47 protein-coding genes and 1 tRNA gene (2 of these 48 cut by a window edge) are annotated in these 57,671 nt (G+C 36.0%); 24 read left to right on the plus strand and 24 right to left on the minus strand.

The genetic code is table 11. From position 1 onward, the window contains the following. A protein-coding gene (locus A6I66_RS07340) for a mannosyltransferase (RefSeq protein WP_067147188.1) crosses the window boundary here: on the minus strand, positions 1-866 show its 5' portion. 568 nt of this gene lie to the left of the window's left edge; the window shows 866 of its 1,434 coding nt (coding positions 1-866); it begins with the start codon at positions 864-866; its stop codon lies off the left edge, out of view. Positions 867-996: 130 nt separating this feature from the next. Here A6I66_RS07340 and A6I66_RS07345 point away from each other — a divergent pair, with 130 nt between their 5' ends. Both A6I66_RS07345 and A6I66_RS07350 read left to right on the plus strand, forming a co-directional pair. After that, positions 997-1,350, plus strand: coding sequence for a DUF2085 domain-containing protein (locus A6I66_RS07345; RefSeq protein ID WP_067147191.1), 354 nt, complete (start codon positions 997-999; stop codon positions 1,348-1,350). Positions 1,351-1,360: 10 nt separating this feature from the next. Continuing rightward, positions 1,361-1,564 carry a hypothetical protein gene (locus A6I66_RS07350; protein ID WP_067147193.1) on the plus strand — a complete coding sequence of 68 codons (204 nt, stop codon included), beginning with the start codon at positions 1,361-1,363 and terminating at the stop codon, positions 1,562-1,564. Positions 1,565-1,658: 94 nt separating this feature from the next. On the opposite strand, the gene A6I66_RS07355 is transcribed toward A6I66_RS07350, so the two are convergent. The 4 genes from A6I66_RS07355 to A6I66_RS07370 form a co-directional block, all read right to left on the minus strand. After that, positions 1,659-3,149 (minus strand): cellulose synthase family protein, encoded by a 1,491-nt coding sequence (locus A6I66_RS07355; protein WP_067147195.1) that lies wholly within the window; start codon positions 3,147-3,149, stop codon positions 1,659-1,661. Beyond that, the gene (locus A6I66_RS07360; protein WP_067147197.1) at positions 3,146-3,838 is read right to left on the minus strand and encodes a glycosyltransferase family 2 protein; all 693 of its coding nucleotides are present in this window, start codon (positions 3,836-3,838) and stop codon (positions 3,146-3,148) included. Before A6I66_RS07360 ends, A6I66_RS07355 begins: the two co-directional genes overlap by 4 nt. A gap of 353 nt (positions 3,839-4,191) precedes the next feature. Next, on the minus strand, positions 4,192-5,799 hold the full coding sequence (locus A6I66_RS07365; protein WP_067147199.1) for a 4Fe-4S binding protein: 1,608 nt from the start codon (positions 5,797-5,799) through the stop codon (positions 4,192-4,194). Positions 5,800-5,808: 9 nt separating this feature from the next. Then, positions 5,809-7,116: an NAD(P)/FAD-dependent oxidoreductase gene (locus A6I66_RS07370; protein ID WP_067147201.1), complete on the minus strand. Its 1,308-nt coding sequence runs from the start codon at positions 7,114-7,116 to the stop codon at positions 5,809-5,811. Between the two features lie 282 nt (positions 7,117-7,398). Here A6I66_RS07370 and A6I66_RS07375 point away from each other — a divergent pair, with 282 nt between their 5' ends. Then, positions 7,399-8,133 carry a metallophosphoesterase family protein gene (locus A6I66_RS07375; RefSeq protein ID WP_067147203.1) on the plus strand — a complete coding sequence of 245 codons (735 nt, stop codon included), beginning with the start codon at positions 7,399-7,401 and terminating at the stop codon, positions 8,131-8,133. A 2-nt stretch (positions 8,134-8,135) separates the two neighbouring features. On the opposite strand, the gene A6I66_RS07380 is transcribed toward A6I66_RS07375, so the two are convergent. The 6 genes from A6I66_RS07380 to A6I66_RS07405 form a co-directional block, all read right to left on the minus strand. Further along, entirely contained in the window at positions 8,136-9,650 is a 1,515-nt protein-coding gene (locus A6I66_RS07380; protein ID WP_067147204.1) for a carboxypeptidase-like regulatory domain-containing protein, read from the minus strand. A 74-nt stretch (positions 9,651-9,724) separates the two neighbouring features. Continuing rightward, positions 9,725-10,435, minus strand: coding sequence for a TIGR04283 family arsenosugar biosynthesis glycosyltransferase (locus tag A6I66_RS07385; protein ID WP_067147205.1), 711 nt, complete (start codon positions 10,433-10,435; stop codon positions 9,725-9,727). Next, entirely contained in the window at positions 10,428-11,180 is a 753-nt protein-coding gene (locus tag A6I66_RS07390) for a DUF547 domain-containing protein (RefSeq protein ID WP_067147450.1), read from the minus strand. Before A6I66_RS07390 ends, A6I66_RS07385 begins: the two co-directional genes overlap by 8 nt. A 4-nt stretch (positions 11,181-11,184) precedes the next feature. After that, positions 11,185-12,087, minus strand: coding sequence for a sterol desaturase family protein (locus tag A6I66_RS07395; RefSeq protein ID WP_067147206.1), 903 nt, complete (start codon positions 12,085-12,087; stop codon positions 11,185-11,187). A gap of 158 nt (positions 12,088-12,245) precedes the next feature. Beyond that, positions 12,246-13,214 carry an arsenosugar biosynthesis arsenite methyltransferase ArsM gene (gene arsM / locus A6I66_RS07400; RefSeq protein ID WP_067147207.1) on the minus strand — a complete coding sequence of 323 codons (969 nt, stop codon included), beginning with the start codon at positions 13,212-13,214 and terminating at the stop codon, positions 12,246-12,248. Positions 13,215-13,313: 99 nt separating this feature from the next. Continuing rightward, entirely contained in the window at positions 13,314-14,126 is an 813-nt protein-coding gene (locus A6I66_RS07405; RefSeq protein WP_067147208.1) for a purine-nucleoside phosphorylase, read from the minus strand. A gap of 243 nt (positions 14,127-14,369) precedes the next feature. Here A6I66_RS07405 and A6I66_RS07410 point away from each other — a divergent pair, with 243 nt between their 5' ends. Both A6I66_RS07410 and A6I66_RS07415 read left to right on the plus strand, forming a co-directional pair. Beyond that, positions 14,370-15,227: a serine hydrolase gene (locus A6I66_RS07410; protein ID WP_245683443.1), complete on the plus strand. Its 858-nt coding sequence runs from the start codon at positions 14,370-14,372 to the stop codon at positions 15,225-15,227. A 10-nt stretch (positions 15,228-15,237) separates the two neighbouring features. Next, positions 15,238-18,054, plus strand: a complete 2,817-nt coding sequence (locus tag A6I66_RS07415) for an Npt1/Npt2 family nucleotide transporter (RefSeq protein WP_067147209.1) — start codon at positions 15,238-15,240, stop codon at positions 18,052-18,054. Between the two features lie 122 nt (positions 18,055-18,176). On the opposite strand, the gene A6I66_RS07420 is transcribed toward A6I66_RS07415, so the two are convergent. From A6I66_RS07420 to A6I66_RS07450, 7 genes are all read right to left on the minus strand, one after another. Continuing rightward, the gene (locus tag A6I66_RS07420) at positions 18,177-19,424 is read right to left on the minus strand and encodes a serine hydrolase (protein WP_067147211.1); all 1,248 of its coding nucleotides are present in this window, start codon (positions 19,422-19,424) and stop codon (positions 18,177-18,179) included. A 4-nt stretch (positions 19,425-19,428) separates the two neighbouring features. Then, positions 19,429-22,350, minus strand: coding sequence for a PEP/pyruvate-binding domain-containing protein (locus A6I66_RS07425; protein ID WP_084399554.1), 2,922 nt, complete (start codon positions 22,348-22,350; stop codon positions 19,429-19,431). Between the two features lie 141 nt (positions 22,351-22,491). Beyond that, positions 22,492-23,100, minus strand: coding sequence for a TIGR04282 family arsenosugar biosynthesis glycosyltransferase (locus tag A6I66_RS07430; protein ID WP_067147213.1), 609 nt, complete (start codon positions 23,098-23,100; stop codon positions 22,492-22,494). Then, the gene (locus A6I66_RS07435; RefSeq protein ID WP_067147215.1) at positions 23,093-23,590 is read right to left on the minus strand and encodes a rhodanese-like domain-containing protein; all 498 of its coding nucleotides are present in this window, start codon (positions 23,588-23,590) and stop codon (positions 23,093-23,095) included. The genes A6I66_RS07430 and A6I66_RS07435 overlap by 8 nt, the downstream gene beginning before the upstream one ends. Before the next feature lie 41 nt (positions 23,591-23,631). Further along, positions 23,632-24,687 carry an arsenosugar biosynthesis radical SAM (seleno)protein ArsS gene (gene arsS, locus A6I66_RS07440; RefSeq protein WP_067147217.1) on the minus strand — a complete coding sequence of 352 codons (1,056 nt, stop codon included), beginning with the start codon at positions 24,685-24,687 and terminating at the stop codon, positions 23,632-23,634. A 65-nt stretch (positions 24,688-24,752) separates the two neighbouring features. Then, positions 24,753-25,088: an arsenosugar biosynthesis-associated peroxidase-like protein gene (locus A6I66_RS07445; protein ID WP_067147219.1), complete on the minus strand. Its 336-nt coding sequence runs from the start codon at positions 25,086-25,088 to the stop codon at positions 24,753-24,755. A 129-nt stretch (positions 25,089-25,217) separates the two neighbouring features. Beyond that, on the minus strand, positions 25,218-26,360 hold the full coding sequence (locus tag A6I66_RS07450; RefSeq protein ID WP_067147222.1) for an acyl-CoA dehydrogenase: 1,143 nt from the start codon (positions 26,358-26,360) through the stop codon (positions 25,218-25,220). Between the two features lie 95 nt (positions 26,361-26,455). On the opposite strand from A6I66_RS07450, the gene A6I66_RS07455 reads away from it, so the two are divergent. From A6I66_RS07455 to A6I66_RS07490, 8 genes are all read left to right on the plus strand, one after another. Then, a complete protein-coding gene (locus tag A6I66_RS07455) occupies positions 26,456-27,520 on the plus strand; it encodes an anhydro-N-acetylmuramic acid kinase (protein ID WP_067147224.1) in 1,065 nt (354 codons plus the stop codon). Positions 27,521-28,008: 488 nt separating this feature from the next. Beyond that, positions 28,009-29,403 (plus strand): sodium:proton antiporter NhaD, encoded by a 1,395-nt coding sequence (nhaD, locus tag A6I66_RS07460; RefSeq protein WP_067147225.1) that lies wholly within the window; start codon positions 28,009-28,011, stop codon positions 29,401-29,403. Positions 29,404-29,503: 100 nt separating this feature from the next. After that, positions 29,504-30,205 carry a MotA/TolQ/ExbB proton channel family protein gene (locus A6I66_RS07465; RefSeq protein WP_067147227.1) on the plus strand — a complete coding sequence of 234 codons (702 nt, stop codon included), beginning with the start codon at positions 29,504-29,506 and terminating at the stop codon, positions 30,203-30,205. A 1-nt stretch (position 30,206) separates the two neighbouring features. Further along, positions 30,207-30,599 carry an ExbD/TolR family protein gene (locus A6I66_RS07470; RefSeq protein ID WP_067147229.1) on the plus strand — a complete coding sequence of 131 codons (393 nt, stop codon included), beginning with the start codon at positions 30,207-30,209 and terminating at the stop codon, positions 30,597-30,599. A 1-nt stretch (position 30,600) separates the two neighbouring features. Beyond that, positions 30,601-31,482: an energy transducer TonB gene (locus tag A6I66_RS07475; RefSeq protein WP_067147231.1), complete on the plus strand. Its 882-nt coding sequence runs from the start codon at positions 30,601-30,603 to the stop codon at positions 31,480-31,482. A gap of 3 nt (positions 31,483-31,485) precedes the next feature. Continuing rightward, entirely contained in the window at positions 31,486-32,703 is a 1,218-nt protein-coding gene (locus tag A6I66_RS07480) for a bifunctional folylpolyglutamate synthase/dihydrofolate synthase (RefSeq protein ID WP_067147233.1), read from the plus strand. A gap of 65 nt (positions 32,704-32,768) precedes the next feature. Continuing rightward, a tRNA-Val gene (locus tag A6I66_RS07485) sits at positions 32,769-32,843 on the plus strand. Positions 32,844-32,955: 112 nt separating this feature from the next. Continuing rightward, the gene (locus tag A6I66_RS07490; RefSeq protein WP_067147459.1) at positions 32,956-33,726 is read left to right on the plus strand and encodes a LuxR C-terminal-related transcriptional regulator; all 771 of its coding nucleotides are present in this window, start codon (positions 32,956-32,958) and stop codon (positions 33,724-33,726) included. 249 nt (positions 33,727-33,975) lie between these two features. Here the strand turns inward: A6I66_RS07490 and A6I66_RS07495 are convergent, their stop codons facing one another. Further along, positions 33,976-35,256 (minus strand): UDP-N-acetylmuramoyl-tripeptide--D-alanyl-D-alanine ligase, encoded by a 1,281-nt coding sequence (locus A6I66_RS07495; RefSeq protein ID WP_067147235.1) that lies wholly within the window; start codon positions 35,254-35,256, stop codon positions 33,976-33,978. Positions 35,257-35,341: 85 nt separating this feature from the next. After that, entirely contained in the window at positions 35,342-37,030 is a 1,689-nt protein-coding gene (gene gldJ / locus A6I66_RS07500; RefSeq protein WP_211267542.1) for a gliding motility lipoprotein GldJ, read from the minus strand. 264 nt (positions 37,031-37,294) lie between these two features. Here gldJ and porU point away from each other — a divergent pair, with 264 nt between their 5' ends. The 7 genes from porU (at position 37,295) to A6I66_RS07535 (ending at position 47,618) form a co-directional block, all read left to right on the plus strand. Next, positions 37,295-41,176, plus strand: coding sequence for a type IX secretion system sortase PorU (porU, locus tag A6I66_RS07505; protein ID WP_067147237.1), 3,882 nt, complete (start codon positions 37,295-37,297; stop codon positions 41,174-41,176). 34 nt (positions 41,177-41,210) lie between these two features. Continuing rightward, positions 41,211-42,452, plus strand: a complete 1,242-nt coding sequence (gene porV, locus A6I66_RS07510; protein WP_067147239.1) for a type IX secretion system outer membrane channel protein PorV — start codon at positions 41,211-41,213, stop codon at positions 42,450-42,452. Between the two features lie 95 nt (positions 42,453-42,547). Next, a complete protein-coding gene (gene cdd / locus A6I66_RS07515) occupies positions 42,548-43,033 on the plus strand; it encodes a cytidine deaminase (RefSeq protein ID WP_067147241.1) in 486 nt (161 codons plus the stop codon). 202 nt (positions 43,034-43,235) lie between these two features. Continuing rightward, the gene (gene pdhA / locus A6I66_RS07520) at positions 43,236-44,234 is read left to right on the plus strand and encodes a pyruvate dehydrogenase (acetyl-transferring) E1 component subunit alpha (RefSeq protein ID WP_067147243.1); all 999 of its coding nucleotides are present in this window, start codon (positions 43,236-43,238) and stop codon (positions 44,232-44,234) included. Between the two features lie 3 nt (positions 44,235-44,237). Then, a complete protein-coding gene (locus A6I66_RS07525; protein ID WP_067147245.1) occupies positions 44,238-45,869 on the plus strand; it encodes a dihydrolipoamide acetyltransferase family protein in 1,632 nt (543 codons plus the stop codon). Positions 45,870-45,955: 86 nt separating this feature from the next. Next, on the plus strand, positions 45,956-46,942 hold the full coding sequence (locus tag A6I66_RS07530) for a M20/M25/M40 family metallo-hydrolase (protein WP_067147248.1): 987 nt from the start codon (positions 45,956-45,958) through the stop codon (positions 46,940-46,942). Next, on the plus strand, positions 46,935-47,618 hold the full coding sequence (locus A6I66_RS07535) for an SDR family NAD(P)-dependent oxidoreductase (RefSeq protein ID WP_067147250.1): 684 nt from the start codon (positions 46,935-46,937) through the stop codon (positions 47,616-47,618). The genes A6I66_RS07530 and A6I66_RS07535 overlap by 8 nt, the downstream gene beginning before the upstream one ends. Before the next feature lie 8 nt (positions 47,619-47,626). On the opposite strand, the gene A6I66_RS07540 is transcribed toward A6I66_RS07535, so the two are convergent. Both A6I66_RS07540 and A6I66_RS07545 read right to left on the minus strand, forming a co-directional pair. After that, complete coding sequence (locus tag A6I66_RS07540) at positions 47,627-48,040, minus strand: DUF4242 domain-containing protein (protein ID WP_084399556.1); 414 nt, start codon at positions 48,038-48,040, stop codon at positions 47,627-47,629. 118 nt (positions 48,041-48,158) lie between these two features. Beyond that, the gene (locus tag A6I66_RS07545) at positions 48,159-49,244 is read right to left on the minus strand and encodes a nickel-binding protein (RefSeq protein WP_067147252.1); all 1,086 of its coding nucleotides are present in this window, start codon (positions 49,242-49,244) and stop codon (positions 48,159-48,161) included. A 214-nt stretch (positions 49,245-49,458) separates the two neighbouring features. Between A6I66_RS07545 and A6I66_RS07550 the strand changes: the two genes are divergently transcribed. Beyond that, positions 49,459-50,100: an HAD family hydrolase gene (locus A6I66_RS07550; RefSeq protein WP_067147468.1), complete on the plus strand. Its 642-nt coding sequence runs from the start codon at positions 49,459-49,461 to the stop codon at positions 50,098-50,100. 30 nt (positions 50,101-50,130) lie between these two features. Here A6I66_RS07550 and dinB read toward each other — a convergent pair whose 3' ends face one another. Both dinB and A6I66_RS07560 read right to left on the minus strand, forming a co-directional pair. Further along, positions 50,131-51,348 carry a DNA polymerase IV gene (gene dinB / locus A6I66_RS07555; RefSeq protein WP_067147254.1) on the minus strand — a complete coding sequence of 406 codons (1,218 nt, stop codon included), beginning with the start codon at positions 51,346-51,348 and terminating at the stop codon, positions 50,131-50,133. Next, positions 51,342-54,320, minus strand: a complete 2,979-nt coding sequence (locus A6I66_RS07560; protein ID WP_067147256.1) for a DNA polymerase III subunit alpha — start codon at positions 54,318-54,320, stop codon at positions 51,342-51,344. The genes dinB and A6I66_RS07560 overlap by 7 nt, the downstream gene beginning before the upstream one ends. Positions 54,321-54,567: 247 nt before the next feature. Here A6I66_RS07560 and A6I66_RS07565 point away from each other — a divergent pair, with 247 nt between their 5' ends. The 3 genes in view from A6I66_RS07565 to A6I66_RS07575 are tightly spaced (at most 29 nt apart) and all read left to right on the plus strand, a layout consistent with a single transcriptional unit that may run on beyond the window. Continuing rightward, on the plus strand, positions 54,568-55,164 hold the full coding sequence (locus A6I66_RS07565) for a SprT-like domain-containing protein (RefSeq protein WP_067147258.1): 597 nt from the start codon (positions 54,568-54,570) through the stop codon (positions 55,162-55,164). 29 nt (positions 55,165-55,193) lie between these two features. After that, complete coding sequence (locus tag A6I66_RS07570) at positions 55,194-56,273, plus strand: mannose-1-phosphate guanylyltransferase (protein WP_067147260.1); 1,080 nt, start codon at positions 55,194-55,196, stop codon at positions 56,271-56,273. A 6-nt stretch (positions 56,274-56,279) separates the two neighbouring features. Continuing rightward, a protein-coding gene (locus tag A6I66_RS07575) for a DUF389 domain-containing protein (protein ID WP_067147262.1) crosses the window boundary here: on the plus strand, positions 56,280-57,671 show its 5' portion. The gene runs 111 nt beyond the window's last position; 1,392 of the gene's 1,503 nt are visible here — the first part of the coding sequence; its start codon is at positions 56,280-56,282; the stop codon falls past the right edge of the window.

Genomic DNA, 57,671 nt, shown 5'->3' on the forward strand with positions numbered 1-57,671 from the left:
TTACTTCTTGAAGTTCTCTGGTAATCTGGGTTCTTGGAAGATTCTAGATTATGATGTTTCTTTTCAAAATCACCTTTTAAAAACCATTGGAAAAATAAAGGCAGAAAAAGTAGTGGCATTAATTTCACTGAAATGGATAATGAAAAAACCACAGCTGCCCACATCCATTTTTGACTAAACAACAAGTATAAGCTCCAAATTAAAAAGAAAATCATCACCCCTTCAAAATGTAAATTTCCAGTAAGTTCAATGATGATAAACGGATTTAATACATACCAAAATATAAGACAGGTGGGTTGTTGTAATTTAAGTAATATTTTTTTTCCGAAGTAAAGAGTACCTAAATCTGCAGCAATAATAATAAGACGTAACACCACAACAGACCCCAAAATACTTTTGCTTGAAAAGAGTGCTGCTATAGCAAAACACAGCTGATTTAAAGGTGGGTAATTCGAAAAATGACTAGCATTTAATTCGCCCATGCCTTTTCGAAGCTCTAAAGCTTCAGCAATGGGGAATTCGGCCTGCTTCATAAAAAAATCTACCGTATTAAGATACGGATTGTAACCTTCTAAAATCAATCGGCCATCCCAAATAAAACGATAGAAATCTTGTGATAAATTAGGGAGGGCCAAAATAAAAACCGCTCTAAATCCGAAGGCCAAATAGGTTAAGGCTTTTTCGTTATGCTTCAGCATCTGCATCAACTTATAAAATAAAAAGAAAAGTGCAGTATAAAGCGAAATGAGTTTGATGTAGTCGGTACGTATGAGACGATAAGCAAAAGCCCAGTAGCATATGAAGCAGGAAACTACTAGTAAGATTGGTGTTTTATACGTTTTAAAAAGGCTCGTGTTTGTAAGCATTCGTTAAAGATAAGTTTATTTGTTTTCCTTAAATTGGATTATTAATAAATATTCTGGTTTGTTTAAAGAGAAATAATTACCTACATTTAAAAGCGCTGTTTATTTTTAATAGGACATCGAAATCATTACCATGGTAGACTCTAATAGATCGCATTTACACTTTACATTTTGCCATCAGAAACCTGAACGTTCCTTTTTTTTTAAAGGGCGGCAGTTTCCTATTTGTGCAAGATGTACAGGGATACATTTAGGCTATTGCGTGTTTCCTTTTTTGGTTTTTGGTGTTTTTAAAATTCCTTTACTTTGGTCGATATTGATGGTGATTCCAACGTATTTGGATGGGGCGCTTCAAGCCTATTTTGATATTATGAGTAATAATAAAAGACGCTTTGTAACTGGAGTGATTAGCGGAGTAGGGAGTATGTCTCTAGTTTCAATTATTGGGATTTATATAGGAAACCAAATACTAACATTTATCAATTAAATTCAATATTATGACAGATCAAAACAATTCAAAAGATGAATTAAACATTTTTTTAAAAATCATCTCATTTTTAATTCCAATAGTTGGGGCTATTCTTTATTTTGTTTACAAAAGTGATAGCCCAAATAAATCCAAAGCCGCATGCCATTCTGCCTTATGGGGGCTAGGAGTTGGTATCGTTATTCAGATTTTAGCTACTGTTTTTGGAGGATAGATTTTAACAGAATACCAGTTTGTTTGAATAGAAGCTTTGGTGAATCACTAGGTGCTTCTATTCAAATATTTTAATAGACAGAAACTACTTATTTCTAAACTTTAGATCGTAAAGATTTAAAAAATACATAGCCGAAACCTATAAAAAGCATCAAGTGGAAAGGAAATAATCCGAAGTCACCACCTTGATTACCTACCACAAAAGCACTGTACATACCAAAAGCGAAATAAAGCATTAATAAACCTTCAAAAATCACATTAATAGAAAGGTTTTTGGCAAGATACTTATTGCTTTTCCAACTGTCTTTATATTTACTTATGTTGAATTTTGGAGTACGTACAAATTCCGATTTTTTCCCAATATGTCCTTCTACAACAGCAATGGAGTTATGTAATGAAAAGCCCATGGCTATTGAGAAAAAGACGAAAAACATACCAATGTATCGTATGAAATTCTTAAAGCCGCTACCATAAGTGTTTTTATACATAAACCAATAGCATATAAAAAAGATGATGGTACTCATCACAAAGAAACTCATCACATAAAAGTAAGGTCTTAAGTGTGCATATTCGTTTTTTATGTATAGCATAGGAATACTTAAAATCCCAACAATAAGCACGTTTAAAAACATGGTGCTATTAAGTAAATGTAGTAAGCCGTGTACTTTGGTTTTAGACGAAATTTCAGAATTTTTAATAACGCGACCTAACATTTTTCTAAAGTTTTCAGCGCCTCCTTTATTCCATCTAAATTGCTGCGAACGTGCTGCACTAATTACTATTGGTAATTCTGCAGGAGTTTCTACGTCTTCTAAATACTTAAATTTCCAGTGTTTTAATTGGGCACGGTAACTTAAGTCTAAGTCTTCAGTAAGGGTGTCACCTTCCCAGTTTCCAGCATCAATAATACAGGTTTTACGCCATAATCCAGCGGTACCGTTAAAGTTGATGAAATGCCCTTTACTATTTCGTCCTACTTGCTCTAGAGTAAAATGGGCATCTAAAGCAAAGGCTTGTATTTTAGTTAAGATAGAGTAATTTCTGTTGATGTGCCCCCAACGTGTTTGTACAACACCTATGGCTTCATCTTTAAAATAAGGCACCGTACGTTTTAACCAGTCTTTTTTAGGAAGAAAATCAGAATCAAAAATGGCAATAATATCGCCTTTAGCAATTTCTAAGCCTTCTTTTAGGGCTCCGGCCTTAAATCCTTTTCTATCGGTTCTAGTTATATGAGTGATATCAATGCCAGTAGCATGAAGTCTATCAATTTGCTTTTTAGTGCTTACAACTGTTTCATCAGTAGAATCGTCTAAAACTTGAATTTCAAGTTTGTTTTTAGGATATTCAAGTTCCACAATGTTATCAAGCAAGCGTTCCATCACATACATTTCGTTGTAAACGGGCAGCTGTATAGTAATGAAAGGTACCTCATCTGGATTTGATAAATCAAGTAAAGGCGACGTGTCTTCCTTCTTTTTTGATGACAAATAATTAAAAAGTAAATTTAGCTGAGCTAATGCATACATAAAAATAAGCAGTAACGAAATACTATAAATAACTATTATTGAGGTTTCTAAAATCATTTTTTTATACTGTATTTAAAAATCCAACCAAGAATTTTTGCGCCTGCAAATATAGCACCTTTTATCGTACCAGACACTTTTGAGACGCCAATTCTATTTCTGTAATTTAGAGGGACTTCTGTGTATGAAAAATCGTGTTTCAAAGCTTTAAGTTGCATTTCTACCGTCCAGCCATAAGTTTTGTCTTCCATATTGAGCGCCAATAGTTTGTCGTACTTAATCGCTCTAAACGGACCTAAGTCGGTAAATTTTGCATTGAAAAATAAGCCCATTAGTGATGTGGCCAGCCAGTTTCCGAAAATTTGAGGCGTGGTCATAGCTCCTTTTTCTCTAAGGTTTTTATCGCGTGCTCCAACAACAAAATCAATATTGTCATTGATAATTGGAGCTACAATTTTATTTAATTCTTCGGGGTAATCACTGTAGTCTCCATCTAAAAAAACAACAATATCTGGTTTGGTAGGTTGTTCTGCAATGTACTGCATGCCCTTTAAACAGGCGTATCCATAACCTTTATTGGATTCTGTTAATACAGTGGCTCCAGCCTTTTTTGCATTAATTTCAGTATTGTCCGTAGAGTTATTGCTTACCACAATAATTTCATCAACTAAAGATGGAATAGCATTCACAACAAGGCCGATAGAGTCAGCTTCATTGTACGCAGGAATAATGACTTTAATATGAGTCATTTGCAGGGTTGTGGTTTGGGTTTTGGGTTAAGTTTGCCGCAAAGGTAATTTTTTAATTTAATTATTTGTTAAATTCCTGAATTCTAGTTGATTTTTTTTGTAAGGTATTTTGTAAGTGAAGCTGAGGTTTACAAGGATTCACGGAGCTATTCAAGAAGAAATTACTCGGTGTGTCTTTGTGTATCTTCGTGCAACTTCGTGTGATTATAAGTTTTAACACAGAGATTCACAGAGTTTTCGCAAAGTTTTTACAGAGCTGTTTAAGAAGAAACTCCTTGGTGTGTCTTTGTGTATCTCAGTGTATCTCCGCGTAATAATAGTTATGCTCGAAAAATCATGAGTGTAACAATTAACTAGTATGATTTACCATTCACATAATCCATCAAATCCACATCATTCCCGAGTAAAATATCATTAGAATTGATACGTCCTTTCATGCTGTCGTTTTCAAGTTTTAAAACACCTCTAGGGCAAACCGCAGCACAAATACCGCAGCCCACACAACTTGAACGTACAATATTTTCGCCTTTTTGAGCATAGGCACGTACATCGATACCCATCTCACAATAGGTGGAGCAATTTCCGCAGGATATACATTGTCCGCCATTGGTGGTAATTCTAAATTTTGAGAACATCCGTTGCTGAAAACCTAAAACAGCCGCCATTGGGCAACCAAATCGGCACCAAACACGGTTTCCTAAAATAGGGTAGAAGCCCGTACCAATGACTCCCGAAAAAATAGATCCAATATACAAGCCGTAGGCAGAGCGTAGGACGCTAGATTTTACAAAGAACAGACGTTCGCTAGTACCAGTGTAATGCATGATAAACAGCGCAGCAATAATAACAAAGAAACCTAAAGCACCATATTTAGCGTCTTTACCCAATTCATGGCGCTTAAAAATCATAGTTAACGCAAATACAAGGGTTAATAAGCCGCCAACACCTATTAGGAAAGTAGATTTTGTAAGCCAATATTTAGTAGAATCATGACCTAAATAACTGTAAATAACAGCTGTCGTCATAATCACCGAAAAAACTAAAACAACATGAATTAACCAGCGTTCTAATTTCCAAGCTGATAATTTTTTACTGCTTAATTGTCTGAAGGGATCCCCAGCTGTTTCTGCTAATCCGCCGCAACCACAAACCCATGAGCAGTACCAACGTTTTCCATATTTATAAGTAAGAAAAGGCGAAATGACAAATATGGAAAGTATACCAAAAATTAAAAGTGCTAGCCCAAGGTTTCCAGAATTTATAAAACCGTTTACCGACCAGCGATCAAATAAATAATAGTTAAGGGGCCACATACTTTTTATATCATAATAAGGTAAATTGTATTCTGGGCTTTCGTTTAATCGGGCCATAAATTCAGGAATCAAAAAGGCGAAGCCCAACTGAAAAAACATCACGGAAACCGTACGTAGTTGTTGATACCGATTATGACGGTATTTTAATATAAACTTATAACCGAATATTAAAATAGCGAGTGTGTACAAGGCACCATAAACAAACCATTGGCTCGCTGGTCGACCACTTAATAGAAAGCTTAAAGGGTCGAAAAGGGCTATGAGTCCGCTATTAGCTTCTCCCGAACTTCCTTGTCCTAAATACTGCGGAAAGAAGTATAATACCAAATAAAATCCTGTTAACACGATGCCCAAAATCCAAGCACTTACACCGCGTGAGGTTAAAGACTTAAACCAAACACCATCATTTTTTATACCCTCCAATTTGGTGGTGTACAAACTGTGGGAAAAAAGTAGGGTGCCTGCAGTGATTAAACCCAAGGACAGACTTAAAAACAACGTTTTATTAGGGAAATTGGTGTTAAAAAGCGCTAGTGCTAAAATGAACAGTCCAACAACGCCTATAAAAACGGCGATTTTTTCCTTTGTAGAAAGGCTGTACGTTTCAGAGGGTGTTAACGAAATGCTATGGTGTTGTTTGTCGTTCATGTAGGGATTTTATACAGTTTGCAAGGTCTGGTCATAAGCTGAAAGGATTTCATCTTCGTAGGTTTTATAAAATTCAGGGTCGAAATTGGCTTCAGCTAAATGATTAATAACAAAATGAACATCTCGCTTTTCGGTGAGCCATTTGTCGAAGGTTTCGTGTCGCATACGAATACCAAAAGTATTAATGCCTAAAAATTGATTGGTATTTTCATCATAAGCTACCGTGATGCATTTGGTGTCATCCTCATGTTTCCAATGGAAATGCTTTTCGTAATCAGGTTTGCCTTTATTGCCATGAACCCAGCCATAAGTTTGATATTCAATATCTAAAAATTTGGCCGAGTTAAACCAATGTCCGGGATTGTAAGCCATACGATTTCCGCAAATGGTTTGGGCTAAAGCTTCACCCATCATACGCCCTGTGTACCACACCGCTTCAACTGGAGGGCGTTGGCCTACGGGTTCTTTTTGTTCGGCACAATCGCCAATGGCATAAATATCAGGAATATTGGTTTCTAAAAAACGATTCACTTTAATGCCTTTGTTGGTTTCAATATCAGAATCTTTAACAAAATCGATATTCGGTGAAACACCAGCGGTAAGTCCGACGACGTTACAAGGGATTTCTTCGCCTGTTTCTTCAATAATTACCGATTTAACCTGGCCATTTTCATCAGAAATAATTTCCCTTAAGTTTGTGCCAAGTCGTAAATCGATATGGTGATTTTTAATGTGACGATTAATCATGTCACTTTCACCTTGCGGTAAAATACCATTCCAGAAACTTTTTTCTCGCACTAAAAAAGTAACGGGGATATTTCGAGAATTTAGCATTTCGGCAAGCTCAATGCCAATTAAACCACCTCCAACAATAACCGCCCTTTTGCAGGTTTGGTTGTTAGGAGCATGTTTTTCCAAAAGGTCTAAATCTTGTTTGTGGTACAGTCCCATAACGCCTTCCAAATCTTGCCCTGGCCAACCAAATTTATTGGGCTTGCTCCCGGTGGCTATAATGAGTTTGTCGTAATTTAGAGTTTCACCATTTTTAAAGTACAGCGTTTTTGTGTCGCTTTCAACCTTTTCAACAAATGCCTTTTTTAATGCTATGAGGTTTTTCTCCCAAAACCAATTTTCATAAGGCTGTGTATGCTCAAAAGTCATGTGGCCCATATAAATGTACATTAAAGCAGTTCTGGAGAAAAAATATTCGGTTTCCGAAGAAATGATGGTAATCTTCTTATTAGAAAATTTACGAATATGCCTAGCCGCCGTAACGCCCGCTATGCCATTTCCTATAATTACAACATGTTCTTCCATGGATAAAAAATGCTTGTTTTTTGTATTTTGAAACTTTTAAAGCGTACTCTAGTATGCTAAAGTTGATTTATGGGTCGTAGATAAAGGTAATAACTTAAAAGTGGACTTCAATTTAGAACTGGTTTAAATTGATAAATGAGATTTTTTTGGTTCGTTTCTTTATCAATGAAAAAAAAATCAAGCGTTAAACTATTTACTTAGGACGGGAATTATAATATTTCCTTAACCTTTCCATTTAATATTTTAAAAAGAAACTGTTAGTTTTGCTGAAAACAGATAATCATGAAGCGTACCATTGCTATTGGAGATATTCACGGCGGATTAAGAGCCTTAACCCAGGTGTTAAATAAAGTTGAAGTTAAAGATGAAGATAAACTTATTTTTGTTGGTGATTATGTTGATGGTTGGAGTGAAGCCGCTCAAGTTATTCAGCTTTTAGTCGAACTTTCCGAAAAAGTAACATGTGTATGCATAAAAGGAAATCATGATGTTTGGACTGAAGCCTGGTTGCGTTCTGGAGAAGTGAATCCCGTTTGGTACATGCACGGTGGTAAAGAAACCATGGAAAGCTACGAGGGGTTTTCTGATGAAGAGAAACAGATTCACTTAAACTTTTTCGAAAACATGCCTTTGTATCATTTAGATGATGAAAACCGCTTGTTTCTTCATGCTGGATTTACCTCTGTTAAAGGTGTAGAAGCCGAAATTAATCCGGAATACTTTTACCTAGATCGTACCCTTTGGGAAATGGCTCTTACCATGAAGACCGATATTCCTGAAGACGATGCCATTTTCCCTAAACGATTAAAACTTTACAAAGAGATTTATATCGGACATACGCCTACTACAAATTTCGGTGTTGACGTTCCTATGAATGTGCTGAATGTTTGGAATATCGATACAGGTGCTGCTTTTAAAGGTAAAGTAACAGCTTTAAATATCGATACTAAGGCGTTTTACCAAAGTGATAACTTACCCGATTTATATCCAGACGAACCAGGTAGAAATAAGAGTTAGACTTACTCTATACTCTTAAAATCCTTAATGGCTTGGTTAGGTTCAATAACATTATAACCTTTCCAAAATTCGGGGTCGTAAGCAGGTAAGTACACCGGTTTTACTTTTGGTTTTTCGGTAAAAGCATCAAATTCAGCAGTTGTGAGTGCATCGTTATCAAAAATAATTAACTCGCTTTTTTCGATATTTGAGACCTCAAAATGCACATCAGTAGACAATTCATTTTGCTTTCTTCTGCCTTTTGTATTCTTGTTTTTTTCAATGATTTTTAACGGACGCTCGATCTCGAAAATGGAGCCGTCTTCTCTATCGGCGTATTTTAAATCGTAAGAGCCTTCGTTGTTTTTGGCGTAAATGATGGTGCCTTTTTTAAGATAATGTCTGTATGAAATGCCTAGTAAATTAAATTTTTTCAAAGGTTTTACATTTTCATAATCTAAGCGTACAATGGCAAAATCGTCAACATTTACATAAATAACACCTTTGTAGTCTTCGCTGCGTTTAGGGTTAAAACGTATTTTATAAACGAAATTGTCGTTTAAAAAGCTGTAATCTTCTAGTTTAAATTCGTAACGGTTGGATTTGCTAAGAAAGTTAAAATCGCTGTCTTCAAAAATAAAGCTTTCGCGCTGTAAGTCGGATATTGCAGATTTTCTATGTTTCAAAAAGTTTTCTTTACGCTCTTTTTCTTTTTTCTTTTCTGCTTCTAGCATGGCGTCTGTTTTGGCGACTTGGTCGTTGTCAATGGTATCAAAAAAAGTTGTGTCCATATCGCTTTTAGTTCCAAAAAAGCCAGATTTTATTTTAAAGTAAGAATCGCGTTTTATATGTTTTTTTAAAATGTTATTAAACTTTTCTTCGTAAGCCTCAAAAGTCACCTCATTGCTTTTGTCGTATAAATGGGATGCTTTAATAATGTCTAATTTCTGCTCGCTTTTAATCCCCGATTTACCGTAAATATCAGCTAAAATTTCGGTGTAATCATCGGCGTTTTTAGGTAAGTCAGATAATACGTTGTCTACAAATTGCTGGTTGAGTTCGGGAATGCTTGATTTTTTAATCTCTACGTCGTTTTTTAAAATATGATTAAAATTAGAAGCTCGATAAAAAAGTCTGCTTTTTATAGGGTTGTGGTTGTAATTACTTTCTAAGTTTTCGTTTATTTTTTCAATGATTTCCTCGGCTGAATAATTTTTATTAGACACCAAAACTTCTTCGAGTTCGATGGATTTTTCACTTAAAAGAATGATGGCATCCTGAAAATCTTCAATCAAATACTGTTTCGTTTCATAACCAAGAGACCTGATTTTTAAGGAATCGGTTTTCGATGGTTTTTCATTCAAATACAGTAAAAAATCGCCGTTTTCATTACTAATAACACCCGCTTTTTCGTTTACAGAAATTGTAGCGTATGGAATGGGTTTTTTTGAAACCGAATCTAATATTTTAGCCTGTATCGCTTCTTGGGCTTGTAGATAAAAAGGACCTATAAAAAATAAAATATAAAGATGTTTCATGAAATTCGTTTTTATAAATGTATAACGAATAACAAACACATTTGTAACATTTAATTTTTTATTAAGGAAATTTATTACGTTTTAACATTTACATGTTTTTTGTAATAGTCGTGTAAATCTTGGGCAGAAGCACCAAACCACTTTTTCACATAAATGGTCCAATACAAATATTGAAGTTTCCAAACGCCATGTTTTTTATAGCAACGAGCCGATGTTTGCAACGGTTTATTAATCACCACAAACTGCTTTCTAGCAAAGAGTTCATTAATCAAGATATTGTCTTCGTAAATGATGTAATTTTCATCATAGCCACCAATCTCATCAAAAAGGGATTTAGTAATAAACTGACTTTGGTCGCCACCACGACAAGCCCGCCAGTTAAATTGGGTGAGCCAACCTGCTAATTGTAACCACCAATGGTTACTGTCAAATTGCATCCTGAAACAACCTGCGGCATGGCCCTTCTCTACTTCATTAATAATTAGTTGGTCGAAGTTTTTAGGCGGAAATGAATCGGCGTGTAGAAAATAAAGGATATCGCCCGTGACATGTTTGGCTCCATAATTCATCTGCTTGGCACGGCCTTTTTCAGAATTTAATAAGCGTATTTTTTTTTGAGTATATGCCGAAACTAACTTTGGGGTGTCATCGGTGCTACCACCATCAACCACTATAATTTCAGCAATATTTTCCGCGGAAGCGTTTTCTAAAAGGAGGCTTAATAGCTTCTGGATAAAAGGCGCTTCATTTAAAGCCGGAATGATTATCGAAATTTGTTTACTCATTGAGTTTCCAAATATAGCTTTTAAATTGAATTTTCGCTTTCGCGGAAATGGGTACAGTTGTATATTGGTTTATAAAATCGATTAAAGTGCCGCTTTGTTTGAAATCGTTTGTAAACCACTGGAATATTTTTGAAAGTTCTAAGTCATTTTCTGAAATGCTGTTCTTCGTTGAATCATTTAGGAAATCTGTAGCCGCTTGATTTAGCTGAAGCTCTAATTTGGAAGCTGTAAAGGCGCTGTTTTGGAGTTTCGGACACGATACTGCGGCACACACAATCGCGAAATGTATGCGTGGCTCATCCATTTTTCTTAAGATTTTATGTTCAATATCATGAAGGTTGTAAGTATCGCCACCCAACGTCCATAGTTTTTGTTTCCACGGGTGTTTAATGTCTTTAATGCTTTCAATAGGGTAGTTTCTAATAATAAGATCTATGGTCAAAGCATTGTAAGCGTTTATCCAATAGGCTAGTTTTTCTTCGCAACTCCATTCCGGTTGAGGTGTGTTTTTACCAAGTTGGTTGATGTAATCGTGTAATTTTTTATCATCCTTTATAAAACCTTTATAATTGACTTTACCTTGGTTTGATACATGTTTTTGAAGTAAATCATGCCATAAACCATGATCGAAAGTATTTTGATTTTCGGTTAAAAGCGTGTTTGTTTTAGAGGGTATATCTGGGGTTTGTAAAGAAAAACAAGCCATTGTCGATACTAAACAAACCAAAAAAGTGAACCATTTCATACGCTTATTTTTTTGTTTTTTGCAATGAAGCATCACTGATGTAAATCTCTTGATTGATGAAGTCTTTTGGGAAATTTTCATCACCTTCAAAACCCAGCTCAATATCTTTTCCACTATGTGGTAAGTACTTGGTTTTAAAAAGATAGTCCCAAATGCTTAGTGTGAGTCCGTAGTTCATACCATATTTTAAATGTTTTGGTAATGATTTCGCATGATGCCAAATGTGCATTTTGGGGTTGTTCAAAATATATTTTAAAACACCATAGTCCCAGCCTAGATTGGCGTGATTTAAGTGTCCGATAACAATACTGAAAAAATATACGAAAGCAATATCCTTGGAACTGTAGTTTCCTATAACTGCCAACGGAATATATAGTAGCGATTTATATACAATGGGTTCCATCCAATGATAGCGCAAATGTGACGCAAAGCCCATTTCTTTAACCGAATGATGTACTTTATGAAAATTCCATAACCATGGGACACGGTGTAATAGGCGATGGGTATTCCATTGAATAAAATCGGAAACCAGAAAGAAAATTAATAAGCCTAACCAGGTTGGTAATTGGTTAACATCGAAAATTTGAAAACTGGAAAGGGATAGCCCCAAAGTCCCCAAAAGGTCGTTCAGGATTTCGGCTGCCGTATTGGATAAGGCTATTAAAACTATAAGGTTTAAGAGGAAGAAATTGAAAAACATATAAAACGTATCCAACCAAAAGTCTTTCCTAAAAATCGATTGGTTTTTACGCCAAGGAAACAAGATTTCTAAACCCCATACGATTAATGAAATTATAATTAAACCATAAAAATAATTGTACCAGTGGCTCGGGAAAAACACTTCGTGTTTTAAGTAATTCCAATAACCAGTATAGGCGTTTTTTATGATGTTAATGTATTTTTCCATCCAGTTTCCGCGAAGGCGGGGATCTTTTTGATTGTTGTTGAGGTTGTAAAAACTTTGTAAACCTTGTTTTAATTCAAAAAACGATTTAAAAATAGTTTGCCTACTACTTCCGATGGTGTTTTTTATTTCAATTTATGAGATTCCTGCTTTCGCAGGAATTAACAACATCCACCACCATCATAATGAAAAGTCGACTGACTAATAAAAATATCATCTCTATTTAAATTAGCTAAAGCGGCAGCGGTTTTATCACAAACGGCTAAAGGCTGATTTTTAAGTAAAACATGACCTTTTTTATCATCAAAATACTCGGATTCACCATAGTAAATAGCGGCTTTCCCTGTAAAAACACATGGGCCATCTTCTGGCATCGGGTCTTTTATAGCGGCTACTTCAATCGATTCGATATAGATTAATTCGTCAGTAGGATAATTTTTAGGATCGAGAATACGGTAAGGTTTTCTAGCACGAATTTCAATGGTGCCAAAGCCAGCATCTGTTAATGCTTTTACGTATTCGTTAATGGGTAAACTTCCGCTTAAACATAGGGCACGCAAGCGCTCGTCGTTACGTAAGGTATCATTCATTGGTTGTTCGCAAGTAGGGTCGCTCATTACCAGTTTGCCATGTGGTTTTAAAACGCGATACATTTCAGCAATGGCCTGCTTTAAATCTTCAGCTTTAAAAATATTAAACAAGCAGTTTTGTGCGGCAACGTCTATGCTATTATCTTCAACAGGAAGATTCATGGCGTCTCCTTTTTTCAGAGCTACAAATTCACTTTTAAACCAAGGGTTTTCGGCTTCAGCTTCAATAAAGTTTTTCCTAGAAGCTTCAAGCATTTCATCAACTACATCAATACCTATAACACCATTTTTCTGACGATTAAAATAGGCGAATTGAAGCAATTCCATACCGCCTCCAACGCCAACATAAAGCATTTTTGGGTTGTTTGATAAATCACGCGCATGAACCGTAGAACCACAACCGTAATTCATCTCCTGCATGATTTTAGGGATTTTTAATCCCGGTAATTCCCAAATAGGGTTAGTGGTGCAGCATAAACCTACATCTGGGGTTAATGCGGCTTCTTTATAAACGTTGTGTGTGGTGTCTAAATAACTCATAATTTATATGCCCACCAAAGTGGGAAACTTTTAATTTAAAGTTGAATATTTCAAATGAATAATAAATCGCTTTGATTATAAATTCAACCTGTTTTTCGCTTATAAATTTTTTATAAGCTCTTTAAATAGGGTGATCATATCTGGTTCGGCTTTATGTGCCATGGCGATGATATCCTCAATATTTACAGGTTCTAAGTGGTCTGGGTCGCATTCATCGGTTAAAACTGACACGGCAGCCACTTTTAATTTTAAATGATTGGCCACAATAATTTCAGGAACCGTACTCATTCCAACGGCATCGGCACCTATAATTTTAAGCATGCGATATTCGGCACGTGTTTCTAATTGCGGACCAACAACACTAGCATATACACCAGAATGTAATGTGATGTTTTGTGCTTTGGCAATGTCTTTAAATTTGGTGTTTATTTCTGCATCATAAGGAGCGCTCATATCAACAAAACGTTCGCCCATTTTTTCTACGCCGTTAAAAGCAAGAGGTGAACTGCCTTGTAAATTGATGTGGTCTTCAATAAGCATAATGTCCCCTTTTTTAAAGTCTAAATTAATAGCTCCGGCCGCATTGGAAACTAATAAGGTATGAATGCCAAGTTTTTCCATAATGCGTACTGGGTAAGTCACATCCTGAAGCGTGTAACCTTCATATAAATGAAATCGGCCTTGCATAACTATAACTTTCTTTCCCTCTAGTTCTCCGTAGATTAATTTGCCTTTATGGAACTCAACAGTTGCAGTTGGAAAATAAGGGATGTGGTTATAGCTTATTTCTTTAATGATGTTGATGTGGTTAATCAGCTGTCCTAAGCCAGTACCTAGTATGATGCCGATTTCTGGTTTGTCAAATCCTTTTTCTATTAAATATTCGGTAGTTTTTTCTATCTGATTAATCATAATTGTGTTTTTATAGGTTTCAAAAGAAGCTGAAATTAGAATTTTTTAATGGTTTTGATATAGGATCTATTTTAAATAACGGTTTTATAGTTTGCTTAAACCTTCAGCCATATTTTTGTTTTATATTTGTTATAGGTGCCTTTCGCTAAATCTTGGCAACTTAATTTAAAAGCATACCATATGGTTTTGAAAATTTCAAAAACTACACACGCATTATTCTTGTTTTTTTTTCTAACGGTTTCTATGAGTTTTGGTCAACAGGTGTTGCCTATTAAAATCTCCAAACTGCCAGAATTAAAAACAAACAAATGTAAGGCTCTAGAGAAGAATTTAAAAGCCGAACTGTCTAGAAATGCAAAATGGAAATCACTTATAGCCAATAAGAAAATGTCTATTGCAGTGGTCGATTTAAGTCATCACGACATAAAATATGCTGGAGTTAATGGAAATAACATGATGTATGCAGCCAGTTTGCCTAAAATTGCTGTTTTATATGCGGTTATTGACGCTATCGATAAAGGAGAGGTTAAAGATACTCCAGAAATCCGTAAAGATTTAAAACTTATGATAGCAAAGTCAAACAACGCTGCGTCAACCAGAATGATCGATTTGGTAGGTTATAAAAAAATTGAAGCTGTATTACGTAAAGCGGGAAATTCTTTATATGATCCAGGGACAGGAGGCGGGTTATGGGTCGGAAAACGGTATGCAGCAGCAGGAAAGCGCTATCCAGATCCTATTAAAGGGTTAAGTCATGCAGCGACCCCATATCAAGCAGCAAATTTTTATTACCATCTGGTTTTTGGTAAACTTATAAGCTTTGAGCGTTCTGCCGAAATGTTAGAAATATTAAAAGACCCAGAATTGGGGCATAAATTTGTGTATACCCTTAGAGATATTGCGCCCAATGCTAAGCTATATCGTAAATCGGGATCATGGAAAAATTATCATTCCGATTCAGTACTTGTTTGGGGGCCTGAAAGAAGGTATATTTTAGTGGCTTTAATAGAAGACCCTAGAGGGGAGCAAATCGTTAGAAATTTAGTTAAGCCTGTAGAAAAAGTTCTAAAAAATTCGAATACCTTAAATTGTTCAAAATAAACTGCAAAACATGGTAAAGAGACTGTTTCAGAAAACCTTTCATATTCGAGAAGGTGAATTTAAGATATCCATGTTCATGCAGCTGTATATCTTTTTAGTGATTACAGTACTGCTTTTGGTTAAGCCAACAATAAATGCCTTGTTTTTATCCCATTTAGGTGCCGAAGAATTACCTAAAGCCTATCTATTAGTAGCGTTTACCGCGGTTATAACGGCTTATTTTTATGATAAGTCCTTGCAGTTTTTTAGCATAAAAAAAATCGCCATAGTCTCTTTAGTTGGGTTCAGTTTATGCTTTTTATTACTAGCCTATATCTTGTATAATAATTTGAGTAACGATTTTATACTATATGCTTACTATCTGAGTGTGGCTATTTTTGGAGTGGTGGTAACCTCCCAATTTTGGATTATTGCTAACATGATTTACAACGCAAGGGAGGCTAAACGTTTGTTTGGTTTAATTGGTGCAGGGGCTATAATTGGTGGTATTGTTGGGGGATATTTAACAACCATTTTATCTCAAACTATTGGAAGTATTTATGTTATTCTGTTAGCTTCTATACTGTTGCTGTTTTGTATTCCTATAATCATGTGGGTATGGAACCATAGATTGCATAACACTACCGATGCAGAAACAGGTAAAACGCATAAACCGACACCTAAAAAACACCATTCTGCATTAAAGGTTATTTCGAGCTCTAAACATTTAACATACTTAGCATTAACGATTGGTGTATCGGTAATTATGGCTAAATTGGTCGATTACCAGTTTAGTGATTTTGCTCAAATAAAAATATCAGACCCCGATGAGTTGGCGTCGTTTTTCGGTTTTTGGTTCTCTACATTTAACGTGTTGTCATTGGTTATTCAGTTGTTTTTAACCAACCGACTTTTAGCATGGCTTGGGGTTACCTCAAATTTGTTGTTACTTCCCTTGGGGATAGCAGCGGGTTGTTTATTGTTCTTAATCTTTCCTGAATTATGGGTGCTTATCCTGCTAAAAGGTATGGATGGTAGCTTTAAACAGTCTATTAATAAGGCCGCTGTCGAGTTGTCTATTATGCCAATTCCTTATGAAGACAAAAAACAAGCAAAATCTTTTATTGATGTGGTGGTCGATAGTATCGCTACAGGTATAGCGGGTTGCTTGCTTATTTTTGTTGTAAAGAAATTAGATTTGCATTCGCATTACATCACCGTCATCATTCTATTCTTTTTGTTTGTTTGGATTATTTTAATCTATCAACTAAAAGGGGCTTATTTCGATACCTTCAAAAAGAATATTTTAAGTGCTATAGGGAGTCATGATATAGATGGTTTGCGAACTACTAAAAAATCGCTGCATGCCTCGGTTATAAAAATCCTTAATAAAGGAACCGATCAAGAAATTATTTCCTTGTTAGAAAGCCTAGGAGATACCATTGTCGATGTACATAAACCTCATATAGTGAAACTCCTAGATCATCCTTCCAATGAAGTAAAAGCTGCAGCCATAAAAGAAATTTATTTCTTTAAACATGGCGCTGCCGCGGATAAAGTAGCTCAACTTATTGAAACTAACGATGATGCCGAGGTGGTTTATGAAGCCATGGAGTACCTTCTGTTGCATACCCATATCGATGAAGATAAGTTGTTCAAGAAATATTTAGATCATAACAAACCCTATATAGCAGATGCCGCTCTTTTGTGTTTGGCAGAGTTGGCGATAGACAATAAAAAATTGGTTAAAAATTATAGTTTGTTTGAGCGTATTGAAAGTCGAATTATCACCATTAAAAATTCTGAGATTGAACATACTCAAGAAGAAATTGCCGAGTTTTTAGTGACCATTGGTTATGCTCGTAATCCCAAGTTTTTCGATTTCATTACGGACTATTTAAAGTCTGATAACTATTATTTGTTAAATCATGCTGTTAAGGCAGCGGGAGTATCACTTTATAAACCTTTTATAGGAACCCTTTTAACTTTATTAGAAATTGATGCTGTACGACCTGCCGTAGTTACCGCATTAAAAAACTTCGGAAATGATGTGCCTAAATACATTATTGAGCATGATGTTTATGATTCTTTCGATATTAATATAAGAAAACATTTTCCTAAAGCGATTGCTTCTATAAGAACACAAGACTCATTAAAAGTTTTAATGCGATTGGCGCTTTCTAGTGATCCGTTTATTAGACATGAAGCTGCTAAAACTATGGTTGATTTGCATTTTAAAGAGGGTGGTATAAAAATAGATAAAGAGCGTGTTACCCAAACCGTACTTAGTGAGTGTGGGTATTATCTAGAGCATTTGGCTATTGTAAATATACTTCAGGAGTCTACATTAGTGTCAGATCCTAATAATGCCGAATTAGAAATTAGTCTAGAACAGCTAATTGGCTTATTACGTCTGGAATTAGACTGTAGTATGAATGTGGTTTTCGAAGTGCTAGCTTTAGTGCTAAGTGAAGACGATATGGAAATCGCTTATTTTGGGTTAAGAGACGAATCGGAAAGTGTTAAAGTAAATTCTATTGAATTTTTAGACAACTTACTAAGCGTTGGTTTGAAGTCCGATTTAATGCCCATAATAGAGCATCATTTTATTCAAGAACAAGAAATCAATGCTCTTGCTGAGGTAACAGAAGCCCTAGGAAGTGCTACAAACTGTATCAATAAGCTATTAAAGGATGGAACCATTGACGTGAAAAAGGCGGTGTTAAATTTGGTGGTTCACTTAGATGATATTAAGCCATTTAAAAACGCCTTAAAACAATTAACCCATCATAAAGATGACGTTATTTGTTCTAAGGCGTTACAGATTTTAGAAGCCAATAAGTCTTAATCTAACTTAAATTTTAACTCAAGGCTAATATCTTGGTTTTAATGATGTTCTTCTGTTAGTATGAGCATCGAAGGTTTTAATCTATTATCTCTACTAATCTTGTAAAACATGCTACGACGAGATTAAACCTCAGGGTTTATAATCTCGTCAATTTTATTAGCTAAATTAAGGTGTTCCCATGCCGAATTTTTATTTAATACATTGGTCATTAAACAAACCATATATTTTTTGCCGTTAGGGTGTTCCACGATAATAACCGAATTCATATAGTTAAAAACGTTCCCTTGGTAGTCGCCACAACTCGGGTTTTTTGCACGATCACATTTATAGAAACTACCCGATTTAAAGTAAACAGCTGCTTCTTTTAGCTTTGGCGATTGCGCATAACGAATACGTCTATCTGTCAAATAAATAAGACGCTTCATTTCTAAGCTACTTTCTTTGTCGTGAATGTTACCCTGCTCTAAGGCAACTAAAAATTTCATTAATCCTTTAGGAGTGGCGCTACTTCCACCTTTTCTTCCTACGTATTTTGCCGAAGCATGGGTAAACATACCACCTAGCTTCCATTCGTCTTCACTAATTCCAATATCTCTTAATGGTTGATTAATAACACGATGAGCACGGTTGGTTAGGGTGTCATGACGGTTTTCTTTAAAATAGTTTAAAGCTTCTTCATCGGTAAGTTTAGGGTAATCTTTTCCAAAGTGATTCATTAACATCACCTCTCTAAAAACAACAGTAGCTGCACCATTATTACTTACAGAAACCATATGATCCAACCATTCGTAAAGAGAAAACACATCACTAGCAACCACTTTACGTTTTACTTGACGATCTTTTTCAATGTCATAAACCGGAATCGTATGATGATCTCCAGTTCCGAAAATTCCAGAAGCGACGCGTTTATCACGCATCAATTCGGTTCTTTTATCCCATGAATCTGGATATATTTTTTTTAATTCTGAAAAGAAGGCGTTCAAAACAACAAGTTTACCCACACTTCCTGGTTGATAGCCATGGTTCTCGTTGTATGCGGCATATTTAAGATTGCTCGGATCGGTTATATCTAAAGCGGTAAGGGAGTAATTGCCGTGAGGAATCACTTTTTGAATTTCATTCGAAAACGCCTTGTCTTCAACAAGCATATCTTCTACAGATTCGCCATTACAGGATACTAAATTGAGTTTAATATCTTCAAGTTTTAAAAGCGCTCCTTTAGGAATTCGGCTATAGCCTTTTTCACTGTTTACGGCTTTTTGCACATAGAGTAATCGTGCTATCCCTGTCGATTCGTAACCGTCAATTGGGTAAATTAGGCTTAAAAAGCCAAGAGATAAGCCAAGGCCTAAAAATAAAAGTTTTTGCATGGTTTTAAATTTTTGAATTTAGATCAACGTGTTGTTTGTAATCAATTTTTGGTGTGATTGATTTTAGGTACTCCGAACTAGAAGCTTTTTTGTTTTCTACAAATGGTCGTATTTGAAATAACCAAAGTTTATCATCTTTAAAGCCCATTTCCATATCATACGGACCTCTGTAGTCCGAGCCAGTTTGTTCTGGCATTTTTTTACGAACCTGAGCCACCATGTCTCTTACCGACTGCATGTTTTTCTCAGATAAGATAGGCGCTTCAAAGGTGGTGTATTCACGTTTGGTACCGCCTGTTTTTGGTAAGCTTAAAAAGCTTGGTTCTCTTGAAGGGGACAATAATTGGTTCGAATGACTGGCAACCATTCTTGTTTCTGCCGACTGCCCATCAACAGCACCACCAGCACCTTTACTAAAGGCTATGGTTAAATCATCTTTTCCACCAGCATTAATTCCAGTCGTTACTACCACTCCAGAATAATCTACGTTTACACCTGGGATAACAAGAATTGAAGGGAAAACATATTCTGGGTTAAGTAAATATTTTTGACGCCATTTTAAACTTCTTTCCATATATGGTGAGGCCCAAACTTGTTTAATACCATCAATAATGTTCTTTTCAGTAAGAACATTAAATAAGGTTAAGTTGAGTCCAGCACCGGTAAACTCTTTTAAGTCTTCCATATTAGTGTCACTTCGCAAAAACACAGGGGTTTCTCCAATAGGTTTGTTAAAGGCTTTTTTGAAATGCTCACGTAACTGGGCAATAAAATCACGGTTTAAATCCATGTTAATGATGGCCGTTCTTAAAACACTTAGGCGACTAAACTGATAAGCTTCCACTTCATTTTCAGTTTTATTAGCCTTTTTCATGTTTTCACATTCTTGATACGTTTGTTTTAAATATTCCCAATAGGTCATATTTTGTCCCTTCATTGGGTTGTCAAGATGTTTTCTGAAAATTCCAAAAGGAATTACAAAACCTTCAACAACGTGATCAGGAAACATGTGTTTTAATTGTGATAAATTAGCTGCTTTTGGTCCACAAAGTTTTCCAGAATCGGAAGCATCTACTTCACGCATATTTAAAATATCGGTTTGATCTAATTGAATGCGATCTACAGGAACTGTAATTTTATTGGTGCTGCGTTCCACTTTACTGAAAAGGGCTTTTTCTTCGGAAGTCATTTGTTTTTCCGTTTTTAAAATAACATTCCCTTTTGTTGAAACAGCATAGAATACTTTTTTGCCATTGTATTTCGCTAAATCATCTAGGTTACCCTGCGAAAGTGCTGCATTAGGAACCCCTAGGTTTCTTGCAAGTAACTGTACGTGTGAAACCAAGTTTCCTTCAGAAACTGTCATGATACCAGCTACAGGTTTTAAGCCTGAAGGTGGTCTGTTAAATACATAAATTTTATCTTTAGAAAAGTCGATGTTTTCAATAGATCCTTCTACCACGACCAATTCACCATAGGCATAACCAGGGTTTAATCCTCTAATGGTAGCTGGTTTAGAAACACCAATCACTTCATTTTTAATGGATGATTTTTCAGAGATATATTTACCTAAAATAGCCACGCTGTTACCTAAATCTAAGGCTATGGAAGAACGAATTCTATCATCGATAAAACCATAAGCTTTAGGCTCAAACTGCGAGTAAGTTTCAACAGTTTCACTATAAACCGCTTTTACCATACCAGCACTCCACTCTACAATACTTCTAGAGGTTCCTAAAACATCATTTAACTCGGCGATGGTTAAGTGGTTTTTGTCTTTGTATAACGTTAAATCGTGATTGGCTTTGTCGTATTCCCAAAGTTCAATAAGCCCAGTTGCAGCGGCGATGTAACTTAAATAATCTATTTTTTCAAGCATGTCACGTAGGTGGCTTGGTTGCCATTCTTGTGAAGTTTGGAAAACTGTCTTTTCAATTTTATTAGAAATATCTAAGGCATAAAGTTTGTCTTTGGCCGAACTTAAAGCATCAAAGTGTTTTCTAATATACATCAATACAGAGCCTAATGCAGAAATTTGTTCTTTGGCAGAAGCGTTTTCGCTGTAAGCATTTAATAACTCCGTAATTTTAGATTTATGTGTTGAAGAAAGTTTATTCGTTAGGTTTTTAATGTCTTTGATGTCAAGAGGTTTGTAGTAATCCTCCATGGTGTTTATCAACGTATTGAACTCCTTCTTTTCGTTTTCAGATAGTGTCGAACTGTGTTTAGACACATAGTCTTTTACTGAAGCGATATCTCTTTTTTCTGGATTTCCATGTATTTTAATTCTAAGCTTCATAAACGAAGGCACCTCATTACCAAGAACTTTTGATTCACTACGCATTTTTTGAGCCAAATTGGTATCTCCTGAATGCGGAATATCGGTTAAAGACTGTTTTAATAAAAAGAAATGGCCATTGGTGCGTTGGTTACTTTTTAATAACCATTCGTAAAATTCTAAGCCCCAATTCTGTTCGTCTTCCGATTGCATAGCCCCGCGATAAAACTGTCCGCGTCTGTAAATCCAGCCGTCATCTGCATTCTGTAAAAACTTTACCAGTTGGTATTGTTTTAATCGGCTGTTGTTGTGTGCTTCATCCCAAAAGGCTTCGTTTTCATTTTGAGCAAGGATATTAGAGAAATATATATGATGATCGTTGCCTAGTTTTTCAACGTCAGTTTTAAGGCTGGCATGTTGAATACCTCCAATATTATCTGGACATGGATCTTTAGGTTCACGCATCGTGCCATCGTCGCAATACCATTTAATACGGTGGTATGGCCCTCTAACATCTTTTTTGTATGCTTCAATTTGAGATTTAATTTTTTCAATGGGTAAGTCTTGAGCAGTTACAGGCGAACTAAGTCCAAGACAACCCAATACCATGAGTTTGGTTGTAAACTTCTGGAAGGTTGGTAATTTCATATACGAATAAGGGAGTTTATGTTAGTTAAATTAATTTATAAGCAAATAAAGATATAAATTTTATGGCATAGGTAGTGTATGACCATATCACTATTTGTGAATTAGTCTAAGTTTTTGTTTTTGTAAGTGAAGTGTACTGTTTTACTTTTCTGAAGAAAGCAGCTTCAATAGGTGCTGATACGGTTTTAAATCCTCGAAAGTGTCAATGTCGTTTAAAGTTTCTAGCTTGGTAACGGAAATGTTTTTTTCTGAAAGTTCTTGTAGAGTTACTTCAAGTAACTGCGTTTGACTCCAAGGTTTGTTTTCGAAGATGCATGCATGCATTTTACTTAGGCCAACAAGATAATATCCGCCATCTTGTGCGGGACCAAAAACAACCTCAGTTTTAAGAAGATTTTCTAAGGCATTGTTAAGGTGTTCGTTTGTTAAACTCGGTAAATCAGAACCTATTAAAACCACGCGTTGGTAGCCTTGTTGAAAGGCGTTTTGAAAGGCATTCTTCATACGTTCACCTAAATCTTGACCTTGTTGGGTGGTTTTATGAGCTCCTTTCCATAAGCTGTTGTCTATGAATTCAGAATAATGTATGGAAACATCTGTCAAAATATTTTCAGTGGCCCTTTCTGTGATTTCTAACAAAGCTTGGTAAATTTCAACAGCTTTTTCGTTTCCAATAGTTTTGGCCAATCGGGTTTTTACTTTGCCTGGTTTAGCATTTTTAACGAAAACAATTACGAGTGCTTTATTCATAAACTTTTATACCATTTTTTAACCATTTGCGCCATGATTTTGAATAGGTGTGGATGCTATCGGTTTTTTTATTTTGCTTGTTGTAAACAGGGTAGTCGTTATTTTTCCACTGAAAAATACCGCCATAGAGATTGTTTACATGGGTGTAACCTGCCTGTTTAAGTTCGTTAGCTATTTTTTCAGAACGCATACCCAAGGAGCAATACACGACAATTTCTGTTTGCTTGTCTGGGATTCTTTGAATCACAGAATCTATGCTAAAAAAATTATAGCCAACAAATATAGCGTTTTCAAGGTGACTAACTTGGTACTCCTTTTGTTCTCTAGAGTCTAAAAGCACAAATTTGTTATAATGCTTCGCAAGTGAATCAACATATAAATAGGGGATGTTATGTTGATTGTGTTTTTCTAAAAGTTTTTCTATAGTTTTTTGACCATAAAGTTGCAAACAGCTAATAAAACCTATGAAAAAAAGAAAGTGTAATTTCATGTGTGCTAGACTTATATTTTGGTTACTGTTTCCACAGAAATTTAAGTAACCACACCTTGGCAACTACTTCCTGCTCCAGCTGTACATCCATAACAATGTTGGGAAATCGTAATATTTCGCCCTTCTAACAAGTTTTCATTATAATCGGAAATATGTTTCACCGGACTATTTACTGGAAGTTCCAGCATTTGGTTAAAATCGCAATCATATAAAAAACCGTCCCAACTAACCGAAATCGTGTTGGTACACATAACGCTTTTAACGGCTGTAGGGTTGTAGGCTTCCACTAAGGCGTACATATAATCTTCATAGTTTTCAGAAGCAATGAGGTAATCTAAAAACCTTGAAATAGGGAGATTGGTAATAGCAAATAAGTGATGAAAATCGATGTTGAAATCTTCTTTCAGAGCCTTTTTGAAATCTTTTTCCATCGAAGCTTGGTCGCCTGGTAAGAAGGCTCCCGATGGATTGTAAACCAAATCTAATTTTAAATCACTACCGGGCATGCCATAACCTATGGCGTTGAGGTCTTTTAATGCCTGAATAGATTTATCAAAAACACCATCACCGCGTTGTTTATCTGTCTTTCCTCTCGTCCAATGCGGCATAGAACTTACCACGTGCACATGATGTTTCTTGAAAAATTCAGGGAGGTCGTGGTATTTTTTATTGGCACGAATAATGGTTAGGTTGGAGCGCACAATAAAATCTTGAATGCCGGCCTTTGCAGCTTCTTCAACGAACCATCTAAAATTCGGATTCATTTCTGGTGCACCACCGGTAAGGTCTAAAGTATGAGCCCCGGTTTTTTTTATAACATCCAAACACTGCTGCATGGTGTCGCGTGTCATGATTTCTTTACGGTCCGGACCAGCATCAACATGGCAATGTGCACAAACTTGGTTGCACATATAGCCTAAGTTAATTTGTAAAATCTCTAGTTTTTTTGCTTTTAGAGGATATTGTTGGGTTTCCGAAATTTTAGCCTTAAAAGTAGGTAATTCACCGTTTTGGAAAATTCCGTTAGACAGAATCTTAAGCTGTGCTTCACTTTTCTTTAAAGCGCTTTCTCGTTTGTTTAAAGACTGTATGGGCATTGAGATGTTTAATTTTTAGTGTAGGTTATAAATTGGCAACGAAATAAACGTAATTTCTAATCAGATTACATTTCCAATTTATTCACCTTATTCATCATTTGAACCCCATGGACTAAAGTAGCCCCGCTTTTAATGGCAGCGCCTACATGTACAGCTTCCATCATTTCTTCCTTGGTGATACCGCGTTGTAAACTGTCTTTGGTATAGGCATCAATACAATAAGGACATTGTTCGGTGTGCGAAACTGCTAAAGCGATTAAAGCCTTTTCACGAGCGGTAAGCGCCCCTTCTTCAAAAACTTTTCCATAGTAATCGAAAAATTTTTCACCTAATGTTTCATTCCATTCACTTATTTTGCCAAATTTTTTTAAATCGGCTGGGTCGTAATATGATTTCTGCATAATATTTTATTGTGTCTCGAGGTAAATCTAAAATTTTAAGTCGATAAGTTACTTTTAACATAACAAAATCCGCAGTAATATTTTGAAAATAGTTACAACGGATTTATAAGTTAACCGTTAAAATGCGAATTAGTCACGCGTTATACTTCTTGAGATGATGATTTTTTGAATTTCTGAAGTGCCTTCGTAAATCTGAGTAATTTTCGCATCACGCATTAAACGTTCTACATGGTATTCTTTTACAAAACCATTGCCGCCATGTATTTGAACGGCTTCCACGGTTTGTGTCATGGCTACTTTAGAGGCGTAGAGTTTCGCCATGGCACTAGAAAAATCGTAATTCATGCCTTGGTCTTTTTCCCATGCAGCTTTCATAACCAGGTATCTAGCAGCTTCAATTTCGGTAGCCATATCGGCAAGCTTAAAGGCTATGGCTTGATGATTACAGATTTCAACACCAAAAGTTTTGCGTTCCTTCGAATACTTTAGTGCGAGTTCGTAAGCGCCGGCAGCAATACCAAGTGCTTGAGCTGCAATGCCTATTCGTCCTCCCGAGAGTGTTTTCATTGCAAATCGGAATCCTGAACCATTTGGACCAATTCTGTTTTCTTTCGGAACTTTAACGTCATTAAATTGTAGGGTATGTGTGTCGCTTCCGCGGATACCAAGCTTATCTTCTTTCGGACCAATATGAAAACCTTCCGTGCCTTTTTCAACAAGAAAAACATTGATGCCGTGTGAGCCTTTTTCTTTATCAGATTGTGCCACTACTAGATATACATCGGCACGACCGCCACTTGTAATCCAGTTTTTTGTGCCATTAATTAGGTAGTGATCACCTTTGTCTATGGCTGTTGTTTTTTGTGAGGTGGCATCACTTCCGGCTTCGGGTTCGCTCAAACAAAAAGCGCCTATAAATTCACCTGTTGCCAGTTTGGTTAAATATTTTTGTTTTTGTGCTTCTGTGCCATAACATTCAATACCATAGCAAACTAAAGAGTTGTTTACTGAAACAATTACAGATGCCGAGGCGTCTATTTTAGAAAGCTCTTCCATAATGAGAACATAGGAAATAGCATCCATACCGCTTCCGCCATACTTGGGGTCTACCATAACACCAAGAAAACCAAGATCTCCCATTTTTTTGACTAATGCATCTGGAAAATGTTGGTTGTTGTCCCTTTCAATGACCCCTGGGAGTAATTCGTTTTGAGCAAAATCGCGAGCAGCATCGCGAATCATGAGGTGTTCTTCTGAGAGTGTAAAATTCATAATTCGTAATTATTTAGTTTATTTAGTTGTTTTTTTTATCAAATATAGCTTTTTAGTATAAATTATTTAATTTGCTTTACTATTTTTACCATCATATGTTAAAGAAACAATACCACATTATAGGCGTCATGTCTGGAACCTCACTTGACGGAATTGATCTAGTTGAGCTGCAATTTAAATTAGATAAGACCTGGCAATTTCAAATTATTAATGCAGAAACGATTGCTTATACCGAAGCCTGGAAAACTCAGTTAAGCGATTTGGTGTCGCTTTCAAAAAAGGAGTTAGATGACATTGATATCGTGTATACCAACTACCTTGCTGATGTAATTAAAAACTTCATTCAGAAGTATAATATACAAGACATTGATGCTGTTTGTTCACATGGGCATACAGCATTGCATCAGCCTGAAAAGAAGTTGACCATGCAAATAGGTAATCTACCTGAAATTGCTAAAATACTAAACGAAAAAGTGGTGTGTGATTTTAGAGTTCAGGATGTAGAATTGGGCGGACAAGGAGCGCCATTAGTTCCAATAGGTGATCATCTTTTATTTCCAGAGTATGATTTTTGTCTCAATTTAGGAGGTTTTGTCAATGTTTCTACAGCTATAGATGACCAGCGAATCGCCTATGATATTTGTCCTATGAATGTCGTACTAAATCATTATGTCAAACCATTAGGATTGGAATATGATGATGCTGGAAAAATCGCATCAAAAGGTTATGTTGATTATCAATTATTATCCGATTTAAATGAATTAGATTATTTTAAAAAGCCACACCCTAAGTCTTTAGGGATGGAGTGGGTTAAAGAGGTGATTTTTCCACTTATTGATTCCTATGAGTTACGTGTTGAATACATTTTAAGAACGTTTGTAGAGCATATCGCAATTCAGGTGGCTACTGAGATTAATATTATAGATGACGCTTCCGTTTTAGTTACTGGTGGCGGTGCTTACCATAATTTCCTGTTGTATAGATTGCAGTATTATTCAGATAGCAAATTTATAGTTCCTTCTCGAGAAGTTGTTGAGTTTAAAGAGGCGCTTATATTTGGTTTTCTTGGTGTTCTAAAACTAAGAAATGAAGTGAATTGCTTACAAAGTGTTACGGGGGCTTCCAAAAATCATAGTTCTGGAAAAATTTTTCTTCCCTAAAAATTCCAAAAAAGTAAGGTCAAAGTGTTTTGTTTTTTATATTTGTTCGGTTGATGATTTTATGAAATCGACGGTCAAATAGCTTTTATTTAGATTCAGTGTAAACAATAATGCTGATAAGTGTCTAAAAATAAGCTGTTTTGCAAAATGATGGACTTAAAGTTATTGATGGTGTTGGGTAATAATAACAGGGATGAAATCTTTAGGTTTAAAGAAACGATTTAGGTGTTTTTTTTGATTTTTTGATCACTCTGTTAAAAAACGAGGCTATTTTTATTGAACCACAATGAATAGCACGAGTTTGATGTTATCTTTTTAAATTGAAAAATGGCTCATGTGTTTGTGTGTTTGAGGAAGGACATATAAATAACAATTGAAGCCTTTTTTGTTGATTTATAACAAACGAATTAATAAACAAACAAAATTAAAAAGCGGAAATATGTGCTGCCGTTTTATAATAGCACACAACAAACTAACAAACAGAATTTATGGAAGCAGCAATTATTTTAGTATTTGTATTGGGCTATTTAGCCATTACAATGGAACATAGTATAAAGATAGATAAACTAATCCCTGCTTTGATCATGATGGCCATATGTTGGGCCTTAGTCGCTTTAGGATTAGATATGTTTCCTAACTGGTTTGATTCATCCACACATACTTTAATAGATACTTTTGGAGGTTTCCCTTTAGAGGAGAAAAAACACCTTATGGAGGAAACCTTATTACACCATTTAGGTAAAACAGCCGAAATTTTAGTGTTTCTTTTAGGGGCTATGACCATTGTTGAAATTATCGATTATTTCGATGGTTTCTCTACAATCAAAGGATTTATTACCACGAAGAAAAAGACTAAAATATTATGGATATTCTCAATCTTAGCCTTCATTTTATCTGCGATTATTGATAACCTTACAGCAACTATTGTATTAATTTCTATCCTTCAAAAAATTGTAAAGGAGAAAGAAGTACGTTTATACTATGCTGGTCTAATTATTATCGCAGCTAATGCTGGTGGGGCATGGTCTCCAATTGGTGATGTTACAACAACCATGCTTTGGATTGGTAACAAAGTAACTACAGGACACTTAGTAGGGTATTTATTTGTGCCTTCATTAATGTGTATGGCAGTACCTACTTTTATAGCTTCTTTTTTACCAGTATTTAAAGGAGAGCTTGAAACAGAGGATGGTGTAGATTCAAAACCTTCTAGATTAAGTAGTATCATGTTATATTTAGGTTTAGGAGCGATTGTTTTTGTGCCTATTTTTAAAACCGTGACGCATTTACCACCTTATGTAGGGATGATGTTATCTTTAGCTGTAGTGGCTATTTTTGCTGAAATATATAGTAAGTCTAAATTTAGTATTACAGAAATAGATAGTGCTGAAAGTGAAGCGCATGCACACCACAGTCCGGTACACCATTCATTATCTAAAATTGAATTACCAAGTATCTTATTCTTCTTAGGGATTTTAATGGCTGTTGCAGCTTTAGAATCGTTAGGGATTTTATTTGGATTTGCCGGTGGTTTACAAGAAATGATGCCAATGATTGGAACGGAAATTCACAGTGGTGAAGGTGTTTCAGATCTTGTTGTTCTATTATTAGGTGTAGGTTCGGCAGTTATTGACAACGTACCTTTAGTGGCAGCAAGTTTGGGGATGTTCCATGAAGCTACAGATAATGAATTATGGCACTTTATTGCCTTTTCTGCAGGAACAGGTGGTAGTATGTTAATTATTGGTTCGGCAGCAGGTGTTGTTGCTATGGGAATGGAGAAAATCGATTTCTTTTGGTATTTAAAAAAGATTTCTTGGTTGGCCTTAATCGGTTTCTTAGTAGGATCTGCTGTATTTATGGTAACTAGAACCTTATTCTAATCTTATAATTTATTAAACGAATTAAAAAAGGATGAGTCGCTTTAGATTTATACTTTAACAAAAAAAGCAGCGTTATAATGTTGCAATAAACCCCAAGTATATGCTGAATATTTTATTACAAGAAACACCAGATGGTGTTGATGCGATTCCAGAGGGAGAATCGGTTGAAAAAACACTTTCAATTATTGAATTAATTGCTAGCGGAGGCGTAGCAGGACAGGTTATCATCGCCATTTTGTTCTTATTGCTTGTCGCAGCTATTTACATTTATTTCGAACGTATTTTCGCTATAAAAGCGGCATCCACTATAGATGCTAATTTCATGAATCAAATTAAAGACCATGTGAGTCATGGTAAAATTGAATCGGCACAACAATTATGTAACCAAGTTAATTCTCCGGTGTCTCGATTAATCGGAAAAGGGATTTCTAGAATTGGAAAACCGCTTGCTGATATAAATACAGCTATTGAAAATGCTGGACGTTTAGAAATTTATGGTTTAGAAAAAAACGTTAGTGTTCTAGCGACTATTTCTGGAGCGGCACCTATGATTGGTTTCTTAGGTACGGTAGTTGGGATGATATTAGCGATTTTCGAATTGGCAAACGCTGGAGGAAGTATTCAAATGGATGTTTTAGCTAGTGGTTTATATACGGCTATGACTACTACAGTAGCTGGTTTAATTGTTGGTATTGTAGCCTATATGGCTTATAATCACTTGGTGGTGAAAACCGATAAGGTGGTGTATCAAATGGAAGCCCATTCTTTAGAGTTTTTAGATCACTTAAACGAGCCAACTTAGTATGAATCTTAGAGGAAGAAATAAAGTAACTCCAGAATTCAATATGTCGTCTATGACGGATATTGTATTTTTACTACTTATCTTTTTTATGATTGCTTCTACTTTAGTAACTACTAATGCTATTGATATCTTATTACCTAAAGCCAGTGGTAAAACGGAAAATAAAAAATCTATAGCGGTAAGCATCAAAAAGGATTTAACGTATTATATCGATCAAAAACGTGTTGGCGAAAGTGTCTTAGAAAATGAGCTGCTTACAGCTTTATCTTCTGCAGAAAAGCCAACTATTATTTTACGAGCAGAAAAATCGGTGCCCGTGGAAAATGTTGTAAAGGTTATGGATATAGCCAATAGAAATAAATTTAAAGTCATTTTAGCTGTTCAGCCTAAATAACATGAAATACTTAAGAACCAAACACGAACGAAATTCGGCAAAATTAACGGCGTTAATTAGTATCATTATTTTGCTGCTTTTATTTGTGGTTGGTACGAAATATATGGACCCGCCAGAGGAATATGGTGTGGCTGTAAATTTTGGTAATTCAGATTTTGGTAAAGGGGATGTACAGCCATTAAAACCTGTGAAATCAGAACCTCGAGAGGTTGAAGAACCACCACAACCTGATGTTCCTGAAGAAGCTGAGCCAGAACCAGCACAACCTACAGAAACTAAAGAGGAGGTTTTAACAGCAGACAACTCGGAAGAAATAGCCATAAAAAAACAAAAGGAAGCTGAAGCTAAAGCAAAGGCGGTCGCTGATGCCAAAGCTAAAGCAGAAGCCGAGGCTAAAGCGAAGGCAGAAGCAGAAAAAAAGGCTAAAGAAAAGCGTGAGCAAGACGAAAAAAAGAAAAGGTTAGATGCTCTAATTGGTGGTGTGAAAAAGTCTGATGGCTCAGAAACTGGCGGAGAAGGAAATGATAGTAGATCTGGTGATAAAGGGCAATTGGATGGAAATCCGTATGCTTCTAGTTATTTTGGTGGACAAGGTTCTGGCAGTGGCGGCGTAGGTTACGGATTAAACGGTAGAGGAAAGGCCTCATTTACAATATTAAAACAAGACTGTAACGAATCGGGAATGGTCGTTGTTCAAATTGTTGTAAACCAAAGTGGTAATGTTATTGAAGCAACTCCAGGTTATAAAGGTTCTACAAATACAGCCTCTTGTTTATTGGAACCAGCAAAAAAAATTGCTATGTCCCATAAATGGAAAGCAGATCCAAATGCACCTACACGTCAAATAGGCTTCGTAAGTGTCAACTTTAAAATTAGTGAATAATACATGAGCTATAACGATACGCTTGAGTGGATGTTTTCTCAACTCCCCATGTATCAAAAACAAGGAGGTTCAGCTTTTAGAAAAGACTTAACCAATACAGTGCTGCTTGCACAGCATTTAAACTTTCCTCATCATACATTCAAATCTATTCATGTAGCTGGAACTAATGGGAAAGGTTCTACAAGCCACATGCTTGCTTCAATATTGCAAGAAGCAGGTTATAAGGTGGGTTTGTATACATCACCACATTTAAAGGATTTTAGAGAACGTATTAAAATTAATGGTCTTCCTGTTTCTGAAAACTTTGTAGTCGATTTTATTGCGAAACATAAAGCTTTTTTTGAATCGCATACGCTATCATTTTTTGAAATGACCGTGGGCATGGCATTCGAGTATTTTTCAGAAGAAAAAGTTGATATCGCTGTTATTGAAGTAGGGATGGGCGGACGACTAGATTCTACTAATATTATTACCCCCGAACTGTCCGTTATTACCAATATAGGATTAGATCACACCCAGTTTTTAGGAGATACTTTAGAGGCTATTGCTTTTGAAAAAGGTGGTATCATTAAAGAAGATGTGCCTGTTGTGATAGGTGAAACTCAAATAGAGACTGCGTCTGTTTTTGAAGGTTTAGCTAAAGAACGTCATGCTAAAATTGTTTTTGCCGATCATCAGGTTAAAACTATTTACCCTTCCGATTTGATAGGAAGTTATCAAATAAAAAATATTAAAACCGTAGTGCAAGCTGTAGAAGAACTTCGTGAACAAGGTTTTTCTATAACCGAAACACAATTAAAACGAGGCTTGTTACACGTGGTAAAAAACACTGGGCTTTTAGGTAGATGGCAAATTTTAAATGCCAATCCTAAGGTTGTTTGTGATACCGGTCATAACAAAGATGGACTAACAGAAGTCATGAATCAGCTTTCAAAAGAAGAATTTGAGCACTTACATATTGTTTTTGGAGTGGTTAACGATAAAGATTTGACGTCAATTGTCGATTTGTTACCTAAAAATGCCACTTATTATTTTTGCAAACCAAATATTCCTCGTGGTTTAGCTGCGACTGACTTAAAAGCTGCTTTTTCCGCTTACGGACTAGAGGGAGAGGCTTATAATTCTGTAAATGAGGCATATAATTCTGCTTTAAATCAGGCTAATTCTAACGACTTTATTTATGTTGGAGGGAGTACTTTTGTGGTTGCAGAAATAATTTAAAAATTTTTTAAAAAAAGTTTTTGCAAAGTGAAAAAGTAGTGTATATTTGCAGCTCCTAATTGATAGGGCGCGTAGCTCAGTTGGTTCAGAGCACTTGGTTTACACCCAAGGGGTCAGGGGTTCGAATCCCTTCGCGCCCACAGAGTAAAAAGCTTGATGATTTTTCATCAAGCTTTTTTGTTTTTATTCCTGTCGCTATTTCAAAATAATATTGTAATTTCAAATATTGTTGTTTTTAGAAAAAATAGTCACATGCCAAACGATAGTATTCATGATACCTATAGAGCAATTTTTAGCTCACACGGTCACCCTTCTTTAGAAAAGCATATAGAGAAGCTTATCGAATTGGATACCTTTCTGCCTTATAGTTCTACTTTTTTCTGTATTACAAATACTCAAGATTTATCTTTCGAATACGTTAGTAAAAATATACATGCCTGTTTGGGTTTAACCAGCGAGGAAGTCAAGTCTAAAGGCATGCGTTATTTTTGGAGTCGTATGCACCCTGATGACCTAGATTTATGGTTACATGCCCTAAGTGACCTTATGAAGTTTACCTTAAATGAAATTAGTGTAGAGCAGCGTAGTAAAATGACTTACACTTGGAATTATAGGTTAAAGAATAATTGCGATAGCTATGTAAATATCGTTCAAAATACAACGCCATTAGAATTTGATAGTGGTAATAAGCCTATTATAGGTTTAGCTCATTATACCGTTTTAGTTCCCGAAATCAGCATGCCTATTTGTGCATCGGCAAAATTGCTGAATCATAATAATGAATACGAAACGGTATACTATAATAACTTTTCTCAAAAATTACTTTCTGAAGGTATTAGTAACCGCGAACGTGATGTCATTCGTCTTTTGGTCTTAAATCATTCAAGTAAAGTGATTGCTGAAAAGCTTAATATTAGCGCTAATACCGTAGATACTCATAGACGTAATATTCTTAAAAAACTGAATATTTCGTCTACAGGTGAATTGGTTGGTATGATTAAAATGAATACAAATCTCATTTAGATTCAGATCATATTCAAAGGCTTTCTTAGAAACGAATTATCCAAATAACATCTTTTTCTTATAATCGGCATTTTTGGTACTTTATCGAAAATCCCTGGATTTACTCAATTTGAGTATTGTTATACTGTCTATATAATTGCAACTTTGAATTGCTATTAATTAGTTCTTAGGGAGAATTATTTATAGATGTCTGTTTTATATTCGTTATAAGGCAGGCATTTTTTTATTAGGGCCTCCTTTGATTAGTTTTTAAAAAAGATCTAAAACGCGCTCTAAAGCCATACCTCGTGACCCTTTTATTAACACTGTAGCATTTAAAATATCTTGTACCGGTACATTTTCTTTAAAAGTTTCGAATGAAGGGTATAAAGCCAGCTTGTCTGAATGTTCTTGTACCTTGTTAAAATTTTCACCTAAAAAATATAATTTATCAATATTAAGTGAAGTCGCAAGTTTTACAATGTCGGCATGCTCTTTATCGGCTTCTGCACCAAGTTCAAACATATCCCCTAATATGGCTATTTTTTTACCTTCTTGTTTTTCAAAATTCAGTAGGGCAGCCTTCATACTTGTTGGATTCGCGTTATAGGCATCCAGAATAATTTTATTTGTTGCTTTGTTTATAATTTGCGATCTATTATTTGTTGGGATATAGCTTTCAATTGCGGTTTTAATAGCACTGTCGTCGACTTTAAAATAATGTCCGATAGTAATTGCAGCTGCAATATTATTAAAGTTGTAATCACCTATAAGATGACTATGAATTGTTTTATTTTTATAAATGCAGTTTACAAAAGGTTGAGCTTCTTTAAAATCTATAGCGACATCATTGTCATGCTCTGATTTTCCGAAGGTGTATATGTGAGCGTCTTTTGTTTTTTCAATTTGAATGGGGTCATTCGTGTTTACAAATATGGTTTTGTCATACTTGATCAAATGTTGATACATTTCACTTTTCCCTTTTATAACGCCTTCAACACCACCAAAGCCCTCTAAATGGGCTTTTCCGAAATTTGTGATGTAACCATAATCAGGTTTAGCAATATTACATGAAAAAGCGATTTCATTAAGGTGATTGGCTCCCATTTCTACGATACCTATTTCCGTAGTTTTATTCATCGATAGGAGGGTTAGTGGTACACCAATATGATTGTTTAAATTCCCTTTGGTTGCTGTCGTGTTATATTTTTGTGATAGTACAGCGTTGATAAGTTCTTTGGTTGTTGTTTTACCATTGCTACCGGTTAAGGCCACAATAGGAACACCTAAATAACTACGGTGATAAGAAGCGAGCTCTTGAAGTGATTCAAGGACATTGTCTACTAAAATTGTTTGTTCAGAATTATGTGTGGATGCCTCGTCTATAACTGCAAATTTAGCTCCTGATGCTAAAGCTTGGCTAGCATAGTGGTTTCCGTTAAAATTATCACCTTTAAGGGCGAAAAACATATCGTTTGATTTTAGTGTTCTTGTGTCTGTACAAACCCCGTTACAGGTTAAAAATAGATTATGTAATTCTGCTGTTTTCAAAAGGAAAGATTTTATTAAAATAAATGTATAAAAAAAGTCCTAACAACGGGCGTTAGGACTTTAATTTATTGTTTAAAAACTAGAATTAGTTTTTCGTTTTGTTTTTCGTTTTACTTTTTGATCCAACTCTAGACATTGCACATCTAAATCCGATGTAGTCTGTTGCCATATCTTGAGGGAAGTAACGTCTTTGAGCAGGGTCTAACCAGTACTCTCTGTCTTTCCATGAACCTCCTTTGTATACACGTACTTCATCATTAATTAAAGATGTTCTGTGTGATGCTTTGTCATACTCTCTGATAATGTTACCTAATGAATCTCTTGAAATAGAGTGTTTAGGAGAGTTGTACATTTGTCTGGTTTCAGCTTCTGGGTCTTTTCCAAGGTTTTCATCATTGAAGCTCTCAAAATAACGAGAAGAACGTTTATCACCATCACGGTAGTTAATGTGATTACTTCTATCGAAGTTAGTTCTTAAGTATGTTTCGTTTTCATCAACTGGAACTTGTAAAATCTCACCTGGTAAGTCTCTTGCGATAACTCTACCGTTAGATAAAGTGTCATAAACAATATTTCCTGGAGTGACGATTTTTACAGTACCATCATCGTTAATAGCGTTTTTAGTATAAACGTTTCCACGGTAGTAGTTGAAATCGTTAAATTCATCATCGATAATCGGACGGTAAACATCAGATACCCATTCAGCAACGTTTCCAGCCATGTCATATAAACCAAAATCATTTGGATCGTATGATTTTACAGCATTTGTGATATCGGCTCCATCATCAGACCATCCTGCGATTCCACCATAATCTCCTTTTCCTTGCTTAAAGTTAGCCAATTGGTCACCACGTATTTGACGTTTTCCAGAACGTGTGTATTGTCCATCCCATGGGTATTTTTTACGACCACGGTATAAGTTGTAATCTCTAATTTCACTTAATCCTAAAGCAGCATATTCCCACTCTGTTTCGGTTGGTAGTCTGTATTTAGGAGAAAGGATACCTGTTTCACGTGTAGCGTATACACCTGTTTCATTACCTTCTTCATCTACTCTTGCATTTCTACTTCTTGCACGACCATCATGAATTTCTTCATTTCCGCCATAAGTACTTGAAGGGGAGTTGATATAAGTGTCGGTGCTAAAAGTTTGGTCTGCTGTTACTTCTGTGATTTTTGAATCACGTTGTAAATAACCGGAATCTTCTAAATTTTTCTCATTAACACGATCAGATCTCCAGTTTGCAAATTCAACAGCTTGAATCCAGCTAACACCAACTACAGGGTACTCACCATATCCTGGGTGACGTAGGTAGTTGTTTGTCATTACTTCATTAAACCCTAAACGATTTCTCCAAACTAAAGTATCTGGTAAAGCACCATTATAAATAGCTCTAAAGTTTCCTTCTGATGGTGGATAAACACGTTTTAACCAATCTAAGTACTCCATGTACATCATGTTGGTTACCTCAGTTTCATCCATGTAAAAAGATTGGACATGTTGTTGACTTGGACTGTTGTTCCAATCGTGCATTACATCGTCCTGAACACGTCCTTTTGTGAAAGTTCCTCCCTCAATAAATACCAATCCTGGAGCAGTTTCTTGTTCTCTAAAATTTGTATTGTACTGAAAGCCACCCTCTCGAGAATTTAGTTGCCATCCAGTAGCTCTTGAACTATTTCTAGAGCTCGAAGATTTTGAACAACTCGTTGAAGCTATAGCCAGTGCTAATACCGCTAAAACTTTGCATGCGACTACTTTTTTCATATCCATACTTTTAAGTAAGCTAAATCATGTTTTGGTGCTGCAATATAAGAATTATACCGAATATTGCAAGCTATTAATTACATTTTGACTAAAAAAACGTGTATTTCGTCCTGTTTTTTGCGCCTTACAACGATGATTTTATCTGTTTTCCGTTGCCTTTTGTGTTATGTTAACGAAGGTTTAACAAATTTATTATTGTATTTTTGAACTACTTTATAAAAATGTTATTTGTTTAAATAATAACATATTGTTAATGACGTTATTTTATCGATGAAAAATAATTTTTTCCTTTTAATACTGCTAACCACAGTTGGGTTGTTTGCGCAACAAAAAAAATATACGATTACATGGGAAGGCACTCAAACCATATCTGGAACGGGCTTTTCTTTTGAAGTGCCTCATTTTAATTCAGAAAACTTTACTTTTTCAGAGGATGGTCTGCTCTTTACAGATCAGTTGGTAGCTTCAAATCTCGTTAATGAAGCATCAGCTACACTTAGTCAGGTAGTTTATGAAGTCATTAGTGCTTCAGAATTAAAAGATCTTGATGTAAGTAGTGTTCCAGGAGCCTTAGAATTTCAATTAAAAAATACTGCCGCTAGGAACAAGCGTTATGTTAGTTTTCAGTTAAAACCAATCATTAAGGATGCCAATGGAACTTATAAGAAAATTGTTTCTTTTCAATTGAACTATAGTTTGGGTGCCGTCACCAATAGAAGGGCATCCCAAAAGAATTATGTATCGTCAAAAGTTTTGACTAATTCAGTTTTGAATTCTGGAAAATGGTACCGTTTCTACGTTGATACCACAGGGGTTTTTAGGTTATCTAAAAGTTTTTTACAACGTCTGGGTGTCGATGTGAATAATGTGAACCCTAAAAGAATTCGTTTGTTTGGTCATGGGGGCGATATGATTCCATATTCTAATGCTGAACCGTATCCATATGATGTTCCAGAAAATGCTATAAAGTTTGTTGGTGAAGAGGATGGGGTTTTTAACGATCAGGATTATATATTGTTTTATGCTCGCGGTCCGCAAGGGTTTAATGCTGAAAGCAATACGCATATTAATTGTTATGCTGATAAGACCTATTATTATATAAATGTGGGTTCTACAGAAGGAAAACGTATTCAGAATTTTGCTCAGCCTTCGGGTACTCCTGATTTGGTTATTGATAATTATGAAGCGTATCAGTTTCATGAGCTAGATGATTATAATTTAATTTCCTTAGGGAGGCGCTGGTTTGGTGATCGTTTCGATGTTGAAAATCGCCAGGTTTTTGACTTTGATTTTCCGAATATTATTACATCTGAGCCCATTCAGCTACAAGTTTTAGTAGGCGCCGTTAATAGTACCACATGTTCGTTTGATGTTGATGTAAATGGTGCTGCTTTGTCTACCATTACTTTACGTGGTGTTTCTAGTCCGAATTTGGCCTCGGGTAGTTCGCTTAATAGAGCGGTTGATGTGAGTAGTTCTAGGATATCGGTTGGGCTTAATTTCAATAATCAAGGAAATCCAAGTATTGAATCCTATTTAGATTATATTGCCATTGAAGCTAAATGTTCCTTAAGTTTTTCAGGAAAACAATTTCAGTTTAAAAACAGTGCTGTAGAATCTGTATCTGGTATAGCACAGTATAATATATCTAACGCTACGGCAGTTTCGGAAGTGTGGGATGTTACCGATTTGTATAATGTTTCTAGTGTTGCAAACACCCAAAATGATGCTGTATTTAGTTTTACGTCAACCATGGGGAGTTTAAAAACTTATGTGGCCGTAACAGCATCCGATTATTTTACGCCTCAAGTAGATTCGAAAACCGAAGTCGTTAATCAGGATATCAAAGGGAATATATTTAAAAATGCTCAAGGGGATTTTCAAGATATTGACTATATCATTGTAGCGCCAAATAATATGCTTAATCATGCAGAACGTTTAGCAGGTATTAACCGAGAGCAGAATGGTTTGCAAGTTAAAGTGGTAGGCCTAGATGAAATTTATGCCGAATTTAGTACAGGCAATCAAGATGTTGGTGCTATTCGAAATATGGTTAAATATGTATATGATAATGCCAGTGAACCTAGTAAAAGATTAAAGTACTTATGTTTGTTTGGGGATGGCTCTTTCGATTATAAAGATCGTATCCCTAATAATACTAATATAGTGCCTTCTTGGTATTCTTATAACAGTTTTAGTTTGGCTAATTCTTATGTGTCTGATGATTTTTACGGTATGATGGGAGACAATGAAGGGAGTATGGCTTCAACCGACATGTTAGACATTGCAGTGGGCAGAATTGTTGCCGATTCTCAACAGCGGGCCAAAGAGCTTGTTGATAAAGTGGCTCAGTATTACGAAAAGGAATCTTTTGGAAGTTGGCGCAATAATTTTGTAGTGATTTCAGACGATGTCGATGCCGATTGGGAAGGTATTTTACAGGAAACAACCGATAATGTAGGTAATTTGGTTGCTGAGAAAAAGCCTTTTATAAATGTTGTTAAAATTCATAGTGATTCTTATCAGCAAGAAACTTCAGCAGGAGGAAACAGGTATCCTACCGTTAATACGGCAATATCTAATGCAGTTGACAATGGTGCATTGGTTGTTAATTACTTTGGTCATGGGGGGGAAGAAGGTTTAGCCCAAGAGCGTATTTTGGATAAAGTAAATATCGAAAATTTCAGAAATTATAATAAACTCAACTGTTTTGTTACGGTAACTTGTGAGTTTACCCGTTTTGATAATCCATATCGTGAAACTGCTGGAGAGTTTACTTTTTGGAATAAGCAAGCGGGGGCTATTGGTTTAATAACTACAACCAGACAAATTTATGTAAGTTTTGCCATTTCGTTTAATAATATTCTTGGGCAATATTTGTTTTCATATAACGAAAATGACAATTATGGAGATTATGAGTATCCATCTATGGGCGAATCTTTGAGGCTTGCGAAATCCGATCCCGCTGTGTCAAATAACAATCAGCGAAGATTGGTGTTTTTTATTGGTGATCCGGCCATGAAATTAAGCTTTCCTAAACCTAGCATCCGATTAACCAAAATTAACGATGTGCCATTAGCGCAATCAACGGATACATTAAAAGCCTTAAGTAAGGTTAAATTGTCGGGCGAGGTGGTCGATCTTTCTGGGAATGTTTTAAACGATTATTCGGGATTGCTCTCTACTACTATTTATGATAAATATATTGATAGAAGTACTTTGGGGAACGATGGTACACGTTTAAATGGAGAGTTGGTTATTTTAGATTTTAAAACTTTAGGAGAGATTATTTTTAGAGGTCAGGCTTCAGTAAAAAATGGTGCATTTGATTTTGAGTTTGTAGTGCCTAAAGACATTGGTATTCCTGTAGGTTTTGGAAAAGTGAGTTTTTATTCGAAAAATGATGAACTCACTATCAACCAAACTGGAGCTAGTGAAAATACGGTTAAAATTGGTGGTTTGGATGAAAATGCTGCTGAGGACAATATTGGTCCGGTGATTAATCTTTACATGAATGATGAAAACTTTGTGTCTGGAGGCATCACTAACGAATCGCCAACCTTATTAGTGAAATTACAAGATGATAATGGTGTAAATACCGCCAGTGGTATCGGTCATGACATTGTAGCTATTATTGATGGTGATGAAAAAAATCCTATTATTTTAAATGATTATTATCAAACCGAAGTTGACGATTATACGCGTGGTGTTGTTAGTTTCCCAATGAGAGATTTAGAGCCAGGATTGCACACCTTAACCCTTAAGGCTTGGGATGTATACAATAATTCTTCTATTTCCGAAATTCAATTTATAGTGCATGATCAAAATCAAGAATTGGTTATTAATAACGTTCTTAATTACCCAAATCCGTTTGTGAATTATACCGAATTTTGGTTCAACCACAATAGTTCGGAGTCTTTAAGCGTTTCAATACAGATCTTTACGGTGTCTGGAAAACTTGTACGCACTTTAAATGGGAGAACTTCAGGAGGTGCTGTGACAAATAGTTCCTTGTCGCGAGATATTGTTTGGGATGGACGTGATGATTTTGGAGGTAAAATAGGGAAGGGTGTATATGTGTATAAACTTAAAGTGCATTCCGAATTATTGAATAAAACCGTAGAAAAAATAGAGAAACTTGTAATACTGTAAGAAAAATTTATATTTGCTAACTAAACTATATTTCATGAAGAATAAACTATTGTTATTATTAGCTTTTGTGTTTATTTATAAACTAGAGGCCCAAACGACTACTTACATTGAACCAAATAGTAATGATACTAGAGTTATCACCACCGGAATGCCTTTCTTATTAATTGCAGGTGATGCGAGATCAGCGGGTATGGGTGATATGGGAGTAGCAACTTCTGTGGATGCCTTTTCTCAGCAATGGAACTCATCAAAATATGCCTTTTCAGAGACTAAGTCTGGAATAGGTGTGAGTTATACCCCTTATTTAGGGAAATTAGTTAATGATATTTTCTTAGGGAATTTAACGTATTACAATAGATTAGACGAGCGTAGTGCATTTGCTGCTAGTTTAAGATATTTTTCATTAGGAGATATTGAATTTACCGATAACGAATTTGCTACACCATATATCCAGAGGCCTAATCAATTTGCTCTAGACGCCTCTTACGCATTACGATTAAGTGAGCGCTTTTCTATGGGTGTTGCTATGCGATATTTAAGATCTGATTTAAAGTTGAATGATGGAACCAGCGACACAACGCCAGCGAATACTTTTGGTGTTGATATTTCTGGTTACTATCAAAGCGAGGAAGAAGCTTATGCCGATTTTAACGGAAGGTGGCGTGGTGGTTTTGCTATTCAAAATATAGGTCCAAAATTTAAATATGATGAAGGCGGACAGGAAAACTTTCAACCTACAAATTTAAGACTTGGTGGTGGGTTTGATTTTATTTTCGACGATTATAACAAAGTATCAATTACGGCGGAGTTTACAAAACTACTGGTGCCAACCCCTCCAATTTTAGGAGATGAATACGAATTCGTTGATCTTAATGGTAATGGAGAGTATGATGCAGATACAGAGACTAGAAACCTAATCCAGGAAGATGTTATTTACAAAGGTAAATCTGACGATGTAGGCTTCTTTAAAGGGATGTTCCAGTCTTTTGGTGATGCACCAGGTGGATTTAAAGAAGAGATGCAAGAAATTACCTGGGCTTTAGGGGCTGAATATATGTACCAAGATGCGTTTGCATTTAGAGCTGGATATTTTCATGAATCACCAGAAAAAGGAGCTCGACAATTCATGGCTTTAGGTGCAGGATTTAAAGCTAGTGTTGTTAATATAGATTTGTCTTACCTGTTTTCAACGTCTCAAGTTCAGAGTCCATTGGAAGGAACTTTACGTTTCACTTTAACCTTTAATATTGGAGCAGGAACATATACAGAATACTAATAGATATTATACTTAGAAAGAAGAAAACTATTGTGAGAGCAATAGTTTTTTTGTTTCTAGGACTTTCTTAAATTGTAGAAACAAATGAAAGCTTAATGAAAAAAGTAAAAAAAGAGTCTACCATATATGTTTTTGATGATTTGCAAGAGTTACCAAAAGATGTAGCCTATTTAATGGAAAAAGCGATTGAGGCCAGAAGTCGTGCCTATGCTCCCTATTCAAATTTTGAAGTTGGTGCCGCGTTGTTACTCGATAATGACGAAATCATTACAGGTAATAATCAAGAAAATGCTTCATACCCTTCAGGACTTTGTGCCGAGCGTACCGCAATTTACTATGCTGGATCGCAATATCCAGAAGCTAAAGTAATTCGAATGGCGATTTCAGCAAGTTCAAAAATCACCTCAACCGAAACTCCAATTCCGCCTTGTGGTGCCTGTAGACAGGCTATGGTAGAGTATGAAATTAAACAAACACATGCTATCGAGGTGTATTTTATGGGCTCAAAAGGAGCTGTCGCTAAGTCAAACTCGGTAGTAAATTTATTGCCTTTTGTATTTGATAAAACGGCGCTTTTTTAACTTTTTAGTCAGAATCTGCTTATAGATTACCGGCTTAAATTGAAAAAAAATGAAAAATAAGGTGAATAATTGCAGAATAATCAGCGGAGGTTCTAATCACTAGAATTTTAATTTTTTTCTCACTTTAGTGAATTTGAGTTTTCCCATTTCTCCACAATGTGTTACTTTTGTAGTCGCTTATAAATTATCATAAAATTATTCCATGCAAAAAATAACAAAAGAGGTTTACCTCAAATGGTACGAAGACATGTTATTCTGGAGAAAGTTTGAAGACAAACTAGCTGCGGTTTACATTCAACAGAAAGTAAGAGGATTTCTTCACTTATATAACGGACAAGAAGCTGTATTAGCAGGAGCTTTACACGCAATGGACTTAAGTAAGGATAAAATGATTACTGCTTATCGTAATCACGTACAGCCTATAGGTATGGGAGAAGATCCTAAACGTGTTATGGCAGAATTATACGGAAAAGTAACAGGAACATCTAAAGGTATGGGTGGTTCTATGCATATTTTTTCTAAGGAATTTAGATTTTATGGTGGTCACGGTATCGTAGGAGGACAAATTCCTTTAGGTGCTGGTATTGCTTTTGGTGATAAATACCATGGTAGCGATGCGGTAACACTATGTTGTTTTGGTGATGGTGCTGCAAGACAAGGGTCACTTCATGAGGCTTTTAACTTAGCAATGCTTTGGAAATTACCAGTTATATTTGTTTGTGAGAACAACGGATATGCGATGGGAACTTCTGTTGAGCGTACTGCAAACCACACTGATATCTGGAAGTTAGGTTTAGGATACGATATGCCTTCTTCTCCGGTTGATGGGATGAACCCTGTTAAGGTTGCTGAAGCATTTGATGAAGCTATCCAAAGAGGACGTCGCGGTGAAGGACCAACTTTCTTAGAGTTAAAAACTTACCGTTATAGAGGGCACTCAATGAGTGATGCTCAACATTATAGAACAAAAGACGAAGTTGCTGAGTACAAGAAAATTGATCCTATCACGCAAGTGAAAGATATTCTTTTAGAGAAGAAGTACGCAACTGAAGACGATATTAAAGTAATTGATAAACGTGTTAAAGATCGCGTTGCAGAATGCGAGAAGTTTGCAGAAGAATCGCCATTCCCAGAAAAGCAACAGCTTTACGATATGGTCTACGAACAAGAAGATTATCCATTCATTCAACACAAAATATAAGCTATGGCAGTAGTAGTAAATATGCCGCGTTTAAGCGATACCATGGAAGAAGGTACCGTAGCGGCTTGGTTAAAAAAAGTAGGAGATAAAATAGAAGAAGGTGATATTCTAGCTGAAATCGAAACCGATAAAGCAACAATGGAATTTGAATCTTTTAATGAAGGAACCTTATTACATATTGGTGTTCAAGAAGGTGAAACTACTAAAGTAGATGAGCTTTTAGCTATTATTGGTGATGAAGGTGAAGATATTTCAGGTCTATTAAATGGTGGAGGTAGCGCTGATGCTGCTCCAGCAACTGAAACTAAAGAAGAAGAAACCTCTGAGGCGGCTCCTTCAGAAGCCTCTGCGCCAGCTGCTGAATTACCAGAAGGTGTTATCGTGGTTACTATGCCGCGTTTAAGTGATACCATGGAAGAAGGTACTGTAGCCACTTGGTTGAAAAAAGTTGGAGATACGGTTGAAGAAGGTGATATCCTAGCTGAAATCGAAACGGATAAAGCAACTATGGAATTTGAATCATTCCAATCAGGTACTTTATTAGAAATAGGATTACAAGAAGGAGAGTCTGCAAAAGTAGATTCTTTATTAGCAATTATTGGCCCTGCAGGAACCGATGTTTCTGGAGTTGCAGATAACTTTGGTGCTGCACCTGCTGCCGCTCCTGCTAAGGCTGAAGCCCCTAAAGCTGATGCTCCTAAAAAGGAAGCGCCTAAAGCAGCTGCACCAAAACAAGCTGCTGCACCTGCACCAACTGCTGTTCCAGAAGGAGGCCGTGTGTTTGTGTCGCCGTTAGCGAAGAAAATGGCCGAAGAAAAAGGATTTAATATTGCAGATATTCCAGGATCAGGAGAAGGTGGAAGAGTTATTAAACGTGATGTTGAAAACTTTACTCCTAAAGCTGCTGCACCTGCTGCCGCTGCCGGAGCTCCTGTAGCATCAGTTGTAGGAGAAGAGAGTTTTGAAGAAATTAAAAACTCTAACATGCGTAAGGCTATTGCTAAAAACTTAGCAAAATCTAAGTTTACAGCACCTCACTATTACTTAAATGTTGAGTTTAACATGGATAATGCTATTGCATTCCGTAAGGAAGTAAATGCTGTTCCAGATACTAAAGTTTCATTTAACGATATCGTGGTTAAAGCTTGTGCTATGGCATTAAAGCAACATCCTCAAGTAAACTCTCAGTGGTTTGACGATAAAATGAAATTAAATCACCATGTACATATTGGTGTGGCTGTGGCTGTAGAAGATGGTCTTGTAGTACCAGTTGTTAAATTTGCCGATGAGCAAAAGTTAACAAACATTGGAGCTGCTGTTAAAGATTTTGCTATTAAAGCTAAGTCTAAAAAGCTATCACTTGAAGAAATGGAAGGTAGTACATTTACTATCTCTAACTTAGGTATGTTTGGAATCGATAGTTTTACTTCTATCATTAATCAACCTAATTCAGCGATTCTTTCTGTTGGAGCCATTGTTCAAAAACCAGTTGTAAAGGACGGTGAAATTGTAGTAGGAAATACAATGAAACTATGTTTAGCTGCCGACCATAGAACGGTTGATGGTGCTACAGGTGCTCAATTTCTTCAAACCTTAAAAGGATTTATTGAAAACCCAATTTCAATGTTATTGTAAATTAGTGTAATCTCGAAGAGGTCATCTAATTATAATATAAAAACCTGTTTCAGTAAAAAGAAACAGGTTTTTTTTATCTTTATTCCATGGTAAAAATATACGGATTGCTTTTAGCACTTGCAGTTTCAAGTTGCGGGGCACATAAAGAACAGAATGATTTAACTGATAACAAATCAGTTTCAAACAGTGAAAATATTACAGGGCCGATAGCGCTTAAAAGTATAAAGCACAGTGTACATCATTTGGCTTCAGATGGGCTTATGGGACGCAAGACAGGAAGTGAAGGCCTTGAAAAAGCTGCGGTTTATATCGAGAATTTTTTCAAGGATAACCAAGTTAAACCTTATTTTGAAACCTATAGAGATAGCTTTCAAACTAAAGAAAACTTTATTGGCTATAATGTTGTTGGCTATATTGAAGGTCAAGATCCCGTGTTAAAAAATGAATTTGTTATCCTTGGTGCGCACTACGATCATATTGGTACTGCTACTGCGGTTCAAGGTGATGTGATTGCTAATGGAGCTAATGATGATGCTTCTGGAACAGTTGCTGTAATGGAGTGGGCTAAGTATTTTCAGGAAATGAAAAACAATAAACGTAGCATACTATTTACGCTTTATGATGCTGAAGAAATGGGTTTATTAGGCTCTCGTCATCTGGCAAAAAGATTAAAAGACGAAAATTTGGATCTTTACACGATGATTAATTTTGAAATGATTGGTGTGCCTCGTAACCCGGATCAATCTATGGGCTACATCACTGGATACGATCTTTCTAATATGGGAGAAAAACTCAATGTTTATGCAGAGCAAAAGATACTCGGTTATCTAGAAAAAGCTAAGGCTTATAACCTTTTTCAACGTTCCGATAATTTCCCTTTTTATGAAGTCTTCAATATTCCTGCACAGGCTATTTCAACTTTCGATTTTGCTAATTTTGAATATTACCATCATGTAGATGATGAACCTGATAAAATAGATTTTGATCATATGACAACGTTTATCAATAAAATGATTCCGGCGTTAGAAGGGATGATAAATGCACCAACTAAAGAGATTAAACTACATGAGTAAAAACATCATCATCACGGGAACAAGTCGCGGTATAGGCTTCGAATTGGTGCAATTATTCGCTAAGCAAGGCCATCAGGTGTTAGCGCTTTCGCGGAATGACAAACCTATTTGTAACCTTAACTTATCTAATGTAACGTGCTTTTCTTTTGATTTGACCGATGCGAATGCCTATTTAAGGATAGAAGATTTTATCAAAGAAAATTGGACTCAAGTAGATGTGTTAATCAATAACGCAGGCGCCTTGCTGAATAAGCCGTTTTCAGAAATCTCTATGAAAGATTTTGAAAACATATACAGAACCAATGTTTTTGGGGTTGCCGAATTAACCCGTGTGGTATTACCGTTTATGGTAAAGCAAAGCCATGTGGTAACCATTAGCTCTATGGGCGGGGTGCAAGGGAGTATGAAATTCCCAGGGCTAGCAGCCTACAGTTCAAGCAAAGCAGCCGTAATTACTTTAACCGAATTACTAGCCGAAGAATACAAGGAATCTAGAATTTCCTTTAATGTTTTAGCTTTAGGTGCCGTTCAAACCGAAATGCTCGAAGAAGCCTTTCCAGGTTATCAGGCACCCATAACAGCTTTAGAAATGGCAGAGTACATCTTCGACTTTGCACTCAATGGCAATAAATATTATAACGGAAAAATGCTTCAGGTATCTAATTCAACACCTTGATTCTTTTATTAGCGTCCTTTTATGGCCGTATCTAAAGCAGATGCTGTACTGGGGTCGATAACGGTAGCAACTTCAGAGATGGTATTACAAGGAAATCCGCCTTTTTCGGCATGTGCTTTTACCAGGTCTTTGTTTTTGGCTAAATACACGCAATATAATTTGTCTCCAGTTACATAACTATGCAGCCAAGTAATATCGCTTCCCATAGTATCTAGGACGCTACATGATTTCTTGGAAGCCCCGGTTAAATCGGCCATAGACCAACTACCAACATTCGGAATATCTCTTTCAATAACATACATGTTTTGGTTTTCAAGGTTGGTTTGACTTCTTAAGGCTTCAGGAACAACACTTTGCTGCGCGTTTAATTGAAAAGTAATCAGACTTAATGTTAATGCAAAAATAAAATTTAAAACTTTCATAATAACTTGATTTTAAGTGGTTAATGTTTTGTGTTTAACCAAAATTAGTATGAAAAAAGTATAAGTATTTGCACAAATAATTCAAAAAAGAGAAAAATTATTGCATGTTACAAAAGTTCTAAGCCTGGTTTAGGTCTTGAATGTATGCCGAAGGAAGCATATTAAATTTGTTTTTAAAACACTTAGAAAAATAGGCGAGACTGTTAAATCCTGTTGAAAATGCAATTTCTGAAATATTGCCTTGTTGCTGTTCTAATAAGTTTAAGGCCTTCTCTAGTTTATAATCTCTAATAAAAGTGTTGGGTGATTTGCCTGTAAGTGCCATTAGTTTACGGTATAATTGTGATTTGCTGTAACCTAATTCTTTACAAAATGCATCAAGGTTAAAGGAAGGGTTTTGCCAAGAAGCTTCTACAACATCCATAACTTGCAAAAGAAATTTTTCTTCGAGGGGTTTTAGCGCTCGTGTTTTTTCATTGAGTGATAATTTTGTACACTTTTCCTTTTCAAAAAGCTTTTTAACCTCATGTGATATGATGATTTCTGCATTAATGTGTTCACACATGTGACTGGCAAGAGAAATGGCATCTTCAAAGAAACTGGCTTTTTGAGCCACAGGCAATCCTGATGCAATGCCTATTTTTGCTTTATTAAGCGGTGTTTTTTTATAGTGCTCTAAAAGCGATTCGGTATTAAAGGCGCATTGGATAGCTTCTTTAGCCGATTCGAATGAAATTAAATAATTGGTACTGTCTTGTTTTACTAGTGTGCCTTGATGAGTTTCTATTTGTTTTAGTAGCTCTTTGTCAAAATCACCTTGTCCTGTAGCTAGTGTTTTAGAAGGGGGATTTGGTGAAATTGGTAAGCGAATCAACATGATAATTCGAAAAGGGGATTCGTCAATAAAACCATTTTGTGGATCAGGGTCGGAGATTCTACCTAAAAAAGATTCTACTAGATTGGGCTCTACTTCAATAATGGTATTCGGAACATTGCCGTGAGCATGTTTGTGCATATGCTCTATGGCCTCTCTACTTGGAGCTTCAATGAGACAGAAAACGTTTTTACGCTTATTGTCGAACCAATACGTAAAACCACGGCATCCAAATTCGTGTTCAATTTTTAAGTCTTCTTGATGTATTTCCGCTAAAAGTTCTGGCGAAACGTTTTCAGGTACATCGTGGCGATCCATGAATATCGGCATAACACAACTGTTTTGTACACAAATTAAAGATTTTTAGTGTGTTATGCAATTTTGTTCGTTCATCGGTCAGCTTATAAATACATAATGATGATTGTTGTAGCTTATAAACTTTACTATCTTTAACCTAAATTATGCATTAGGAATCGTAATGAGGGTTTCAGGCCGTAATAGATTTTATAATGCATATTTTGGCTTTAATCCTAAATTACATGTTATGAGTAATTACAAGTGCGTCATTTTCGACTGCGACGGCGTATTGGTCGATAGTGAACCTACAAGTATTCAAGTTTTGGTTGATATCGCTAATGAATATGGAGCCAACATTGATTTAAATTATGGAATGAAGCATTTTAAAGGCAGTTTTTTTACAGCTTGTAAGCAAATGATAAGTGATTTAACCCAAAAGGAGCTTCCGGATAGTTTAGAAGCTGAATACCGAGACCGTAGTTTTGAAGCCTTTCAGAAAAAAATGGAACCTGTTGAAGGCGTAAAGGATGTTATTGAACATTTAAATTTACCGTTTTGTGTGGCTTCCAGCGGTCCTGAATCTAAAATCAGACTTAATTTAGGTCTAGCTGGTTTATTACCTTTTTTTGAAGGACGGATTTTTAGTTGTTATGCATTAGAGAAGTGGAAACCCGATCCTGCTGTGTTTTTATGGGCAGCAAAAACCATGGGCTTTAAACCTGAAGATTGTTTGGTTATAGAAGATAGTCTTTCTGGCGTAAAAGCAGCCAAAGCAGGTGGATTTGATGTTTTTGGTTTCACCGCGCACGATCCCGATAATGAATTAAAATCTTTTGCAACGAAAACATTTTCTAAAATGAGTGACTTGTTGGAGCTTATTGAGGGGTGATGGCTTTACGTGATGTTTGCCTACAGTTTATCACTGCCGTCTATTAGGCAATAAAGGAGGCGGTTCGCCCGAAAAAGGATTCCAACGGCTAATACTTTTGGCTCCCATTCCTGCAGCACTTATAACAGCACGGTCACCATAGCGTTCGCGCATTCTGTCTATAGCATCCGAGAGGTTTAATTGTTTTTCATTGTCTTCAAACAAATTAATTTGATGTCCTCCAGCAACCAAATGGCTAAACTTTACACCAATAAGACGCACCAGCATGCGGCGGTTGTAAAGTTTATCAAACAAATCTAAAATCACCGGAATAATGTTATGATCCATAGCGCTGTAAGGAATACGTTGTTGTTGGGTATAAGTTTGAAAATCGGAGTAGCGAATTTTAAACGTCACACAGGCTGTTAACTTATTACCGCGGCGTAATTGATAGGCCAAATTTTCGGTCATTGCTACAAGAATACCTCTTAACTTCACCACATCAATCGTATCTTTATTAAAAGTGCGCTCGGTTGAAATGGACTTGCGTTCGTGATACTGCACCACAGGGTTCGAATCGATTCCATTCGCTTTCTTCCAAATCGTGAGTCCGTTTTTACCCAGCACACGCTGTATGACATCCATAGGCATACCTTGTATGGTTTTAATCTGTTTCACGCCTAAATCGCATAAGATTTTATAAGTGACCTCGCCTACCATAGGAATTTTTTTTACCGAAAGCGGCGCTAAAAAAGGTTTTTCCTGACCTGTTAAAATTCTAATTTCGTTATTAGGCTTGGCTTCACCTGTAGCAATTTTAGAAACCGTTTTGTTAACCGATAAACCAAATGAAATGGGTAATCCTGTTTCCTTTATAATACGTTGCCGTAATTCGGAAGCCAGTTTATGACAACCAAAAAACTTATCCATTCCGGTAAGGTCGATATAAAACTCATCGATAGAGGCCTTTTCGTAAAGCGGTACACTTTCTTTAATCACCTCGGTAACATCTTTGGAAAAATTACTGTAAACTCCCGCGTTTCCACGCAGTACAACAGCCTCAGGACACAGCATTTTTGCCATACGCATGGGCATGGCCGAATGCACACCAAATTTTCTAGCCTCGTAACTACAAGAAGCCACGACACCCCTGTCGGAAGTACCACCAATAAGCACTGGTCGCCCAATTAAACGGCTGTCTAACAAACGCTCGCAAGACACAAAAAAAGTGTCTAAATCCATGTGAACTATAGCTCTTTCTTTTAACATGATGCTGCAATGGTGTTTTTGGTTTCGGCGTATCTAGGATCCTGAATGATTCCACACTTAACCATAGAAATCACTTCTATATTGATGCAGCCAAATTCATTTAAAACCTTTCCTGTAATGGAATAAACACCTTTACCTCTAAAAGGAAATTTACTGGCTATAGGTGGAAAGTGTACGGTATCTAAAAAATGACCCTTCCGATCTAAAAAGGTACCGAAATACATGACTTTCTGATTTTTTGTTACACTGTATTTTGTGGTCACTAAATAACCTTCAACCGTAACGATTTTACCTGTGAAATTCATCAAATCTGAAGCCAGCCATACGGGGTTTGAAGGTGTTTCTAACAATTCAAAAGGATGACAAAGAGGAAAACCTAAAAGCTCTAATTCTTCAAAAGCATTTTCTAATAATGAACTTGATAGTTTGGGTATTGTATATTGAACTTTTGCGGTGGTAAACAGTGCTATTGTGGTGTTTTCTGTAGGTGCTTTTTTATTTTTTAAATGTGCTTCCCAGAGTAATTCTCGTTTATTAACACCTGTAAAACGAAAGGCATTAATTTTTATGAGAATAGAAATTTGCTCGATGGAAATAGGCAGGCGCTCTATAAAATCATCCAAACTTTTAAAAACACCATGTTTTGTACGTTCAGCGTGCAACATTTTAATGGTATTTTGCTCTAAAGCATGCAAAAACATGAAACCTAAATAAATGGTTTTACCCTGAATATAAGCTTCATTAAAGCTCGTGTTTACACAGGGCGCTTCAATAGTGGCACCGTGCATTCTGGCCTCATGTACATAAAACTCGGTTTGGTAAAATCCGCCAAAATTATTAATGGTTGCCACCATATACTCTAAAGGGTAGTAGGCTTTTAAAAATAGGCTTTGATAACTTTCTACAGCATAAGACGCCGAGTGCCCTTTAGCAAAAGCATAACCCGCAAAACTTTCTATCTGGTTCCATATTTGATGTATAACTACTTCGGGTTCCCCTTTTTGTATACAGTTATGGAAAAACTGCTGTTTAACACTTAAAAACGCTTTTTTAGAACGCAATTTTCCCGACATGCCTCGGCGCAAAATATCGGCTTCGGCCAAAGACAATCCACCATAATAATGCGCTACTTTTATCACATCTTCTTGGTACACCATAACCCCATAGGTTTCGGGCATAATTTTAAGCAGTATAGGGTGTGCTGTTTTGCGGCGCTCGGGGTAACGGTGACGTAAAATAAACTCGCGCATCATACCAGAACGCGCCACTCCGGGGCGAATAATGGAACTCGCTGCTACCAAACTCAAATAATTATCGACTTGTAATTTTTTAAGGAGCATACGCATGGCGGGCGATTCCACATAAAAACAGCCAATAGCCTTCGCGTTTCTAAGCAAATCTTTAATTTTTTCGTCTTGCTTAAATTTTTTTATATCGTGTATGTCTACAGGTGGCTTTTCGGGATGATTGTAAGCTATAATTTCTACGGCTTCTTTAATTTTTCCTAGGCCACGCTGACTCAAAATATCGAATTTATATAAGCCTATATCCTCGGCAGTAATCATATCAAACTGCGTGGTTGCATAACCTTTAGGAGGTAAAAACGTGGCGGTATAATAATGAATAGGCTTCTCTGAAATGATAATACCACTGGCATGAATACCCAAATAATTGGGGAAACCTTGAATATATTTACTGTAAACCAGTACCAGTTTAGATAATTTGTCTAAATCTTTCTCTTGGTATCGACGTTTTGTAAGTCTGTCAATTTCAGCTTTTGGCAATCCAAATACTTTACCCAATTCGCGTACCGATGCTTTAAATTTAAAGGTGTTGTACACGGCTAATAAGGCGGTGTTTTTGAAATTTTCAAATATAAATCGCGTGATATCATCGCGGTCTTTCCATGAAAAATCGATATCAAAATCTGGCGGATTTTTACGATATAAGTTGATAAACCGCTCGAAATATAAATCCAATTCTATAGGATCGACATCGGTAATTCTTAATAAATAGGCCACAATACTATTGGCGCCACTGCCACGCCCTACATAAAAATAACCTTTATTCCGTGCGTAGTCTAAAATTTTCCAGTTGATTAAAAAGTAGGATACAAAAGCCTTTTCTTTAATAATTTCTAATTCTTTTTTGATGCGCTTATACACCGCTTCATCGGGATTTTTATAACGATACGGAATACCTTCATAGGTTAGTTTTTTGAGCAATTGATAATCGGAGCTTTCACTTTCTGTATAGGATTTCTGATTATTAGGTGTTTCTTTCGAGAAGTCGAAATTAATGTGACAAGATTTTAAAAGCGTTGCTGTATTTTCTAAAAGCTCAGGGAATTCACTATAGGTTTTATATAATGTTTTGTACGGTAACATGTAATGGTTTGCCTTGCCTTCTTCACTTTTAGGTAACTTACTTAACAACGTATTATTAGCTATGGCACGCAATAAACGATGGGTATTGAAATCCTTTTTACTTTCAAAAGAAACGGTTTGTAATACCACCAATTTATCTCTTAAATGTTTCCACTGTGAAAACTTAAGCGCATTTAAATCTGCTGGTTTTATGCCTAAAAATTCGTGGTCCTCCAGATGAAATACCCGCTGATTGCGATAAGGATAAACCGTGAAAACACCGTCTAAAACAGGTGCTTTCTCTGGAATTTCTAAACGGTTATCATGCAAAAACTGCGACAAATACCGGTTAATATTTTGAAACCCTTTATTGTTTTTAGCCAACAAAATAAACTGCTGTTGGGCTCCATTTCTAAAATCGACACCAAGTACGGGTTTTACATCATATTGGTCTGATAATCGTGCAAAATCTAAGCAGGCCGAAGTGCTATTAATATCGGTAAGTGCTAAGGTTTTAAATCCGTTTTTAGCCGCTATAGCAAGCAGTTGTTCTGGCTTTATAGTGCCGTAGCGTAAGCTGTAATATGAATGACAATTAAGATACATAAAGCAAAATTAGCTACAATAAATAGTTATTATTGCTTGTATTTGTAGCAAAAAGTGTTAAATTTTGAGATGGATGAATTGTATTAATATAGGCTGTATGTTAGATCTTCCTTGCCCATACCTTGAAACTTTGCAGCTTTGAAACTTTAAACCTCTACTGATTCATATCATTTACACGACCAAACATTCAATAAATAAACAATTATCCGATTTAACAATTAAACATAAATCCATTACTTTTGCTTTAATGCAGGACACACTTCAAAATTACATTCCCAAAAAAGCAGTACCTCAAATTTTACAGCTTTTAGAACATGAGCATTTAACGGTAAAAATTAAAAACGAACGTAAAACCCGTCATGGTGATTATAAACGTTTACCTAACGGCAAGCATCAAATTACGGTAAACTCCAATTTGAATTGCTACCGATTTTTAATTACTTTGGTTCATGAAATCGCCCATTTAGAGGCTTTTAATACTTATGGGAAGTATATTAAACCTCATGGTAAAGAATGGAAGTATACTTTTCAGCGATTAATGTTGCCATTTTTAAATCCAGAAGTTTTTCCTATGGATTTACTCCCTTTATTGGCGAGACATTTTAAAAACCCAAAGGCGAGTAGTGATACAGATGCGCATTTATCATTAGCACTAAAACAATTTGATGAACCTAATGATAAAACCTATATTTTTGAGGTGCCTATGGGGCATAATTTTAAAATTTATAATGGTAAAATTTTCAAAATGATAAAAAAACGTGTAAAGCGTTTTGAATGTGTGGAAGTTAAATCAGGTAAAGTATATTTGTTTAGTCCGAATGCCGAAGTAGAACTTTTAAATTGAAAATATTTAAATATTAAAAAAATAATAAGATGAAGAAGAATTATTACGCGATATTAATGGCTGGAGGTGTCGGATCACGATTTTGGCCTGTGAGCACCGAGGAGTTTCCTAAGCAATTTCACGACATGCTAGGAACCGGCGATACGCTTATTCAGAAGACTTTTCACCGTTTAGCAAAACTGATACCTCAAGAGAATATATTTATTTTAACCAACGAGCGTTATAACGACTTGGTTTTAGAGCAGCTACCAGAGGTGACGCAACGCCAGGTTGTTTTGGAGCCTGCCATGCGAAATACAGCGCCTTGTATTTTATATGCTTCATTAAAAATCCAGAAAGAAAATCCGGATGCCGTAATGATTGTAGCTCCAAGTGATCACTGGATTGAAGATGAAGACACCTTCTCTAAAAATGTAGAACAAGCCTTTGAATTTTGTTCTGAAAACGATGCGCTTATGACATTGGGCATTCAACCTACATTTCCAAACACAGGTTATGGTTATATTGAATACGATAAGGCTTCCGCGGAAGCGATAAAACCCGTAAATCAATTTAGAGAAAAACCAGATTATGAAACGGCTAAAGCCTTTATATCTCAAGGTAATTTTCTTTGGAATGCAGGAATATTCATGTGGAGTGTAAAAACGGTATTGAATACGTTTCAGAAAAATCAACCAGAATTGTTCGAGCTTTTTGAATCTGGAATCAGTGCTTATAACACCGATGCTGAAACCGATTTCATAAAAGAAAACTATCCGAAGGCCGAAAACATATCGGTAGATTATGCCATTATGGAAAAGTCTAAAAACGTGTATGTGATTGCAGCAGAATTCGACTGGAACGATTTAGGGACCTGGGGTAGTTTATATGATAAACTTGATAAAACTAAAAATGGGAATGCCGTTGTAAACGCTAGAGTTTTACCTGAAGATGCTTCTGGAAATATGATTCGCACCAAAAAGGATAAAATTGTGGTTGTAGACGGTTTACAGGATTATATTATTGTAGATAAAGAAGAAGTTTTGCTTATCTTTCCTAAGTCTAAAGAACAGGATATTAAAAAAGTGCTCCAAAATGTGAAAGATGAATTTGGAGAACAATATGGTTAATAACATATGAGCGAAGAAAATAAATTTAGTTTTTCTGAAGAAGAAGCTGAAGCCAAGGCAAACAAGGTTGCTGAAGCTGCAGAGGCTGAAAAAGCCAAAAGTGTTGAGCAGTCTAAAGATGCCGTTAAAAAGGACGCCCAGGGGCTTTTAGAAAGTATCAAAGTGTTTTTACGAGAGTTATTAGATTTTCGTGATGATACCGATCGAGAGGCGACTACCAAGGCTATTGTTGCCGATATTCCTTTTAAAGGGGCAACGGCTTGGATTTTAGTCTGTTCTATTTTTGTGGCTTCCATTGGGTTAAACGCGAACTCAACCGCTGTGGTTATTGGAGCCATGTTAATTTCTCCGCTTATGGGGCCTATTTTAGGTATAGGCTTGTCTATTGCCATAAACGATATTGATACGCTTAAAAAATCGTTGATAAACTTAGCAACCATGATTGTTTTAAGTTTACTAACGGCTTTTCTATTTTTCTGGTTATTCCCTTTAAGTGAAGATACTTCAGAGCTTTTGGGACGTGTACGACCAGATATACGTGACGTTTTAATTGCCTTTTTTGGTGGTTTAGCTTTAATTATTGCACGAACCAAAAAGGGAACCATTGCTTCGGTTATTTTTGGTGTGGCTATTGCAACGGCCTTAATGCCACCACTTTGTACGGCAGGCTATGGTTTGGCTAAAGGAAATTTTGTGTACTTCGGTGGTGCCATGTATTTATTTACCATCAATACGATTTTTATTGCCTTAGCTACCTTTTTAGTGTTAAAACTACTAAGGTTTCCCATGCTTAAATACGCCAATTCTAAGCGTCGCCAATTCATATCTAGAGCGGCTATGTTGTTAGCTATTGTGGTTATGATTCCGGCCGTGTGGACTTTTTTAAACGTGTTGAATGAAAGTAATTTTAAGCGTGATGCTAGTGCTTTTATCCGTGAAGAGCTCACCGATTTACCTCATGGTGAATACATAAAAAATAATGCATCTTACATGTATGTTGATGACGAAAACTCGGTGATAGAACTGAATACTTTTGGGTTAGATGAAATTTCTGAAACCACTATAACCTTGCTTCGTAATAGGTTAAAGGATTATCGTGCTTTGTCTTCAACACAATTGAATATCAATCAGAATCGCTCTAAAAACTTAGATAATTTTAAGTACATGGAAGAGCTTAGAACACGAGATTCCTTAGATCTATTATCTCAAACCGAAAAAATCAGTTATTTAGAAGAAAAGCTAAGAGGATTTTCAGAACTTGAAAGCAGTTATATGGCTTTTGATGGTTTAACAGAAGAATTGAAAATCAACTACGAAAACATAGAACAGTTTTCTTATGGGAATGTGATTAATACCAATTTCACCAAAAAAGATACCACACCAGTTTTCTCTGTAAAG

This window comes from Pseudotamlana agarivorans (genome assembly GCF_001642835.1).
Classification (GTDB): Bacteria; Bacteroidota; Bacteroidia; order Flavobacteriales; family Flavobacteriaceae; genus Pseudotamlana; species Pseudotamlana agarivorans.

Excerpts from the sequence above, each read along its gene's own strand:
- A6I66_RS07345 (WP_067147191.1), top strand. The coding sequence starts at position 997 with ATGGTAGACTCTAATAGATCGCATTTACACTTTACATTTTGCCATCAG.
- A6I66_RS07350 (WP_067147193.1), top strand. The coding sequence starts at position 1,361 with ATGACAGATCAAAACAATTCAAAAGATGAATTAAACATTTTTTTAAAA.
- A6I66_RS07355 (WP_067147195.1), bottom strand. The coding sequence starts at position 3,149 with ATGATTTTAGAAACCTCAATAATAGTTATTTATAGTATTTCGTTACTG.
- A6I66_RS07360 (WP_067147197.1), bottom strand. The coding sequence starts at position 3,838 with ATGACTCATATTAAAGTCATTATTCCTGCGTACAATGAAGCTGACTCT.
- A6I66_RS07365 (WP_067147199.1), bottom strand. The coding sequence starts at position 5,799 with ATGAACGACAAACAACACCATAGCATTTCGTTAACACCCTCTGAAACG.
- A6I66_RS07370 (WP_067147201.1), bottom strand. The coding sequence starts at position 7,116 with ATGGAAGAACATGTTGTAATTATAGGAAATGGCATAGCGGGCGTTACG.
- A6I66_RS07375 (WP_067147203.1), top strand. The coding sequence starts at position 7,399 with ATGAAGCGTACCATTGCTATTGGAGATATTCACGGCGGATTAAGAGCC.
- A6I66_RS07380 (WP_067147204.1), bottom strand. The coding sequence starts at position 9,650 with ATGAAACATCTTTATATTTTATTTTTTATAGGTCCTTTTTATCTACAA.
- A6I66_RS07385 (WP_067147205.1), bottom strand. The coding sequence starts at position 10,435 with ATGAGTAAACAAATTTCGATAATCATTCCGGCTTTAAATGAAGCGCCT.
- A6I66_RS07390 (WP_067147450.1), bottom strand. The coding sequence starts at position 11,180 with ATGAAATGGTTCACTTTTTTGGTTTGTTTAGTATCGACAATGGCTTGT.
- A6I66_RS07395 (WP_067147206.1), bottom strand. The coding sequence starts at position 12,087 with ATGGAAAAATACATTAACATCATAAAAAACGCCTATACTGGTTATTGG.
- arsM (WP_067147207.1), bottom strand. The coding sequence starts at position 13,214 with ATGAGTTATTTAGACACCACACACAACGTTTATAAAGAAGCCGCATTA.
- A6I66_RS07405 (WP_067147208.1), bottom strand. The coding sequence starts at position 14,126 with ATGATTAATCAGATAGAAAAAACTACCGAATATTTAATAGAAAAAGGA.
- A6I66_RS07410 (WP_245683443.1), top strand. The coding sequence starts at position 14,370 with ATGAGTTTTGGTCAACAGGTGTTGCCTATTAAAATCTCCAAACTGCCA.
- A6I66_RS07415 (WP_067147209.1), top strand. The coding sequence starts at position 15,238 with ATGGTAAAGAGACTGTTTCAGAAAACCTTTCATATTCGAGAAGGTGAA.
- A6I66_RS07420 (WP_067147211.1), bottom strand. The coding sequence starts at position 19,424 with ATGCAAAAACTTTTATTTTTAGGCCTTGGCTTATCTCTTGGCTTTTTA.
- A6I66_RS07425 (WP_084399554.1), bottom strand. The coding sequence starts at position 22,350 with ATGAAATTACCAACCTTCCAGAAGTTTACAACCAAACTCATGGTATTG.
- A6I66_RS07430 (WP_067147213.1), bottom strand. The coding sequence starts at position 23,100 with ATGAATAAAGCACTCGTAATTGTTTTCGTTAAAAATGCTAAACCAGGC.
- A6I66_RS07435 (WP_067147215.1), bottom strand. The coding sequence starts at position 23,590 with ATGAAATTACACTTTCTTTTTTTCATAGGTTTTATTAGCTGTTTGCAA.
- arsS (WP_067147217.1), bottom strand. The coding sequence starts at position 24,687 with ATGCCCATACAGTCTTTAAACAAACGAGAAAGCGCTTTAAAGAAAAGT.
- A6I66_RS07445 (WP_067147219.1), bottom strand. The coding sequence starts at position 25,088 with ATGCAGAAATCATATTACGACCCAGCCGATTTAAAAAAATTTGGCAAA.
- A6I66_RS07450 (WP_067147222.1), bottom strand. The coding sequence starts at position 26,360 with ATGAATTTTACACTCTCAGAAGAACACCTCATGATTCGCGATGCTGCT.
- A6I66_RS07455 (WP_067147224.1), top strand. The coding sequence starts at position 26,456 with ATGTTAAAGAAACAATACCACATTATAGGCGTCATGTCTGGAACCTCA.
- nhaD (WP_067147225.1), top strand. The coding sequence starts at position 28,009 with ATGGAAGCAGCAATTATTTTAGTATTTGTATTGGGCTATTTAGCCATT.
- A6I66_RS07465 (WP_067147227.1), top strand. The coding sequence starts at position 29,504 with ATGCTGAATATTTTATTACAAGAAACACCAGATGGTGTTGATGCGATT.
- A6I66_RS07470 (WP_067147229.1), top strand. The coding sequence starts at position 30,207 with ATGAATCTTAGAGGAAGAAATAAAGTAACTCCAGAATTCAATATGTCG.
- A6I66_RS07475 (WP_067147231.1), top strand. The coding sequence starts at position 30,601 with ATGAAATACTTAAGAACCAAACACGAACGAAATTCGGCAAAATTAACG.
- A6I66_RS07480 (WP_067147233.1), top strand. The coding sequence starts at position 31,486 with ATGAGCTATAACGATACGCTTGAGTGGATGTTTTCTCAACTCCCCATG.
- A6I66_RS07490 (WP_067147459.1), top strand. The coding sequence starts at position 32,956 with ATGCCAAACGATAGTATTCATGATACCTATAGAGCAATTTTTAGCTCA.
- gldJ (WP_211267542.1), bottom strand. The coding sequence starts at position 37,030 with ATGGATATGAAAAAAGTAGTCGCATGCAAAGTTTTAGCGGTATTAGCA.
- porU (WP_067147237.1), top strand. The coding sequence starts at position 37,295 with ATGAAAAATAATTTTTTCCTTTTAATACTGCTAACCACAGTTGGGTTG.
- porV (WP_067147239.1), top strand. The coding sequence starts at position 41,211 with ATGAAGAATAAACTATTGTTATTATTAGCTTTTGTGTTTATTTATAAA.
- cdd (WP_067147241.1), top strand. The coding sequence starts at position 42,548 with ATGAAAAAAGTAAAAAAAGAGTCTACCATATATGTTTTTGATGATTTG.
- pdhA (WP_067147243.1), top strand. The coding sequence starts at position 43,236 with ATGCAAAAAATAACAAAAGAGGTTTACCTCAAATGGTACGAAGACATG.
- A6I66_RS07525 (WP_067147245.1), top strand. The coding sequence starts at position 44,238 with ATGGCAGTAGTAGTAAATATGCCGCGTTTAAGCGATACCATGGAAGAA.
- A6I66_RS07530 (WP_067147248.1), top strand. The coding sequence starts at position 45,956 with ATGGTAAAAATATACGGATTGCTTTTAGCACTTGCAGTTTCAAGTTGC.
- A6I66_RS07535 (WP_067147250.1), top strand. The coding sequence starts at position 46,935 with ATGAGTAAAAACATCATCATCACGGGAACAAGTCGCGGTATAGGCTTC.
- A6I66_RS07540 (WP_084399556.1), bottom strand. The coding sequence starts at position 48,040 with ATGAAAGTTTTAAATTTTATTTTTGCATTAACATTAAGTCTGATTACT.
- A6I66_RS07545 (WP_067147252.1), bottom strand. The coding sequence starts at position 49,244 with ATGCCGATATTCATGGATCGCCACGATGTACCTGAAAACGTTTCGCCA.
- A6I66_RS07550 (WP_067147468.1), top strand. The coding sequence starts at position 49,459 with ATGAGTAATTACAAGTGCGTCATTTTCGACTGCGACGGCGTATTGGTC.
- dinB (WP_067147254.1), bottom strand. The coding sequence starts at position 51,348 with ATGTTAAAAGAAAGAGCTATAGTTCACATGGATTTAGACACTTTTTTT.
- A6I66_RS07560 (WP_067147256.1), bottom strand. The coding sequence starts at position 54,320 with ATGTATCTTAATTGTCATTCATATTACAGCTTACGCTACGGCACTATA.
- A6I66_RS07565 (WP_067147258.1), top strand. The coding sequence starts at position 54,568 with ATGCAGGACACACTTCAAAATTACATTCCCAAAAAAGCAGTACCTCAA.
- A6I66_RS07570 (WP_067147260.1), top strand. The coding sequence starts at position 55,194 with ATGAAGAAGAATTATTACGCGATATTAATGGCTGGAGGTGTCGGATCA.